Here is a 57,671-nt window from a genome sequence, read left to right on the forward strand (position 1 = left end):
CTTAACTGATCGGCATTAGCGTTCAACGCCCCTTTTTTCTACTTAAATACTACGTCTTTTTTATCGCATTTAGGTTAATACTTTATTGACCTTAAACTTCTTCGTTTCCTACTAAAAACTGTCGAGTCATACCCGCTAGGTTTTCGAAATACTCGATTAGAGCAGCTTTCACCGGGGCTAACTCTTCTTCAGTCATATTCTCAAAGTCAGCGGGATCGGCAAAATCTTCTAATGGCTTGTGTTTCGCCAAGTATGTTTGAGTTTCTTTTACATGCCCTAATCGCGTGATGTCCACTGGCTTATCAATGGTTTCTATGGAAATGGCAAAGCTAGCTGAGGCCATGTAGTTATCTAGACCCAAAAAGCTTCTAGTAAAAAGTCCATAACCTTGGCTGTAATGTTCTGAGCAGCCATACATGCCACACTCCATTGCTGCTAATGTGGATGTCTCTTTAATGATAACAACCGCTGTTATGCCCTGAGCGATAAGCTTTTCTCGTGTGCTCGCGCTCTTTTCGTTAAATACCCATTCTTTATTCACCACATCAACAAAGGTAAGCGTATCACTTTCAGAAACAAGGTTTGATATGTCTACAACATCGTATGTCGTTCCGCTCTCAATTTTATCTTCAAAAATTTTGAAAATATTCTCTTTAAGCTGCCAATCGTATTCATATTCTTTGCTGAAATTATTAAATATCGTCGTACCAACATGGGTATGGCTAGGGTTTTCTTTAGCGACAACCAAAACTCCAATCTTACTTTTTTCAGGGGCTTTGTAACCTGTTGTAGGTGGCACGTACGTTGACGCACACCCTGCCACAACAATGGCCATAAAGATTATTGAAAACAACTTAAACGGCAATTTCATTTTTATTCCTTTGCATCTTTTTATTATATTTGTAACCCTAGGTAGCTCACTCTATTCCACTTAAGGTCCACTAGACCTTCACGTATGATTAGGTGTCTCAATAAAATCGCACATGTATTCTACAAAGACAATGTGTTTTATAACTCCATTTTCATTACTTCACGAGCCAGAATTATCGACCTATCGCCCGATAACTAGCCACAAGCCTCTTTCATAAAAAAACGCTGAAATATCGCCTTTTGACAATCGGTGAAATGAGCCATCATCAGGCAATTTCAAATAGGCAGAAATACAAAAGTCGTTATCTTCGCCCCTTTTAGGTTTGTTGGAAAAACATAAAAAACGGGCACTTGATGAAGTGCATGGTTCACATTTTGTTAGGTTTACTGATTAGACAAGTAGTTAGCCACCGTTTCAGCTACACGGTCGAAGTAACTAATAATCGATTTTTTGATAGGCGCCAACTCGTTTTCTGTGACTTCATCGAAGTTTTCAGGTGGTAGAAATTTTTCAATACGCACATTCTTCTTGGCGTCATCTTGTAATTCACTAAATTCGGGTTGCGCTGCGATATCTACAGGTTTATCTAAGCGCTCAAAGCTTACATCATAGCTAGCAGACGCGACGTAGTGATCGGTTCCTAAAAAACTTCGCGTAAATAAACCGACGCCTTTACTCTCATGTTCTGAGCAACCATATGTACCGCATTCAGTGATGGCTACCGTAGGTGTCTCTTGAACGACAATGATCCTTGAAACACCATCAGCTAGCAGCGACTTTCTAAGGGCATTTTGGTTTTCGTTAAAAGACCAATTGTCATTCTGCTTCACCACGAAGTCTAGCTGCCACGCACCTTTCACTTTTGGCGTTACGTCAACCACTTCAAAGCGATTTGATTGTTCGATTGCTGTCTTTAGCTTAGTAAAAAACGTAGAGGCTAGTTGCCAGTCGTATGCATACTCTTTCGTGAAGTTATTAAACTTGGTGGTACCAATATGAGTGTGCGAGGGAAACTCATTAGCATTAATGAAAATCCCTACTTTCTGCTTGGGTAATTCTGTTGGTTTGTTAGCAGTTTTGACTGTGTTTTCGCTTTCTTGCCCTGAAGCATCAACACCTTGCTTCAACGCTTCGCTGTCTGTTTTAGCGACTGAATTGGTTGTTTCGACAGTCGATTCGGTAGGCATACTTTCACTTGAGTCCATACCTTTTTGCGTTACACATCCTGCCGCAAGCATTGATACGGCGACCAGCGCACTAAGCTTTGTCACGAATTTCATATCACTTCCTTATTTAAAAACCACCAAGCTTAATACTAAGTTAATACTATTCTGGTTTTGCATAAAATGGCGCTTAAGGTAATACAACCTTACTTCCTCTCTCTACAAGTGGTCGTGGCGAACTTATATCACGCTCAATTTATGTGAGAGCTGCAGTATCACTTACTATTCAACTCTCAATTTTGCGTTAAATCTCACTGTAATAAACATTCCTCATACTGAGTTAAGGTGAGGAAAATTTCCATTGCGTAAATCGCATTCATATCACTCTACACATATGAGTAGTTAAACGTAGAAAGCACCCTCAATATTGATCGAACCGGAAGCTTTGGCTGTATTGTGAAAAAAAGGAAATTTATTGATGACTCTACTAAAGTGTTTAGGCGCAGCTAGCCTGTCAACATTACTCGCATTCTCTTCCACCGTCACTGCACAACAACCAACAGGGTCACAACAGCCCCAAGGCTGGATGTGGGGTTTTGGTGTCGCCGCATCCCAAGATGTGTATACCGACTTTGATAACCGCATTGTGCCTATTCCTATCGTTGGCTACACCGGTGAAAAGCTTCGGGTTTACGGGCCATTCATAGGCTACGAACTCTTTAGAGAAAAGGGCTTCACCCTTGATGCCCAGCTTGTGCCGGTATTTGCAGGTTACGAAGAAGATGACAGCGCAGTGTTTACTGGTATGGAAGACAGAGACTTTAGTTACGCTGCTGGCGTTGGGCTCAACTATAATACGGGAAGCTGGGTGTATTCATTGTCAACCAACGCGGATATTCTTGGTAAGTTCGATGGCTACCAGGCATCTGCTCGAATAGGCAAACAGTTTAGAGTAAATAACTTCATGATAGAGCCATCGGTAGGCGTTAACTACCAAGACAGCAACTATGTCGACTATTATTACGGTGTACGACCTGAAGAAGCTAATGCATTTCGAAACGTATATGTCGGCGATAGCGCACTTAACACAGAGGTTCGCGTTGCTATTTCCACCCGCCAATTTTTGGGTGGCATGACCCGCTTAGAGATTGGCGCCACATTCTTTGACGATAGCATTAGCGATAGCCCGCTGACAGACGATGATACAGCTCTGAGTGCCATGCTGGTTTATACACGCTTTTTCTAGACTATTGCTAATAGCCTACCCTACAACCGGTGGATAGATTAAATACAAGGTGCTAGCATCAAAAAGCCCTCATGTAAGAGGGCTTTTTGATATTGAGTTGATGCGTTTCGCTACGCGGGCTTTTTAAACGCTAGCGTTTCCCACAGTGGTACCGTAGACAAACTATGTTTATAGCTGCCAGATGTCTCTTTGGTGCTGTAAGACAAATAAATCAGCGTTTTTGATTCAGCATCATAAATTCGTCGAAGCTTCATGTTCTTAAAAAACACGCTCTTTGATTTTTTAAAAATCACTTCACCAGAATCTGACTTATCGATAGCGTCAAGCATCTCGGCAGTGATGGGGCCGGTTTGCCTGCACGCGATTGAGCTGTCTGACGGGTCCGACAAATCAAGGTTCGCTTCAATACTTGAAATATGGCAGGTTACACCTGTCACTATGGGGTCTTGAAGCGCATCAATTTTAATGTCTTTTGTGGTGAAAAGACCAAGAGACACATCGCCCACTTCGCTGTCGCTACAGCCTGCCAACGTAAACACCGACGCGGCGAGTAACCCCAGCACAGTGCTTTTCACAAAAGTGCCGCTCTTGAAAGTGCCTTTCATAGAAGTACGAGCCTCATTTGAACTTAACCAACGTCCATTTGTTTTCATATCATTCCCACCTCTACTCTATTTATGATCTGTAATTGTTTACTCGAAATACCGAGCCAGTGATCATTTTAGCCTAACAGGTTTAACTGTGTCTTATCCATAAGGTCGTGCTGCTTAATAAGTTGCTTTGCCTTTTCAATATCTGGCGCAAAATAGCGGTCTTTATCGTAAAACGGCACTTGCTCTCTTAATAGCTGCATCAGTACCTGCAGCTTTTTGCTTGTTGCAAGCGGCTTTCTAAAATCTAAACCTTGGCAGGCCGCTAACCACTCAATGGCCAATATACTTGCCACGTTATCGAAAATATCTCTTAAGCGCCTGGCAGCGAAGGTAGCCATGGAAACATGGTCTTCTTGGTTTGCAGACGTTGGCAAAGAGTCAATAGAAGCAGGGTGCGCAAGGGTTTTATTTTCACTAGCAAGCGCCGCACAAGTAACCTGTGCGATCATAAACCCCGAGTTTACCCCACCGTTTTCAACTAGAAATGGCGGTAAACCGCTTAAGTGAGTATCAATCATTAGCGACATTCTGCGCTCTGACAGTGCGCCAATTTCAGATAGTGCAATAGCCAACATGTCTGAGGCCATCGCCACCGTTTCGGCATGGAAATTTCCGCCAGATAAAATATCACCAGTTGGCGTATCAGCGTCATCATTATTTTCAACAAAAACCAACGGGTTGTCGCTTACCCCATTAGCTTCAACCACCAAAATCTCTTGGGCGTAGCGCATTTGCTGTAAACACGCTCCCATTACCTGTGGCTGACAACGCAGAGAGTACGGGTCTTGTACTTTTTCACACCGTTGATGTGAGTTGCCAATCTCTGAAGTATCTAGCAATGCTCTGAAAGCCGAGGCTACATCGCTCTGGCTTTTGTGGCCACGCACCTCATGAATGCGCGCGTCGAAGGGCACGCGAGAACCTAACGCAGCTTCAACCGTAAGCGCGCCAATACCGATAGCACTGTGAAGCGCATTTTCAGTATAAAATAGCCCCTGAAGTGCAAACGCTGTCGAGGCTTGCGTGCCGTTTAACAATGCTAAGCCTTCTTTGGGTGCCAGCGCAATTGGCTCCATGCCAGCTATTTCTAATGCTTTAGCCGCACTTATACGTTCTCCTTTGTAAAAAGCTTCCCCTTCTCCTAACAGCACCACACTCATGTGTGCTAAAGGCGCTAAGTCGCCGCTGGCGCCTACCGAGCCTTTTTCAGGAATGGCGGGGTAAACTTGAGCATTAAACAAAGAAATCAGCGCTTTTATTACGCTTAACCGAATGCCCGAAAAACCCCGTGCTAGCGAGTTTATTTTTAACAGCATAAGTAGGCGCACGGTGTCTTCTTGCATAAAGTCGCCCGTGCCTGCCGCGTGCGATAACACAATACTGCGCTGTAATAACTCTAACTCGTCAACATTAATACGGGTATTAGCCAATAACCCAAAGCCGGTATTGATACCATAAACAGTACGGTTTTCTTTAATCACGTTAAGCACTACTTGCTCCGCAGCGTTTATAGCGGATATTGCGCTTTCATCTAACGATAAATGAACGTGGCTTCGATGTACTTCCCGTAACTGATCTAACGTCAATGTGCCAGGAACCAGCGTTAGCTTTTTAATACCATCTTGCTCAGCAAAAAAAGACGTCTGGGACATGATTACGCCTCCCCGTCTAGGTTTTGGTTTGAGCTATCATGGTGTGAGCTATAATTTGAGCCCTCATTGCCAACCCCTTGACTATTAGCCACAGAATTTACCATAGGAAGGTCAAGGTCGTGCTTGGCGGCACAGTCTTTTGCAATGTCGTAGCCTGCATCTGCATGACGCATTACGCCTGTTGCAGGGTCGTTATGCAGTACCCTAGCAATTCGCTCAGCCGCTTCGTCCGTGCCGTCACAAACAATTACCACGCCCGAATGCTGGCTGAAGCCCATTCCTACACCACCACCATGATGAAGGCTCACCCAGGTTGCGCCACCCGCAGTGTTTAATAACGCGTTCAGTAATGGCCAGTCCGAAACCGCATCTGAACCATCAAGCATGGCCTCGGTTTCTCTATTTGGGGAAGCGACCGATCCAGAGTCTAGATGGTCTCGACCGATCACTACAGGTGCGCTTAATTCTCCGCTGCGCACCATTTCATTGAAGGCAAGCCCCAACTTCTGTCTTTCACCTAGTCCAACCCAGCAAATACGCGCGGGCAGGCCCTGAAACTGAATACGTTCTTTAGCCATATCTAGCCAGTTATGTAGATGCGGATTATCGGGTATGAGCTCTTTAACTTTAGCGTCAGTTTTATAAATATCTTCTGGATCACCAGATAAAGCAGCCCATCTAAAGGGGCCAATGCCCTGACAGAACAACGGTCGAATATAAGCGGGGACAAACCCTGGAAAATCAAAAGCATGCTCAATGCCTTCCTCCAGCGCCATCTGCCTAATGTTGTTGCCATAGTCGAGCGTTGCCGCGCCGGCTTTTTGAAAACCCAGCATGGCTTTAACTTGCAGCGCCATCGACTGTTTTGCTTTTTTAACGACACACGCTTCATCTTTCTTGCGTTGCGCTTCGGCTTGATCCAGTGTCCAACCTACAGGCAAATAGCCATTAAGCGGGTCGTGAGCGCTGGTTTGATCGGTTACCACATCAGGAATAATCCCTTTTTCTAACATATCGGGAAATACCTCAGCAGCATTGCCGAGCAAGCCTATTGAAACTGGTTTACCGACTTGCTTGGCCTTATCTAACAAGACCATAGCTTCTTCTAGCGAATGCGCTTTTTTGTCCAGATAGCCCGTTCGAATTCTGAAGTCTATGCGGGTTTCATCAACTTCCACAGCTACCATTGAAAAGCCAGCCATGGTTGCAGCTAAAGGCTGTGCCCCACCCATTCCGCCTAAGCCCCCTGTTAAAATCCAGCGTCCTTTAGCGCTTCCTTCAAAATGCGTTTTGGCCACGCTAACAAAGGTTTCATACGTGCCTTGCACAATGCCTTGCGAGCCTATGTATATCCATGACCCTGCGGTCATTTGCCCGTACATCATCAAACCTTCTTTATCCAGAGCGTTAAAGTGCTCCCAATTAGCCCAATGGGGTACGAGATTAGAGTTAGCAATTAACACACGAGGGGCATTTTCGTGAGTGGGAAATACCCCAACAGGTTTGCCTGATTGAACTAGCAGCGTCTCATCAGTATTTAAACGCTTGAGTACTTCGACAATTTTGTCGTAAGACGCCCAGTCACGGGCCGCGCGCCCAATACCGCCGTAAACCACCAGATTTTGCGGATGCTCAGCAACGTCTGGATCTAGGTTATTCATTAACATGCGAAGCGGCGCTTCAGTTTGCCAGCTCTTGGCATTTAGCGTACTGCCTCTTGGGGCACGAATTTCTCTTGTAGGGTCGAGGCGTTTCATAAACTTCTCCTAGGCATCTTTTTTCTTTTGCTGAAATATTGTTGTTATAAGAAGTAGTATCTTTAAAAAAGCGCCTTGAGAGTTAGCGTCCTAGGCGCGTTTACACTTAAAACTCCAAGTGTCCTCCCAGTCGGTATCTACTGCCAGGGTGGAAAAGCACAGCGTGGCTAACCACAGCACTTGTGCCAGTTGCTTTCCCCGCCCCACGAGAAAATGTTCGTCGAGTAATCTTCAGGCACGGCTCTTTAGGCTTAATCAATAGTGCTTGTGCAATATCTTTTTCAACAATCACAGCTTCTACGCTATGGTCGGCTTGTGAAAGGGGCGCGACCTGATTCAAATAAAAGTTTGCAGTTTGAGCTTTAAAATCTTTATCTAAATAGTCGTTAATCCACGCTGGGTTAACCCACCTGTCTTCATACTGCACGGGTAGATTGTTCTCGCAGTGTACGATAATGCTATGAAATACTGGCTCTCCCACATCGATACCCAGTCGTTGAGCAATAGCATCACTGGCTGGCGAGGTTTCCAACACTAATATCTCGTTAGTGTACCTATGCCCCCGCTGCTCTATTTCATCGCGAATGCTTTTGATCTCAAGCATTGAGCTCATAGGGCGACTATCTGACACAAACGTGCCTATCCCCTGGCTGCGCATTAAAATGCCCTCGTCCACCATTTCACTTAACGCTCTTCTAGCAGTCATTCGGCTTACACGGTGCTGCTGGGCAAGTTGGTTTTCTGAAGGCACTTGGCTACCCGGCTTCATCTCACCACTTTCGATGGCATCCAAAATTGCTGTCTTAATTACTCTGTACCGAGGTTGCATATCGTGGCCATTCACAACTAAATTGTTAATAATATGCTAACAGCATACTTGTATATACAAGTATGCACAAGTACACTGAACTCAAAATTTACACTGCGTTTCAGTAAAGATTTTGGACAAAGCCAGACGAAGAACTAGACGACCAGTTAGACGAAAAAACCAGACAAGAGGTGGCTTAGAGTGGAGCACGTTATGGGTTATCAGTACGACACGCTTATTTACAATGTTCGCATTGCGTCTATGCAAGACAACGCGTTGCCTTATGGTGAATTACCGCCACACGCCATTGCCATAAAAGACGGCAAAATTGCTGCGTTACTTCCTTGCGATGACTCACTAGACGACGTGTTTGAGCAGGCCAAAAGCGTAATAGATGCCACTACCCTAATTCCCCAAAATGAAGGTTCAACGCCCAAACACCCGTGGTTATTGCCTGGCTTCATCGATTGTCATACGCATCTAGTGTACGGCGGCAACCGCGCCGAAGAATTTGAAATGCGATTGCAGGGCGCAAGTTATGTAGACATTGCGCAGCGCGGCGGTGGCATTAAAGGGACGGTTGAAAAAACTCGACGCTCTGACGAACACACCCTGCTTCACACTGCGATAAAACGCGCAAAGCGACTGTGCAAAGAAGGTGTTACCACCATTGAAGTCAAATCAGGTTACGGGCTGGATTTAGACACTGAAGTGCGCATGTTACGCGTGGCTAAATCCCTTGAGCAGCATCTTCCTGTGAGTATTAAAACTACCTATTTAGGCGCTCACGCCCTGCCCAATGAATTTGCTGACGACTCAGAAGGATATATCGATTTTATTTGCGACAAAGCACTTCCTCATATTGCTTCTCAAAACTTGGCTGACGCCGTTGATGTATTTTGTGAAACTATCGGTTTTTCAACTTCACAAACAGAACGAGTGTTTAGCTGCGCACAGCAGCACGGTTTACCCATTAAAGCTCATGTAGAACAGCTTAGCGACAGCAAAGGTGCAGTGCTAGCAGCTAAGTATGGCGCACTATCGGTAGATCACATTGAATATTTAGCTGACAGCGATATTCCCTTACTTGCCCAAAGTGGCACCGTTGCCGTGCTTTTACCAGGCGCTTTTTATTACCTAAGTGAAGTTCAAAAGCCGCCGGTAGACGCCCTAAGGGCGCACAATGTGCCCATGGCCTTAGCGACTGACTTTAATCCAGGTAGTTCGCCGTTAGCTTCAATCCTTACCGCGATAAATATGGGTTGTGTGCTGTTTCAACTTACGCCAGAAGAAGCGCTACGCGGCGCTACTGCTCACGCGGCTAGCGCACTCGGGCTGCACGACCGAGGTGTTATTGAAGCAGGCAAGCTTGCTGACTTAACGCTGTGGGATATCGAAACGCCGGCAGAGCTCGCTTATTGTATTAATGGCCACCGCCCCGTTGCGGTGTTTAAGGAAGGTAAACATGTTTAAGTGGCAAGGCAGAATAGACAGTGAAGACGGCATAGAGGGCCTACGTTGGCATCAAAAAGTTAACGAACTTGAAGTGGGCGAAGATAATTCATTGGCCAACGCCGTTACCCTTGTTGGTTTTGAAAGTGATTTAGGTGTGGCATTTAACAAAGGCCGCGTAGGTGCAGCGGCTGGTCCAAACGCTATTCGCCAGGCACTGGCAAACTTACCCTGGCACTGGCCAAGCGCAGCATTGGCTGATTTAGGGAATGTTACCGCTAAAGAGAACTTAGCCCAGGCACAAACCCAATATGCTGACGCCATTTGCTATGCGCTCAAGCAAAATGATAGATTGGTCATTGGGCTGGGAGGGGGACATGAAATTGCATGGGGTAGCTATCAAGGGCTTTTCAATGCTAAGCCCGAAAGCGCCCGCATTGGTGTTATTAATTTTGATGCCCATTTTGATTTAAGAAAGCCTTCACCAAACACCAGTTCAGGTACGCCGTTCAGGCAAGTGTATGATCACTGCCAGCTACACGATACACCGTTTCATTACGCTTGTTTGGGCGTATCGAAAGCAGCCAATACACCAGCGCTGTTTAACTTTGCCAATACGTCCAACACGCGCTATTTAACCGATGTGGCGTTAAATGATGAATCACTGTGTATGCAGCGAATAGATGAGCTACTATCTCCGATGCTAAAAGACATCGATGAGCTTTACGTCACTGTATGTTTAGATGCATTTCCAGCAGCACAAGCACCTGGCGTTAGCGCGCCCAGTGCATTGGGAATTTCTCCCACACTTGTTATCAACACACTGCACTTTTTAGCACAGCACCAAAGTACTTATGGGTATCAATGGAGACTGTGTGACGTTGCGGAAATGAACCCCAATTATGACATTGATAGCCGCACCGCAAAGCTGGCTGCACGGCTAATTTTTGAAGCAGTAGATGCAATAAGCTCGCACACTTAACGAGTTAACGCTTTAACGTTTGACGCTTTTATGTTTACTGGCCGCCTGCCCTTTCACATGCAGCGGCGGTAAACAAGACATCGGTGGAGCTATTTAATGCTGTTTCAGCAGAGTCTTGCAGTACGCCGACAATAAAGCCCACCGCAACCACCTGCATAGCCACTTCATTGGGTATATTAAACAGGCTACAGGCAAGCGGAATAAGCAGCAGCGAACCACCTGCAACACCTGAACTTCCACATGCTGATACCGCAGCGATAACGCTTAACAATACAGCAGTAGGGAAATCTACAGAAATTCCCAAGGTATTAACCGCAGCTAGCGTCAACACGGTTATTGTGATTGCAGCCCCAGCCATATTAATCGTGGCGCCTAACGGAATAGATACCGAATAGGTGTCTTCATCAAGCTTTAAGCGTTTACACAGCGCCATGTTTACCGGAATATTCGCCGCCGAACTACGGGTGAAAAACGCCGTAATACCGCTTTCTTTCAGGCATTTGAACACCAAAGGATAGGGGTTCTTTTTGGTTGCCAAGAATACTAATAAAGGGTTGGTCACAAGTGCGATAAATAGCATTGCGCCAATCAGTACCGTTAATAAATGAGAGTATCCAAGCAATGCTTCAAAGCCCGTTGTAGCAATGGTATTAGCTACCAAGCCGAAAATACCGAAGGGCGCGAGTTTAATAACAAAACCCACCACGGTTGTTACGCTATCTGCCATATTTTGAAGTAGCGCTTTTGTTGCCTCGCTAGCATGACGTAGACCTAAACCTAGACCTACAGCCCACGTGAGAATACCAATGTAATTTCCATTTACTAATGCATTTACCGGATTATCTACCATGTTATAAAGCAAAGCGGTAAGGACTTCCGACACACCTTTCGGCGCAGCTTGGCTAACTTCTGAAGTCACTAAGCTTAAGCTTGTAGGAAAAGCAAAGCTTGCCAACACGGCGGTGAGCGCAGCCAGAAGTGTGCCCAACAAATAAAGCACAAGCACGGGTTTGATGAAGGTTTGCTCGTTTTGCTTATGGTTGGCGATGGACGCCATGACCAAAACAAAAACCAATAAAGGAGCAATTGCTTTTAGGGCTTTTACAAATAAGTTACCCAATAGCCCTGCTGATTGAGCAGTTGAAGGTGAAAAACTCGCTATAGCAATACCGCATACGATACCAATGATAATTTGCAGTACCAAACTGCCATTCATGTAGCGCTGAAACAGGCTGGGGCGTGACGTTGAATCCATAAATGTTGATCCATTATTATTTTGACGACGCACCATAAAGGATAACGTTACACAAATGAACCTGTTTAGTCTTAGTTACTCGCAAATAACCGTATGCTTGCCGTTTATAAGGGTTTACGCGGTGAGTTCACCCCACCGCATAAGGTTTTTCTAGTGCACTCAACCCCACACCGTTGCGTTTAATCACTTTAAGCTGAGTAGGAATACGCTCTTTCATGGCTTCAATATGGCTTATCACACCAATCATTTTTCCACTGGCATTTAGGTTATCCAGTGCATCAAGGGCCACATCTAAAGTTTCAGCATCAAGGGTGCCAAAGCCTTCATCTAAAAACAGCGAATCAATACTGGTCTTGTGACTGACCAAGTCAGATAGAGCTAATGCCAGTGCAAGGCTCACTAAGAAACTTTCTCCGCCAGACAGGGTTTTGGTGTCTCGCACTACGTCACCTTGCCAGGTGTCTAATACACTTAAACCCAACCCTTCGTTTTCTTTTCGAATTAGCTGGTAGCGACCGTGTAATTTATTAAGCTGCTGATTTGCAAGCTGCACTAAGTTGTCCAAAGTAAGTCCTTGGGCAAAACGTCTGAATTTGTCGCCACTGGCCGAACCAATTAACGAGTGCAGGTAGGTAATATCATCGTAATAGGCCTCAAACGCGGCCATCTCATCAACAAGCTGCTGCTGCCTTTCTCGGGCTTGATTGTTAGCGCTTAGCTGCTGTTCAATTTGCCCTAAAGACGATAACAGGGTGTCACGCTGCTGAGCTTGCTGGGTAATTTTCGTATCGAGCCACTGTGCACCGTGCTCTTCTAACTCGCTCTGCCACTGCGCTGCATTAGCATGGGCTTTTAGCGATTGTTGGGTAGCTAGCGCGTTTTCTAGCTTTAAGTCCGCTTGTTGTTTTTGCTGAGTTAATCGCTTTTGCAGTTCAAGCAAAGTGTTGCGGGTATCTTCGTCTAAAAGCGCATTGCTAAACGCTTGCTCATCGTCAAAAGGGCTGCTCGCCAACTGACGGCTAAAGTGCTCTGTTGCCTCTGTAAGTGCCAGTTCTTTTTCGCGCATTTGCTCATTAAGCTGGGCAATTTCTGCTTCTAAACGAGACAAAATAGTGTCCGTTTGTTGCAGGCGAGATTTGCATTCATTTACATTTCGCTCAGCGTGTTCTTGGGCAGCGCTTGCCTTATTCCTTATTTCAGCAATATCCCCCTCAGGAAATACGGTTGTGCGCGAGTCTCGCAGCGCCTTTAAACTATTATCTAGCTGCACAAGCTCTTCGCATACGCCCTTAAGCTGATTTTCGGCGCTCTCGATATCACGACTGACCACAAGCAAGGTGCTACTTACCTCTTGCAACTCATCTTTAAGTTTGGCGTGTAGCTGATGATTGTGTTTATAAGTTTTTAGCGCTTCGGCTTTTTCATTTAACCACGTGGTAATTCCATCAATAGACAGGTTGTGAATGTCAGCACCGTGCGCCGTCATAGTTTCGCTAAGCGCTAAAATACCGTCGTTAACCCTTTTTGTTTTACTCTCTAACTCTGAATTACGTTCGGTGAATTGCTTTTCCAAGGTTTCGCGCTGCTGCAACGAAACAGCAAGTTCTGACTGCTTGGCTTGTAGCAACTGTTGCGCTTCATTTTTAGCCTGTTGTGCAGCATTTAGAGCTTGCTCGCACTCTTCTAAACGGGTTAATTGAGCACTAATATCATCAAGACGAGTTTTAAACTGCTGGGTAAATTGAGCGACGCTTTGCGAAGTATTAATGTCGACCTTTTCAAAGCTCGGTATATCAGCGCTAAGTACGCTTGAAATCTGCTGCCACTTTTCTAGTAGCGTATCTCGTTGCCCGCTTGCCTGTTCTAGCTGCTTATTAACCTGAGCAAGAGTGAATTCAGTTTGTGTAACGCTTTCTTTTGCTCGCGCCCCTTGCTGCTCAATATCATCTAACTGCTGCTTTAAGCTATCTCGCTTTTGGATAGTTTCAGGTACATCAATAACCACGCTAGACGTGGTGTGCTCGTTTGCCCCACAGACAGGGCATGGCTCGCCACTTTTTAACTGCGCGCGCAGGTGCGCCACTTCAGCATCCAGGGCGATAAGCGCTTCTATGTCTTTTAAATTACTGCGGGTTTGTCTGTAAGCATCAACCAAGGCTTGGCGGTCAGATTGCTGCTGTGCTAGTTGCTTCGCTAAGTCCTCTTTCTGTGCACTCAGCGATACTCTGTCTTGCTCTAGTGCCAAATATTGCTGTTGAATATGCCCTATCTGTAACACGTTATCCCAATGATGGAGCTTGGTATCACGCTCTTGCTGAAGGCTTGCTTTGCTGGTTGCATTAGCACTATTAGTATCACTTAGTTTGTCAGATAGCGCGGCCTGAAGTGCCTTTTCGCACTTGGCAACTTGCGCGTTTTTGTCATCGAAGGTCTGCGTCAACGCGCTTAACGACTCATTTGTTTTTGCAATAGCTTCATCTAGGGATGAAAGCGCCTGACGATCATTCTTTACGCTTTGTGTCAGTGTTTCTAATTGCTTCTGATCATGTTCAATATGGCGCGCCGTTTCACTCCAGCCACTTATAAATTCTGCCATGCCGCTAAGTGAGTGATGTTCACTTAAGTAAGTTTCCAGTTCACCAAGCTTTGTTTTGTTATCTGCCGAAGCGTTTTCGATTTCTGTGCGCTTTAGCGTTAACGCGTTTATTGACTGCCTTAAACGTGCCGCGTTTTCGTTTTCTTTTTGCTGTTCACTAGTGAGCTGCGCTATTTGGTTATCTAACGGAACTACCTGCTCATTGATGCGCTTTTCAAGCTCACTGCTTTGTTGCTTTGTAAGCGCTAGCGCTTGTTCAGCGTTGGTCACTTCCAAACTGAGCTGTGCATTTTGCGTTTTTAAGTCTGGCAACTGGGCTGCTTTCTCTTCAAGCCTTTCTTTATAACGGGTTACGTCTTGCTGAAGCCCGTTTCTTTGCAAAAATGGCAGGCGAAGCTTTTCAGCTGGCTCACTTTGGGCGAGAAGATCAAGTTGTTGTTTCGCCTCATTTATGGCGTTATTCGCGCTCTGCTGCGCTTCACTGGCTTCTTTAATGGAGAGCTCATTGGCGTTAAACGCTTGTTGCCACTGCTGTTGCTTTTGTAACTGAACAAGTGTTTGGTTAGACGTTGCGACTTGGCTCTTGGTTTGTGCTTGCTCTTCTTCAAGCTGGGCGATTTGCTCGTCGCTAAGCAAGGTTACGCCTTCTAGCTTTATCGCAAACTCTTTTTTCTTTTGTTTAGCGTCACTAAATTGCTGATGTACTGCCTGTGATATCTGCCCGTAAATTTCGGTGCCAGTTAACTCTTCAAGCAGCTCGGCTCGGTCGGCCTCGTTAGCATTTAAAAACGCAGCAAAATCCCCTTGCGACAACATCATAGACTTGGTGAAACGGGCAAAGTTAAGACCAGTCAGCTTTTCAATCTCTTCGCTTTTCGGCCTAACTTGGGTAGCCAATACCTTGCCGCTTTCAACTTCGGCCAGCTCAACATCGGCACTTTGCAGGTTACCGTCAACTTTCCCTCTGGCCCGACGCATACTCCAAAACGCACGGTATGCTTTCCCCTTAATATCAAACTCAACCTCCGCCAAACACTCCGCCGTGCCGCGGGTCATGATGTCGTTGTTAGACGTTGAAATTGGCCCCAAGCGAGGGGTTTGGTGATAAAGCGCTAAACAAATGGCATCAAGTAGCGTGGTTTTACCCGCCCCCGTTGGACCCGTGATAGCAAACAGGCCATTGTCGATAAACGGCGACTGGGTGAAATCTATCTTCCACTCCCCTTTTAAGGCGTTTAGATTTTTAAGGCGTAAGGTCAATATTCTCATTGTATTACTCGCCTTTATTTTCTGTTGTGTTTGCCAATGAGGTCTCTACTGGTACTTCAGCATCTTCATCGTTGCTGTGCACTTGCTCTACTGCTTCATTGAACAGCTGCCTTATCCGGTTTATGCGTGGAGCGTTTTTCTCTGAACCGGCTTCTTTTGTCGCTCCAGCGCTTTGGTCATCATCTAGCAGGGTTGCTTGTGCCGACTCAGTTGGTACCGACCCGCTCTGTGCCGACTCACTTGTTGGATTATCTTCTATGCTCTCCAGTGCCAAACGTGCTTCAAATACATCGTTTACCGATAGTTCGCTAAGCTGGACGTTTTGCTTTTCCGTTAAGCTATTTACTGTGCGCTTGCGTTTCAACTGTAAAATCTCAGCGTTTTTCCCTTCTAACAAGCCCTGAATACGCTGCTGTAGATCAGTCAGATAGTCTTCTGTTTCAACTTCAATGCATAACCACACTGGGTCTTTAGAGCTAATGGCGTTATCCGTTCCGCTAACGGCTTTATTCATTTCGCTAAGGGGTTTATTAACCTCGCTAAGGGGTTTATCCGCATCGCTAACGGCATCATCTGTTTGAGAAGCTAACGCGATGGCGTCGCTTTTATTAATGGCCGCCTCAATCGCCTTTAAATCGCCATTTATTACTTCCATGGCCTGAAAGCGCGGTACCGGAAGCGTTGAAATAGTTGGCGTTGTGCTTTCAGGTTCAAACGTTACCAACACCACTTGCTTTTGCGTGTTTAGTTCGTCAAAGCTGAGCGGTATGGGTGAGCCTGAATAGCGAATGTGCTCTGTTTTAGCGACTTTCTGTGGCCTGTGAATATGCCCAAGTGCAATGTAATCGGCGGGCGGAAAACCCTTAGCGTCAAAGCCTTCAAGGGTGCCAATGTAGATATCGCGTACACTTTCTGACTGACTCACGCCTAAAGCGGTCAAGTGCCCGGTAGCAATAATAGGAATGGCAGCGCTGTTTTCACTGCCCTCCTCTCCTTGTTTTTCTTCAATTGAGGCGCGCAGTGCCTTGGCTTCATTATAAAGCGCCCCGTAGTGCTGCTTTATCGCATCGCCCAGCGCTTGGCGCTTGTCAGTGGCGCTTTGCCCTGCCTCACTGACAAGCACATCACGTGGGCGAATAAAGGGTACTGCACACAGTACGGCACCGGGCTGCCCCTTGCGATCGTTAAGCGTAATGACTTGTTCACTCAATTCGCCGTATGTACTGGCAATTACGTGGCTATTTAAGTATTTCAGTAGCGCCTTACTTTCGTTCAATACCGACACTGAATCGTGATTTCCCCCCAGCACCACCAATGTGCACTGCATCCCCTGTAGCTCACCAATAAACGCATGGTAGAGCTCTCTGGCGTAGCTAGGCGGCGTGCCCGTGTCGAACACATCACCCGCGACAATAATCGCATCTATTTGATGCGCTTCTACTTGTTGAAGAAGCCATTTGAGGAAGGCGGCATGTTCGTTTTTGCGGCTTTTCGTAAAAAAACTCTGACCTAAGTGCCAGTCAGATGTATGCAATATTTTCATGTAGAAGTGAACCAGGCTTGTTGCATTGGAGATAGAGGTGCGCATTCAGTGCAATGCGGCTGTTGCCAAGGTGTGTACATAGTTCTACTCACCTTAAGGCAACTATAGAGATTTTGTGCTTTTATGACAACGGTTTGATAGCGTGATTGCTTGTCTGAAAAAGTTATTTCTGCGTACTGCTCGTCGAGAAAACTGATGTCATAAAGCGCGTATTGTGGAATATGCTAGCTTGCTCTCAATAACGGCGATGTAAGCGTAAATTAAACAGGCTGATAAATGTTATCCCAGTAATCATCGAGTGTTTTCACTGCTTCGTTAAGCGCCCGCGCTACAAAAACATCGCCGTCTTGTTCAACTAGTTCCATGTCCACCAGCTTAGTAATAGCGTCAGCAACATCAAAGTCGAGAGCACAATCAAGCTCTTCTGAAAAGTAACTCTCTATCACACTATCGAGAGTTGCTAATGTCATCCCGCCCGCAGCAATCTCCTTTTCTGAACGTGATGCGCCAAAGGCGGCGGAGCATTCAGAAAAGGTTTCACTACATTTAAGCAAAAATGTATAAGCCAACAAAGCTTCTTTGCAGTCCTCTTCCTCTGCTGCATCAATTAACGTATGAAATACGCCTGCGTTGTTGTCTAAATTTTTAAAGTACAAATTGTCAGACAAGGCTTTCATAAACCTAATTTTTCTGTTTTTAAACTTTGTCCATTCCTTAAAGATAAAGCTGCCGAATACCCCCATGCCGATACCAAAAGTAATTAGGCTTTGCTTGGTCAATTCCACTTCTTCGCTTTTAAAGCCAAGCCAAAAGGCCAGAAAAGACGCCATGAGAAGTAACGACGCGCCTAACTTAGTCACTAGCACCACGGTGCCACCTATTGCAGCCGATGCACTGATAATCAACTTATCTAGCGGGCGCATTTTAACTTCACTGTTAGGAAACAGCATTTCCAAGTCTGCTTTAGGTACGTTTTGAAAAAGCTTTACTATCGTAGAACCAGGTTTAAAAGTGACAGGCTTTTGCCCTTGCTCTTTGAAGTAGGCTTCATCTTTAAAAGTGATATAAACAGCGACTTTGTCGTAATTGGTAAACGACACCTGCTTTTTTCGCAACCCGAAAAAAGTACGTATGGTTTCTGTTTTTACAGACTCGCCCCGTCGATAAAACACCACATTTTCAAAGTCATCAAAGCTTACCGCTAGGCGCACTTTAAAAAGCGACTCTTCGTTTAATGCTGCATCTAAATCGTCGTCTGTAACTTTTTCAAAATTAGCTGCGTTTAAGAGGCTAGCAAACCCCTTGGCAAACGTTCTTTGGCTCTGCTTACGCACCCTTTCATCCGCAGGCTGTAATTCACGTGTATCTTTATTTGGGTCGAAATGACTGTAGCTATTTTTCAATGCTTCCAATTGTTCATGATACTTGTAGTGAATACGGCTCACTAACAAGGTTGAGAAAGTACGGAAGCTTTCTGACTCATGAGCGAGTAAATTTTCACACAGGGTAATGACGTCGCGTTTGCGAAAAGGAATAAATCGTTCTAGAGGCATAGATGGTCTTATGAGTATTATTACTTCTTGTTCGATGTGAATAGTTACCTTAGTGTGAGAAAAACACAACAGTTCTAAGCGGAATTAAGCCAAATGGATAAGCCGCAAGTGCGACTTACGTCAAAAAGCCTTGCGCTGGATAACAAGTATAAAGAGCTGTTGAGAATCAATAGCCTGCTCTTTGCAGATTAACTCGTTTGGCATTGCTGAAAGTTATAAATGCATAATTACTAAGGTTCACTTTTTCAGAGCGCTCTTTAACTCTTTGCGGTATTAACGACATTAACAATATGCAGCTGTTAGGTGCTGACATGCAGCGATATACTGTTCCCCGCCTCCACCACACTGGTAGACAAACGCCGAAACCATCAGGTCATTTTTTTTCACTACCCTTTTATCTAACGCCGACGCTCTACTCTGGTTGTGAAACTCCCCATTTATTAATATCGTCCATAACACTACTTCTTGAGATTTCCAAGTTAGCATGTCCCTTCATTTACCAATAAAACCTAGCTGATTAAGCTTAAATAAAAAATTAACTTCGCTTACAATGCGCTGATGACTTATCCCGTCCCAGCTAAACAGGTTGAAACCCTGTACGAAATTAAGAAAAGCAAATTCATTGCATGTGCTGGCTTTGCGAATTCTCGCGAAAGCGCAATGGCGCTGTTAGATAGTGTTAAACAACAGTATCCCGACGCACGCCATCACTGCTGGGCCTATGTTTTTGGAAACCCCAGTTCGCCAAGCAGCGCGGCAATGGCGGATGACGGCGAGCCCAGCGGTACTGCCGGGAAACCCATCTTAAATGTACTTCAGCACAAAGATATCGGTGACATTATGATTATCGTTACGCGGTATTTTGGCGGCATTAAATTAGGTGCAGGAGGCCTAGTAAGAGCTTACTCTGCTGCCGCTCAGCAGGCCATTGACGCCCTTGAAATCAGGCAAGAGATTAAACTGGAACCGCTACGTGTAGACATAGATTTCAAACACGAACAGTTCGTTCGTCATCTGGTGGAACAAGCACAGGGCAATATCGCGAACTGTGATTACGGAAGCAGCGTCAAAATAGACGTCGAATTGCCGCTAGATGCATTAGAAGACTTTAAAAAGCAAATGGCACCTATTGCATTTTCGGTATCAGAAGAGAACGAGTAAGTGCCTGCGAAAACGTGATTTACGAGGTATTCAGGGGATGGGACTTAAACATCTAAGCAGTCGGCTCTAGTAATCACCAGAGCCTTACCTTGTAACCATGAGCTGCCCATACTTACCCTTTGTAAGTACCTCTAATAGGGTAGTTGTTATCTGGGTTACGGATAAACTCTAAGCCGGAAACAAGTTGCTCTAAATCTGGGCGCACGAAAGGTGCGTTAGCAATTTCCGCAATATGAATTTCATTTTTCTCATTTAATACAAACAACGCAGGTTCAGCGAAATTATGGTCGGTTTCTTTTTCTGAGCGAGGTGTTGAAATATATAGCCCAAGCTTCGCCATATCTTCTTAAGAAAGCCCATAGGCAATAGGGTAAGTAATTGACAGCTCTTCTAAATGCTCATCAAGTTGTGCTTTGCTGTCGCCACTTACGGCAACCACATCAATATTTACCTCGCGAAGGCGACCTTTGTAGTCTTCCAATTTATTCAGAAATTTTGTGCATATCGGGCAGTGTTTACCGCGATAAACAACCACCATCTTCCAGTCACATCCCTCACCTTTATTAGTCAGTGACACAGATTCATCGGTAGACAGAGTAACTGAAACGTCGGGAAACGTAGTTGCTGGATGCATTTTTTGTGTATACATAAAAGCTCCTTAAAAGAGGGGTTTAATCCTTCAACATACAAGCGATATCGCGCGATATTCCGCCATGAACCGCAATATACTTATACACATCAAAGTAAGGCTTAATACGTTGTACCCAATGTTCAGATCTTTTCTTTGAACAAATGTTCAGCTTTTCGTTGTTTCAACCCACTTCTTATTTTGATGATACACACGGGCACAAAAAAGCAGCTCGGACGAGCTGCTTTTCTATTTAACTACGTTTGCAAAATCGGCAGCAGTTAATAATTAACCTTTGCTGTCGCTATCTGCTAAACGAAAGTCTGTTTATCACGACCCACTCAGGTGAGTCAGATAACCTCTTAGTTCACAAAGCCTTCATTAGCTTTCACCGTAAGTGGATGATACCCCGGCTTCGCTTCTTCAAACGCACGCTTAGCAAATGCCTTGCCTTCAGGCGTTTTTGAAAGCTCGCGGTAAAGAGGTTTAACTAGCTTGTTACGCCCTATCGACACCAAGTAGCTATACAAACGATCATAAGCAGGCTGATAGTTATTCTGTACCGCGATCATCAACCAGCTATGAGCAATCTCATTGTTTTTAGTCGAAGTGAGCGAAAACGCAGAATCTAGTTCAGCCAGCTGTGCTTCGCTTAGTGATTCAGGCATGTTGTTAAGGAAATACAACCACTCGTGTACAGTCCACTGCGCGGTTTCAATATCCGCCGCTTTCACATCGCCAGAAAGCCAAGCGCTTCGCGTATCATCGATTTTGGTAAAGGCATCTGACTCTGGGTGTGGTGCGCCTTCAGGAATGCCTGGCTCAAAAATCCATGTGTGAATGCGATTCGCGTCCAGCTGGTCAGGGTATTGCTTTAATAACGTGTCATCTAAGTAAGCAATAAATGTGTCGGTAGTAATGCTCTTGAAAGCAAAGTCCTTAAAGTATTGCATTAAGAACGCATCAAAGTTTTCGCGGCCAATCTTGTGTTCAATTTCACGTAAGAACAGTGCACCTTTTTCGTAAGGAATATTTGAGAAAACATCATCTGGATTACGACCACGAAGGTCGATAGCCAGGATCTCATCATTCTCTTCTAAGGCTGCAACATCGTTTTCCAGGTCTTGATAACCTAGTACTGCTTCTTTTTTGAAACGATCATGGCCGTAGATCATTTCCATAATTCGGTAGGTTAAATAGGTCGTAAAGCCTTCGTTTAACCACAGATCGCGCCATGTAGCGTTAGTAACTGTGTTGCCAGACCAGCTGTGTGCAAGTTCATGAGCAATCAGAGACACCAAGCTTTTATCTCCGGCGATAACTGTAGGTGTTATAAACGACAAGCGAGGGTTTTCCATACCGCCGAACGGGAATGAAGGCGGTAGAATTAGCAGGTCGTAACGATCCCACTGGTAAGGTCCATAGGTTTCTTCCGTTACCTCTAACATTGCCTCGGTATCTTCGAATTCTTTCGCCGCACTTTCAAGTAACGCAGGCTCAGCATACACACCAGTACGCTCACCCATAGCTTTAAACTCCAAATCACCTATGGCTAACGCAATAAGGTAAGAAGGAATAGGCTGTGGCATATTGAACTCATATTCGCCATCGCGCTCGGTGGTTGGGTCGTTAGACGCACTCATTACCGCTAATAACGATTCAGGTGTTTTTATGGTTGCGTCATAGGTTACGCGCACTTGTGGCGAGTCTTGAAGCGGAATAAAGCTTCGTGCGTGAACTGCTTGCGCCTGTGTAAACAGGAATGGGTGCTTCTTACCTGCCGTTTGCGCTGGCGTTAACCATTGTACGCCAGAGGCTTCGGGTGAAGTTGAATACGCTACCGTTACTGAGTTTGCCGCACTTGGTAGAGTAATCGTAAGAGGCGTGCCTAAATCAGGGTCAGTCTCTCCCATTTCAAAGGGAACGCTTTCTCCCTCTACGCTAACACGCTGAATCTCTAACGCTCGCGTGTCCAATACTAGCGTATTGTTTTCAGGCTTCGTACGCTCAACATCGAGGGTTACTTCACCAACGAGCTGCTTCGACTCAAAGTTTGCGGTTAAATCTAAGCTTAGGTGCGTAACCCGAATTTCATTAGGGTTAGCAAATGAGTGGTAATCTACACCAGAAGCAATACCTGCATCGGTGTGCTTAGCCGCATCTGCACTAGAGTCCGAAGTAGACGCAACGGCTTGCTCGTTTTCTGTATTTGGTGAACTTAAACTGGTGTTATCACTGCACGCGAACAACACGGGCGCGCATACGAATGTAGCCAGTAATCCGTATTTTTTCATATAACTTCCTAAAGGATGATTGATACTGTTTTAGTGTACCAAGCCGTTATATGACTGGCGACTCTAATTCGAAGAGCTGCCTTTTACCCGCGCTATAATCCAAAACATTATACTTCCAAAACAGCACGGCGAAATTTGATGCGCCACTTCAATATCAAATAAATGTGAGCCTAACCGTGAAAACTGGCGCTATGTTTTCAAAAGATAGGAGTGCTATGCACAAATAAATACGCCCGCTGTGGCGGGCGTATTTGATGAACTTACTGCCGTACCGTTAAGCTAAGGCAATGTCTACTTCTATGTTACCGCGAGTCGCGTTTGAATACGGGCATACTTGATGGGCAGTATCCACCAAGCTTTGCGCTTGCGCCTTATCCATGTCGCCTAAATCTACTGTCAGTTTTACCGCAATAGCAAAGCCTTGCTCAATGGGGCCAATAGCTACGTCGCCCGTTACACTGATATCGTCGGCCAGCTTAATCTTTTGTGACGCAGCCACATGCTTAAGTGCACCAATAAAACACGCAGAATAGCCCGCCGCGAACATTTGTTCAGGGTTTGTGCCTTCTCCACCAGCGCCACCTAGCTCTTTAGGTGTTGACAGTTTCACGCTTAGCTTGCCATCGCTCGACTTCGCAGTACCTTCACGACCGCCTGTTGCTGTTGCACTTCCGGTATAAACGACTTGTTGAAGCTTATGCATAGTTGCTCTCCTCATAGGTTTGTCTAAACAAATACTTTGCATGCAAATCAAATTAACACCGAACCAACTTGCAGATCAAGTATTTTGTATGCAAAATATTGTATTAATTTAAAGCGGTATTGGGGTTAGGTGCTATGTCAGAATTATTGAAGTTAGAAAATCAGCTATGTCATCGTTTTTATACGTTGTCGAACGCATTTACGCGTGCTTACCGCCCTCTACTTAAGGCGCTGGATATCACCTACCCTCAGTATGTAACCTTAATGGCGTTGTGGGAAAACGACGACATCACCATTGCCGAACTTTTAGATAGAACCGCTATCGACGGTGGTGCTATGTCGCTGATCCTTAAAAAGCTAGAGGACAAGGGCTTCTTAGTGATAACTAAGGATAAAGCAGATAAGCGCGTTAAACGGGTTAAACTCACCGAAATGGGGAAAGAAAAAAAGACCATAGCAGAGGAAGTACCTGCTCAGATGTTGTGCAAACTTAATGGCATGACTGCAGAAGAGAGCCGCACCCTGAAATCCCTGTTAGACAAATTGGGCGGCTGTTTTGAAAACGCGGATTTTTAGCGCGGTGTTGTAATCTTATTGTCATCACATTGTTTAGCTAATCTGTTATTATTTTTGTATTGAGCGAACAAGTGTGCGCTATAATTGTCTCAATTAGCGTAGTAATATGGCGACCTTGTTTTCACCCAATATCTAGATGAAAGACAAAGTATTCGCAGGTTTTCTTTTGCTGCAAAGGACGCCTAGTGACTTGTAATTAATTAGCTTTAGTGGCGTCTTCTACATATATTTTCAGAAATAAGACAGGAGCTGTGATGATCCGCGAACAGACTCAAACACCGGCAACACAACACTCGAAAAGCATTCCTGCAAAAGCTTACTCTGTTGTGGAGGAGTGGCTGAACAGCATTAGTCATGGGGTTGGCTTTATTGCCGCTATCGTTGGTTTAATCTTTATGCTTTATCGCGCTGAAGATACGCTAGCGTTAACCACGGCGGCTATTTACGGCTCTACCCTCATTTTAGTGTTCTTAAGTTCAACCCTTTATCACGCCATTTCTCACCAAAAGGCAAAGGGGTGGCTTAAGCTATTTGACCATAGTGCGATATATTTGTTGATAGCGGGTACTTACACACCTTTGTTATTAGTTTCAATTGGTGGCGTATTGGGTATCACAATGACGGCTATTGTTTGGAGCTTGGCAATAGGTGGCGTGGCGTTTAAGCTCGTAGCGCAGCATCGCTTTCCCAAGGTATCAGTGATGACTTACTTGCTTATGGGCTGGATTGCACTAGGTCTTATCTACCCTCTTTATGTTGCGCTTCCCGGTGCTGGCCTTTGGTTATTGGTAGCAGGCGGGCTGTGTTTCAGCGTAGGTGTGTGCTTTTACGTGGCAAAAAAGGTAAAATACACCCATGCAATTTGGCACATGTTTGTTATTGGCGGTTGTAGCTGCCATTACTTTTCAATTTATTATTTTGTCGTATAACGAAGTCGTTAGGTAACGCTAACACTTATGCAAGAATTCATTTAGAAGCTTATGTGAGACTCCATGCAACAAGGTGAGACAAAGGAACATAGCGCAGCAACGCCCCCCAGCATTGCGTGGTTTTCTCTACGAGCAGGTCAAATATGCTTGGGGAAAAAGCCAGTAGATAGTGACTTCGAACGATTAAAATCACTGGGCGTAACCCACATTGCAACAGTGCAAACCAGTGAAGAACAGGCGCCAGTTATACGCGACAGTTCACTCGCCGTGGGCTTGGAATGGCTGTGGGTTCCCTTTATGCATCCGTCATCTGCGTCGCCAACCGAAGATGTACACCTTCATCAGTATCTTCACGAGCTCTCTCAAATGCTCAGTGAGGGAGCGAAGATATATTTACATTGCGACGGTTCACAGCACCGCTGTAGTTTATTGTTTTACGCCCTTTGCCACTATTGCCGCGTTCCATCTAATAGCGCTTACAATGCGCTGCACAGCTTTGGCGCTAGTGCGGCAAATAACCTTAAGAGATCTGAACTCACATGGGCAGCAGAATTAGGGCATATTGCACCTTAAATGTAGGCCAATAAAAAGCGCGCCTTTGTTATCAACGTTCATTAACGAAGGCGCGCGTGCTGTTTTAACAAAGCAAAGCGTTCATAAGTGCGCCGAGCTTATTTATTTAAAACTGATAAATATTAGCGTTGGTGAGAAGTTTATTCGCGTCTATTTTTTCTTGAACACAGCGCACTATATCAGCACGAGTAAATACATAAATTCGGTCTTTGCGCTCGCGGCTCTCGTCCATTTCAAAATCTTTCAGCACCATGCTGATATGTTCATTTTCCGGCAGACCGCGTAAGCCTGATCCAAATCGGCATAAGGTCTCGCTCATGCTCGACTCAAAACCGGCCAGAAACGTTTTGTAAGCTTGCTGCTGCTGCGCTTTTCGCGCCTCCATTTGTTTAGTCTGTTCTTTTTCAATGGCTTTGAGCTCATCCCTCATGCTTTTCTCTTTCGCTTCTAATTGCTTAAGCTGCTCACCAGACTGCTCTTTTTGCGCGAGTAACTCTTTTTTTCGCGCCTCGTCTGCGTGACGCAATTCAAAGGTAATATCTCGCAGTTCACGCTCTACTTCTCTTGCTTCCCAGGCAAGTTCACGCTGCATGTTGCGCAAGTCGCGTAAGCGACTATTGTTGTCAGCAAACGCCTGAGAAAAACGATGGCTGGTTTCTTCTGCGTAAGCTTCCCACTCTCTGGCTGCTTCAAACACAATGTCATCTACATCACTAAACGAATTTGCAGACGGGACTGGTGGTGCAGGCGGTGCTGGCGGTACGGTGGCAACCAATCCTTCTACCAGCGTTTCTATCTCTCGCACCCAGTTACCCCTTTGGCCTCTTACTGAAAAAGTAAATACCGCGCCCTGCCCTGCAAGGTAACTGGTTTCAATTTGACTTACTCTCCAAGACTCTGTCGCCGCATTTTGTCGCAACGATGTTTTAAGCACCCCAGACATTATTTCTAGCTCGTTCGATAGCGTGTCATATTTTTGCGCGCTCTGTGCATTCGCAAGGCCACCCGCAGTGGTGCAAAGTAGTAAAGCAGTTAATAAACGTTTCATAATTTCACCTAGTTACATTAGTCATCTAGCGACGACTGTGGATTGTTTGTGGTATAGGGCTGCGTTGATGGTACGGTAGAGTAATTGGTAGCTCGTCCATTAACTCCGCTGTCAGAAAGCGAGTTAGGCAGGTTTACCGCGCTGTACCCTATCTCAATATCATCAATTTCGTCCTGTAAACGCGTAAATTGGCGTGCGTAGAAGCGCTGGTCATCAATACGCTGCTCATTAATAAATTTGATAAGCTCGGCAAAGTCGTGTTTACGCTCTTCTCGGCTCGACGCTAACAAGTACTTGGTAAGCTCTGCACTGCTTTGTTGCTGCTGCGCAGATAGCGCCTGAGCGTATTCTTTAAATAGTGTTTGGTTGGCCTGCTGATAAAAATCACGTTGCTCACCTAAAGCTTTGGCGACTTCTTGTGTCACGCGCTGCTCCACCATTTTATCCACTGTGTTGGCGCCATTGTTTGAAAACGTAAGCGCTACACCGTTATCGCTATATGACAACTTAGCGCCAGTAAGTACGGCTAACAGCGCACAGGCTGACATGGCCATAGCACACGCTGGCAAGCTAAACCAAGACGAAAGCGAACGAGGTTCATCTTTCTTAAAAAAGGTCTGTTCTTTGTCCCACTGGGGAAGCGCCGGAGCAACGAAGCTTGCACTTGCGCTGTTCAAACGGGCACTATTTTCTACCGCCTGCGCGAATTCAGCATCTGCTTCGCACAACGCGTTAAACTGCTTTTCTTGCTCACTATCTAGCGAGTTGTCCAGATAAGCTGAGAATAAGGCTTCTTTGTCATATAAGGTCATTATTCCAACTCCAACTTCAATTTTGCTAAGGCAGCGTAAAGTCGCGACTTAGCGGTATTTACTGAGATATCCATTTGCTGTGCAATTTCTTCGAACGTGAAGTGGCCGAAGAATTTCAATTCCACCACAGCTTTTTGGCCTAAAGGTAAGGTCTGCATAGCCTGCGTTAACGCTCTACTCTCTCTGTCGCTATAAAGCTGCATTTCAGGGCATGGTGCACCGCAAAGCGGCGCCTGTATGTCGTCAATGTCTGAATGCGGCTTTCGCTTGCGATACAGCTCAATACAGCGGCAGTGGGCAATGCGATAGAGCCAACTTTTAAAACTGCCCTCACCTTTAAAACAGGCAAGACTGCGAAACACAGAGATAAAAATCTCCTGCATTAAATCTGCTGCATCATGGCTATTCCCTGTCATTCGAATACCGTATTGGTACATAGCGGTTTCGTAGCGAGATATAAGCGTAAACCACGCTTTTTTATTACCCTGTAATGCCTGTTCCACGAGTTTTTCATCTCGTTTTTTAAACACGCCGTTCCCCGTTTTTACGCTCTTTTTTTTACTTAACCATTAAGTCGATAAGCTTTGCAAAAAAGTTTGTTTATTTGATAAATAAATTGCCATTTAGGGAATAACGCCACTGAAACTGCGCTTTAGATGAAGGATGCAGAACTCTTTTTGGGGACGCACAAGACAGCAATTGACGTCAGCAATAAAAAAGCGGCTGAACCTATAGGCTCAACCGCTTTAGCTAACTATGAAGGAAAGCGCGCTCAGCGCCAGCACTATTTTAGTGTGGGAATGGGTAATAGAGGCGAGATAATTTCACCAATACGACGAAACAGCTGCATACGCGTTGTACCTGAACGCCATACTAAGCCAATCTCACGGAAGCCCTGCTCTTCCGCTGGAAAGCTCTTAAGACCGGTATGCTCAAGAATAGATTGGTTTATCGCAAGTTCAGGTAAGAAAGTGTAGCCCATTTTGCTATTTGCCAGCTGCACCAAGGTATACAAACTGCTTGCTGCAACACTGCTGATTTGATCGCTGTGCTGAAGATTACACGCGCTTACCGCATGCCCAGTCATACAGTGCTCTTGCTGAAGTAGGAAAATACTCTTTTTAGGTAAGGTCGAAATGTCGACTGGGTTTGGAAGTTGCTCAGCCATATCTTTGTGCGCAATAAGATGGAACGGATCGTGTCCCAATATCATCTGTTTGCACCCAGGCGTTTCCATTGGCAGTGCTAGAATAAGTAAGTCTAATCTGCCGTCGGTTAACTGCTGTAGCAGCTTCTCGGTCGTGTCTTCCTGCATTTCCAAGTTTATCTCGGGTAGAAATGCAGAAAACGCCCCCATCATGCCTTCAAATAAAAATGGTGCAATGGTTGGAATAACACCTAGTTTTAGGGTGCCTCGCTGCCAGTTACCCGCGTTTTGCGCATACTCAACAAGCTCTCCCGCTTCTTGAAGCAATACTTTACTACGTTCAACAATATCCAGCCCCAAAGACGTAAACACAAAGGTCTTATGTTCACGCTCAAGAAGCTGGCTTCCAAAGTGCTCTTCTAGATTCTGAATGGCCGTACTTAATGTTGACTGACTTACATTACAGCGCTGGGCAGCACGATGAAAATGTTGCTCTTGATGTAGCGTCACCAAATAGTGCAGGTGCTTAAGATTAGGCCATTTCATGGGCATCTCTCAGTTATTTAAAAATGGATTAAAAGATATTGGATTAATCTAACATAAAGATTAAATACAGCCTAGAGCTCTTATACCAAGGTTCCTGAGTATTGTTAAAAACAGTTAGCTGATACACCTAAAAAAACCTCGCCATTACTTTCACGCGCCTAACAGTCTTAAACACAACAATTTTTTTGGTTTATTAAGCAAGTGGCATTTCAGTAATAGGTTTGTACAATTTCCAAATATAAAGCGTATTAGAATGCGTTATACGTGCTGGAAAGCCGCTACAACTAGCGTTAGGATTAAACCAGTAAGATATTTTTACAGCGAAGTAAGACCCGCTCTTGTATCATTCAGTCAATAGAGCGATTAACTATTGAGGGCAGTATGAAAGGACATTATAAGAACATTTTATGCGTATTGAGTGACTCGCATCGTCAGGATGATACGGTTGCCCAGGCGCTGCATATCGCCAAAGCACATCAAGCTAAACTTACCATCATGCTTTCTCTTGAGTCACTGCCACCTAACGCCAGCATGGTCATGGAGTCTTTCTCTTACGTTGATTCTCAGCAAACTATGGAAACCCAAGCTCAGCACTGGTTAAAAGAACAAGCAGAGAGCTGGGGAAAAAACTATCCCGTATCTACCGCGGTAGCAGTAGGACAACCCCTTATCGACGTTGTGCGCTACGTTCAGAAGAACAAGATCGATTTAGTGATTAAGCGAGCAGAAGAAAGCTTTCTGGATAAGTTATTCGGAAGCTTAGATATGCGCTTGTTCCGCAAGTGCCCCTGCCCGGTGTGGATCATTAACCACAAGCCTCGTAGCCAATACAAAAACGTGGTTGCAGCACTAGATTTGAACTATCACTACCCACAGCATGAAGTTTCAATCAGGCGCGACCTGAACCGCGACATTCTGCGCCATGCAAGCCAAATAGCCTTGTTAGAGTTTGCACAGCTACACATTGTTCACGTTTTTGATGCTGTTCCTGAGAACATAGCAAGAGACGGTTTCATATCGGTTGATAACGATAGAATGGAAACTGACTTAGCGAAAATCCATGCAGAGCGTGAAGCTGAACTAGATAAACTGCTTGAAGAGCTAGGCAATGAGCTTGAAGAAGATGTAATGGAGTATTTAAAGCCTCAGAAGCACATTGTTCACGGCTACCCTAGAAGAGAAATTGCAGCCACTACCACGTCCCTTGATACCGACATTATCGTAATGGGCACAGTCGCACGTTTGGGCGTGCCTGGCTATATCATGGGCGACACCGCGGAAGAAACCATTCATCAGCTAAAATGCGCCGTAGTGGGCGTTAAACCACGCGGTTTTGAAACGCCTATCTCTATTGATTAGAGAAAACATTCCACAAACAAAAAGGCCGTGCTTCACTTCAAGCACGGCCTTTTTTAATTCTTTTCGCTTAATACGAACGTTTGTTAGCGCTATGTTCTACGCTACGCCAAACGACGCTTTAAGAATGTAGAAGAAGATAATCGAAAGGATTGCGCCTGCAGGCAAAGTTACAATCCACGATACGACGATATTCCTTACAATGCCCAGGTTAAGCGCTGATACACCACGCGCCAAACCAACACCTAATACCGCACCAACGAGAGTTTGTGTAGTAGATATAGGTAAACCCGTACCCGATGCAATAACTACTGTACACGCTGCTGCAAGTTCTGCTGCAAAACCACGACTTGGTGTTAAGTGTGTAATACCCTGTCCAATGGTTTTGATAACACGGTGGCCAAATAGCGCAAGACCCGCAACAATACCTAAACCACCTAGAGGAAGGATCCACGGTGCAAGGGTAGTGCTAGAGTTAATTTCACCACCACTACTTACTACGCTAACTACCGCAGCCAACGGTCCAATAGCGTTAGCTACATCATTTGAACCGTGGGCAAACGCCATACAACAGGCTGTTACTACCATTAGCAGTGCGAATACTTTCTCAACGTTAGCCGCCTGTAGGTCTGCATCTTCAGAACCGCTGAACTTCATACGGCCGATAAACCATTTACCTAAGAAGCCCAATGCTACAGCAATAGCAATCGCCAGCAGATATCCGTTAACGGCGCTTAGCTCTAGACCAACGTGCTTAAGGCCCTTCTTAATAGTAACAAGCGACATAACAAAACCAGCTAATGCCATATAAAACGGCACGTAACGCTTCGCATTTGCAAACGGCGAGGCTGTTTGGAAGATGAGCTTGTGCGCGCTCATGAAAATAAGATAAGCAATCACGCCAGATATAGCAGGGGTTACGACCCAGCTACCAACAATACCGCCCACTTTGTCCCATGCTACCGCGTCCATGCTGACGCCAGTGGCAGTAAAACCGATGATTGCACCGATAATTGAGTGAGTGGTAGATACAGGCCACCCCAACCACGACGCTACCGCCAGCCAGATTCCAGCTGCAAGTAGTGATGAGATCATGCCTAATACAAGGTATTCAGGTATGTCTATAAAATAGGTTGAGTCGATAATCCCTTTTCGAATGGTAGACGTTACTTCGCCACCTGCTAGGTAGGCGCCAGCAAACTCAAATATCATAGCAATGATAATAGCTTGTTTTATGGTTAAAGCTTTAGAACCTACTGACGTACCCATTGCGTTGGCAACGTCATTCGCTCCAATACCCCATGCCATGACGAAACCAACGCCGGCGGCAAGGATTATAAGAATTAGGCCATAACTTTCAAAAAATTCCACGGATAATCGCTCCCGATCTAAACGCGATTTAGGCTGGACGCTACTTGAGTAAGTAGCATGATCTCTTCACCACAAAGGCTAGAGAATGAAGTTAAAGACAAATTGTGTTTTATCATAAGGTTCGATTAAATTTTGCACGATCTGTTCTTGGCTGCGGCGCATGATAACGTAATCATGTTAGAAGCCATAGCGAAAATCACTGAAAAACGATAAAAGTATGCGGAATTATTTGAATGCGATGATAAAACCACCAAATATTTCAGTTTTATGACAAATAAATTTCACCAACTTCCATATTTGAATATTACTACGCAAAAACACACTGACCATTTGGACAGGTTTACGTCAAATCTTCCAGCTTTTGCTGCATATTTTCCAGCGGTGTATGTCTAACATCGGTACCGCGAGTGAGATAAACCACATATTCACACACGTTTTTACATCTATCACCAATTCGCTCTAACGAGCGCATTGCCCACAACACATCCAGCCAATCCTGCATGTCGTCAGTGCTTTTCTGCATTTCGGAGGTGGTATACGACAGCAGCCGTTTGTACTCACTGTCAATGCGGTTGTCTTGGTCATACACTTCTAAAGCAGCGGCCTCATCCTGACGGGCAAAAGCGTCGAATGTGCCGCGCATCATGGCGGCGACTCTCTCGCCAATAAGCAACATACTGCTCTTGATAGTATCTGAACTCGGCAGCTTATTGCGCGTTACCAGTTTAGCAATACGCTCGATTTCATCGCCCATTCGCTCAATATCGGTAATGGCTTTGGAAATGGTCATAATCAAACGCAGGTCACTGGCGGTAGGATGACGTTTGGCAATAATGCGCAAGCACTCTTCATCAATTTGAATTTCCATGGAGTTAATTTTTAAGTCGTTTAACACCACTTTTTCAGCCAGAGCGGCATGATTGTGCTTTACCGCTTTTAACGTATCCACCAGCTGCTGTTCAACTTCGCCTCCCATGGTTAATACCGAGTTACGCAAGTTTTCCAACTCGATATTAAAGGTACCTGAGATATGCGTATTTAAGGCTACCTGTCGCATGGTGATTTCTCCTCGCGCCATAAGCTTAATAAATAACGGCTAGACAATGTGCCAGTGCCTATCGTTGCACTATTATTACAAGCCGCAACGCCATGCCAAACTTCAGCATTGCGACGCAACTCCAAGTTAGAACGCACGTTCACTGCACCGTTATCCATATCGCCCCGTTATATAATCTTCGGTTTGTTTTTTGTCCGGCATGGTAAACAGCGTATCGCTGTCTGCATATTCAATTAGCCTGCCCTGATGGAAAAAGGCGGTATAGTCGCTAACCCGAGCTGCTTGCTGCATGTTGTGCGTCACAATAATAATGGTGCATTGCTTTTTTAATGCGTCCATTAGCTCTTCAATAAAAAGCGTGGTTAGTGGGTCAAGGGCTGAGGTCGGTTCATCAAGAAGCAGAATGTCGGGCTTTAATGCCAATGCTCTCGCAATAACTAAACGCTGTTGCTGACCGCCAGATAAAACATGGGCGGATTCAAACAACCGATCTTTAACCTCGTCCCATAACGCAGCCTGTTTTAGTGCGCTTTCTACCGCATCGTCTAAGTGTCGTCGAATTTTCACACCCTGAAGCTTAAGCCCATAACACACGTTCTCATAGATGCTCATGGGAAAGGGATTGGGGCGCTGAAATACCATGCCTACATTTGTTCTTAGGCGTGACACATTTATTTTACGACTATTGATGTTTTGACCATCAATAATAATTTCACCATTGTATTTGCAGCCGTCATACAAATCATTAAGGCGGTTGAAACAGCTGATGAGTGTGGATTTGCCGCAGCCACTTTGACCAATCAACGCGGTTATTTTGTTTTTTGGGATCCGCATGCTGATGTCATTTAACACATGCTTATTGCCAAACCACAGGTTGAGGTTTTTAACCTCTACCGCAGTTTGTTCTTCACCAATGTCGTTAACGTTCAGCGTATTGTGTTCAAACAACTTCAACATGTTACAAAACCTGTATTATCCTTTGAGATAGCGTTTGCGCAGGCGCGCTCTAAGTACAACTGCCAGAATATTTAATACAAACACCACCACGAGTAAAAGCAAGCAAGCGGCAAACATCATGCTTGCGCTCTTTCCATCAGTTTGGCTGTGAAACGCTCCGTCATAAATAAGCACGCCCAAATGCATAAACTGTCTATCAAGGTGGAGATAAGGAAACTCTCCATCTATGGGCAAGGTTGGCGCAAACTTGACTGCACCAACTAACATAAGGGGCGCAACTTCACCAGCTGCCCTCGCAATCGCCAGAATTACGCCAGTCATAATACCCGGAGACGCAATAGGCAATACGGTACGCACTATGGTTTCAATTTTAGTTGCCCCTAACGCGTAACTGCCCGCTTTCAATCCTTCCGGCACTCTGCGCAAGCCTTCTTCTGTCGCCACAATCACCACAGGTAAGGTCAAAATAGCCATGGTTAAGGCAGCCCAGAAAACGCCAGGGCTTCCCATTGTGGGTGCTGGCAGTGTGTCACTAAACAATAGCTCATCAATACTGCCGCCCAAGGTATAAACAAAGAAACCAAGTCCAAATACGCCGTAAACAATAGAAGGTACCCCTGCCATGTTGCTTACACTGACACGAATAATGGTGGTCAGTGCCGTGTTAGGCGCATATTCACTCAGGTAAATAGCGGCCAACACCCCAAAGGGCGTTACTATGATGGTCATTAAGAACACCATGAGTACAGTACCAAACAACGCGGGGAATACGCCGCCGGAGGTATTTGCTTGCTTAGGCGAATCAGTTAAAAACACGCCTATTTCTGAAAACACTACCTGCCACTTCTCCATTGTGCTTAAGCGACTTACAAAGTCCACATCTTGAATACTAGAAATAGGGATAACAAACGGCGTACCGTCTGCAAAACTTACCAGCAAGGTGTACTCAGCCCGCGTCACCTCTAACGCTTCAACACGCTTTTGATATTCATTAAATGACGCGACCAAGCGCTCTCTTGCTGGTGCGTCAGCCACCACGTTACGTTTATCAAATTGAGACAGCGCTTCGTGAATAGGCGCTAGATGGCGCGTATTGAGATCTTCAATTTGCGCACTGATCTGGGCAACTTCCTCTATGACAGCATCAATTTTGTCTAGGGTCTGTGGCGGTTTAGAAGGGACTACAATATATTCGGGAATAGCCAACACGCGCCTGCCATCCAATAATTTGATGTCTGCGCTATCTTTCGCGAGCAATGTGCTAGATAAGTTTTCTCGCGATAATTGAATTTGAAAGCCATAAGGATGCTGAGTATCTGAGTAATTCAGGGTCACATCCTCATTTGAGGGGTCGTCAAATACATTGGCGAGTACTGAGAACGCCGTACCGTCTTGATGTGTACCATTTACGGTATAGATAGGTTCAGGCCAAAAATAAGCCGTCCCGCGAAAGCTTATTAACAAGAGCACGCTCACCAGTGCGATAAGCAGTAAGCTAGTGAAAAAGGCTGTTAGACTGATAACCAGCGACTGGCGCTGAACTGCGCTTAATCCAAACATTGTTCGATTAACCATAATACGCCCTACTTCTTATATGCTGGCGCAGTAGCTCTGCTATGGTGTTTACCAAAAAAGTAAATAAGAACAAAATGCACGCGGTAAAAAATAAAATTTGATAGTGCGCGGATGATACATCGGCCTCTGGTAGTTCGATTGCCAAGTTGGCAGTAAGTGCTCGCAAACCCTCAATCAAGCCCCAACTGGAGATTGGTGTATTTCCAGTAACCATTAGAACAATCATGGTTTCACCAAACGCACGGCCAAAACCTAGCATTATCGCGGCAACGATGCCCGGTAGTGCAACGTGCAGCACAACGTGGAGCAAGGTCTGTAAGCGAGTTGCGCCCAGTGCAAACGAAGCATGTTTTAAGTCGTTTGGAACGCCGTTAATGGCATCTTCAGCTAAAGAATAAATACTCGGTGAAATAGCCACACCTAACGCAAGCGCTACCACTATGGTGGTTTTGCCAATGGGACTATTCGATTCAGATGCAAGTAGCGTAAACCCGTCCACTCCCATCACCGAGAAAATAAGCGCGGGCGCATACTCCACGCTAATAAAACCTAAAAGGAACACTCCGCTTATAGCAAATAGTAGCTCTGCTCCGTGTCTTAGCTTCTTTGGTAAGTATTCCGCAACAGGGCGCTGTACCAGAGCAACGACAATAAGTACAAAAGGGATAACAATTAGGAAAAAGGCAAAGGAAAACAAAAACTGCTCGGCTTTCGGCGACAGCCAAATGGCCGCGATAAACCCGATTAACACGCTGGGTATGGCTTCTAATAGCTCAATAGCCGGTTTTATAATGTTGCGCAGACGGCTTTTGGCGAAAAATGCGGTGTATATAGCGGCGCCGATGGCAACAGGTATTGCAATTAGCAGTGCCAAAAGAGAAGCTTTGATGCTGCCTATCAAAAGCGGCGTTAAGCTAAATTTAGCCTCCTGAAAATCGGAAGCACTGGTGGTTTGCCACACCGTTTCTTCTGCTCCGTACCCCTCATAATGTTGCGGCTCAAACAGCGATGCCCACGTGGTAATGCCGCTTAAATGCTTCCCTTCCCATACTGAAAGCGTATTGCCTGAGTAGCCGTAAAGCTTATTACCATACCAGGTGATATTCTCGGCGGTACGCTCAATTTGTTGCGACGCCACTACATCACCTGATACGCGGTTTACCAACAGTACCCGTGCTTTATCGGTTAGCACAGCCACTAGATTCATACTGGCATGTTCTGCTACGTCTCTTACTGTCTCTCCTGGAAGCGCTATTTGGTAGGTTGGTTTAAATGTGAGGCCTTTTTCACTTTTACTCAGCACCCAGCGAGTCAGTGTCTGCGTTTTTGTATTCGTTAAAAAGAAAGTGCGGTTTTTAGCGAGAGGAAAAACGATGTTCTCATCTAACGATGCATCAATACCACTTATTATGGGTAGAAGTGATGCCCCTTTATCGCTGAGCCGGTTGAGGTAAAGCGCATCTTCAATTTGAAGCAGCACACTCTCGCTACCAGGCAGCAGTACCAACCTATCTACATTGTAAAACCGTTTGTCCACCACCTGCGTGGGACGAAGCCGATTCACCCAACGAATGAAAACACTGTTACCTTTTGAGATAGACACCACAGCCCATTTGGAAGACAGAGCCATATTCCAGCTGTCACGCTCTCGCCATTTTTCTTTAGGTAATGCAAACGTAATATTATTGGACAACGTAGCTTGGGGCGCGCTCGTTGCGATATCGACCGCTGTGCTGTCGCCCATGTTGAACGATCTAACCGGCAAGACCCTCACTTGAGCATTGGGCGATACATCAACAATATAGTTCTCTCCCATCACGCTATGGGCTGACAACTTATGCTCACAAGGTCGAATGTAATCGTGATTACTCTCCAAACTATCGCCTTTAAGCAACTTTAAACCTAATCTACAGTCAGACTTTCTAACCAGCAGCGGCTGGCTATTGATGATGTCGCCGGCGCTGATAATTTCTTCGTTGTCTTGGGTTTTATAGCTTGAAAGGTGTTGTAAGCTAGGGGTGTATGCCAAAGGCAGAGCTTGGCTTATTAAGTGGGTGATGAGAATAACTAACGTCAACAAAACAAGGCCGCCAAAGCCCGTCACTACATAGCGTGACCACCTGTCGCTGCGCTGGCGCTTTTTGTTTGTGCTGTTGCTGTCGAAAGTCATGCGGCTGTTTAGTAATTCTTATTTTCGAAATTCTTCATTTTTAAGAAGAATAACCCTAAATTGCACTGGTGAGCAGTGTAAGTTTTGTTATGCTAATAGCAAGTGAAAGTTTATGGCATTACCTTCGCGCAACCTACTCTGCGCCTATGGTATTACCCAACAGGAAGACGATCAAAGTTTTTCTCTACACGCCCAATAAGGAGCACTGCATGCAATCATTAGTAATCAGCATCATGGGTAAAGACAAGCCGGGTTTGGTAGACGCGCTGGCTAAATGTGTATACAAGCACGAAGGCAACTGGCAAGGGTCGAGCTTTGCGCATATGGCAGGTATGTTCACAGGCTTTGTAGAAGTTCATGTTTCAGACGAGAACAAGCAGAACTTAATTGATGCGCTAGATGCCATTAAAGATTTGTCGGTGCAGTCAGTGGCGGTAGCGAGTAGCGAAAATAACAACACCACTAAGTTGACGGTTGATGTTATGGGCAATGACAAAACTGGCATCGTTCAAGAGCTCACTTCCGTGTTAAATCAGTTCAACTTGAATATTCTTACCTTTGCTTCACACTGTGAAAGCGCGCCTAACTGGGGCAGCCTTATATTCAAAGCAAAAGCAGAAATTGCAGTTCCAGAAGACTTCGACGATGGCGCATTGCAAGATGCTCTGGAATCGTTAGCTAACGATTTAGTGGTAGATATAACCGCGAAGCGATAGTAACAAGCGCGTATTGGTATTTGCCGCGTAAACATTGCGCATAACAAATACAAAATTACGACATCGAAAGGTAACGGAATTACCGCAACGCAATGCGTGTACATATGCACCAGGATACGTGTTGTCACAGTAGTGTCACTGACTGATGGCAGTCTTTGACCATTTTTATGAACGTGAATTGAGACATTATGGATAACGACGTTTTATATTATCCCAAAGAGCTAAGCTGGCTTGCGTTTAACGAACGCGTATTGCAAGAAGCCGCAGATAAAAACAACCCCGCCGTTGAGCGAATTCGCTTTCTAGGTATTTACTCAAATAACCTAGATGAGTTTTATCGCGTGCGCGCCGCTGACGTGAAGCGACAAATTACCATTGCGCAGAACGACGGCAACGAAGAAGAAGCTGAACGCCAGACCGTGCTTATGGCACAGATCCAAAAAAAGGTGGTACAGCTTTCTGAGAAATTCGACCAAATTCATAAGGACGTTGTTAAATCCCTAGCGCGTTACAATATACACATTCTTCGAAAAGATGATTTAGACGATTATCAAAAGCAGTGGGTACGCAACTTTTTCGTTAATAAAGTACTGCGTCACATTGCGCCTATCTTGATTGATAAGAAGACCGACTTACTTAGCCGATTGAACGGCACGTCAGTGTATTTATATGTTGCGCTCAGAAGAAAAGACCGCAACCCCAAATTTGCGGTTATTCAGGTTCCTACTTCTGAAATGTCGCGCTTTATGCTGATCCCCCCGCAAAAAAGCCGTAAGAAAAAGAGCATTGTTATGCTCGATGACATGATTCAGCTGTGTATTGAAGACATTTTCCGCGGTTTCGTGAAGTTCGACGAAATTGAAGCATTCTCGTTTAAAATGACTCGTGATGCGGAATATTCTATTAACGAGGAAATTGACGAAAGCTTCGTTGAAAAAATGTCTGAGAGTATGAAACAGCGCCTAATCGCAGAGCCTGTACGTGTTATTTACGACACGAACATGCCTGAGGACATGAAATCTGACCTGCGCAAGCGTCTTAAGATTACGAAGCTGGATACCATGCACGCTGCTGGGCACTACCGTAACTTTAAAGACTTTATTGGCTTCCCGAATGTTGGCCGAGAATATTTAGAGCATACGCCGCTGCCTGCTATCGATAGCAAGGCTTTCTCCAAGTACAACACCGTTTTCGATGCCATTACTGCACGGGACATATTGTTGTACTACCCGTACCACCGCTTCCTGCACTTCACCGAGTTTTTGCGTCAGGCGGCTTTCGACCCGAATGTTAAAACCATACGTATTAATATTTATCGTGTTGCCAGTAATTCACGCATTGTGAATTCATTGATTGACGCAGTAGACAACGGCAAAAAAGTAACCGTTGTGGTAGAACTTCGCGCCCGTTTTGACGAAGAGGCAAACATCGAATGGTCTAAGCGCATGACCGATGCAGGTATACGCGTTGTACTTGGCGTGCCTACTCTTAAAATTCACTCTAAACTTTGTATTGTGACCCGTGAAGAACGGGGCAGTTTGGTGAACTATGCGCATTTCGGTACGGGTAACTTCAACGAGAAAACAGCAAAGATTTATACCGACTACAGCTTATTCACCCGTAATCAAGAACTCGCCGATGAAGGCGTGGCGGTATTCGATCTTATTCAATACCCTTACCGACGCTACAAGTTCCAGCATCTTCAAATATCGCCATTAAACGCCCGGACCAAAATTCAGTCGTTAATTCGACAGGAAATTCAGCATTTAAACCAAGGTCAGAAAGCGCAAATCACTTTCAAGATTAACAACCTGGTTGATAAAGAACTTATTGACGATTTGTACCGCGCAAGTCAGGCTGGGGTTAAAATTCGCGGCATTGTTCGCGGCATGTGCTCACTTAATCCTGGGATAAAAGGAATAAGCGAAAACATCGAAATTATCTCTATAGTTGATAGGTTTCTCGAACACCCTCGCGTGATGATTTTTGAAGGTGGCGGCGATAGAAAAGTGTATATCTCTTCTGCTGACTGGATGACCCGTAACATGGACAACCGCATTGAAGTGGGCTGCCCTGTTTATGATAAAGGTCTTCAACAGCGCATTGTTGATATTATGGAGCTACAATTTAAAGATACCCTGAAGGCTCGAGTGATTGACAAGGATCAGAGCAACAAGTACGTTCGCAGGGGAAATCGTAAAAAACTTCGTTCTCAGATAGAAATTTATGACTATTTGAAGAAGCTAGAAGACACTTTGTAGGATAGAAAATTAGTACATGATCCAGCACGAATCAGTTTTTAATGACGTGGAAACCCGCGAAGTCAATAAAGTCGCAGCACTAGACATTGGCTCAAATAGTTTTCACTTGGTAGTAGCACGCATTGTTGCTGGGTCTGTGCAGATTCTGCATAGAGTTAAACAAAAAGTACGCTTGGCCGAAGGTCTCAACGACGACGATATCTTGTCTGATGAAGCGATGGAGCGTGGGCTTGCTATGCTAAAAGTAGTAGCAGAGAGCCTGAAAGGTTTTGAGCCCGACTCCGTGAGAATTGTCGCCACCCACACGTTGCGCAGGGCGCGTAACGCCCGCGATTTTATTAGCGCAGCAAAAGACATCCTGCCCTACCCTATTGAAGTAATTTCGGGTGTAGAAGAAGCCCGACTTATTTATTCAGGCGTTGCCCATACTAACCATTCGGACGGCCAACAGCTGGTTATTGATATTGGCGGTGGTTCAACCGAATTCGTTATTGGCGAAGGGTTTACACCTTTACTTTGCCGTAGCCTCCAAATGGGCTGCGTGAGCTATACAAAACGTTTTTTCCCAGACGGAGAGCTTAAACCTAAAGCCTTTGAACGCGCCATTACTGCTGCACAGCAAGAACTAGAGTTAATAGACAACAAATATCGCAGACTTGGTTGGGTTCAGTGTATCGGTACGTCAGGTACCATTCGTTCGCTGTTTACACTTTGCCAGCAAGACCGTCCTAACGGACACGATATTCCTGTCACGCTCAAAAGCTTGCGCAACTTAATGAAGCAGTTTGTTAGTGCTGGTCATGTAGACAAGTTAAGCTACCCAGATTTGAGTGAAGATCGCCGCGTAGTAATCGCGGGCGGCCTCGCTATTCTCATTGCCATTTTTAAAGCTCTCGAAATCGAGGGATTGGTATACTCGCCAGCCGCCTTGCGCGAAGGCGTGCTTTATCAAATGGAAGATGAGCTTCATCATGCTGATATTAGAGGCAGAACGGCGAGTAGTCTTGCTACACGCTACGATGTAGACACTTCCCAAGCTACCATGGTGCTTAACACAACACTTTCACTTTTCAACGAAGTTGAAAAAGCATGGAAGCTGAAAGGTCGTGACTTTAAAAGTATGCTTGGCTGGGCTGCATTGCTCCATGAAGTCGGTATGCAGATTAATTCGCGGGGCATTCAAAAACACAGCGCCTATATTCTTGGCAATGTAGACATGCCCGGATTTACTCAGGAACAGCAATTACTGCTAGCCACACTGGTGCGCTTCCATAGAAAGAAAATTCGCACCAATGAGCTTCCCACGTTTAATCTTTTCGATGAGCAGTCGGTAAAACACTTAATTGCGTTACTGCGTTTAGGCGTATTGCTTAATATAAAACGCCAGGAAGGCTTCGTACCTGACCTGGTGGTAAACGTAGAAAAGAATGAACTTACCATTACCTTCCCCGATGGCTGGTTAGACGAGAAACCTATAATCTCTGCGGACTTACTGCGAGAAAGCCATTACTGGAAAGCGCTTGATCTAAAACTATCTATTGTTCCTGATATCGAGCAACTACACCCTACTGTGGTTTAAACAGACGGTTTAAAGCGAGCATGTTTTCTATCTTAAAGGCGAATGGCGAATATGCGCGAATACTAAAAAAATGGGGCCTTGAGCCGATTGAGTCGGCGCATTAGCCCCACTTAGTCTCAGCACACTAATTATTGAGCTTCAACTTGCGTATTTTGTGACTGCGCGCTGTCGAATTTTTTAAACCACGCCAGAATATTTTCAACCTTGCCAATCATTCTAGAAGGCTTAGAAGCAATCCCGTGCGGTGATTCGGGTACTCTCACCAGGACACTATCGACCTTTTGAATCTTTAATGCTTGATAAAACTGCTCAGTTTCAGACATTGGTGTGCGCTTATCGTCTACACCCGTGATCAGCATGGTGGGGGTAGTAACGTTTCCTACTAGCGATAGCGGCGAGCGCTTCCAGTAATGTTCTACGTTATCCCAAGGTTTACCGGGAAATTGGAAAGGAATTTGATATAGACCTGAATCGGCAGACAGTACTTTTGATAACCAGTTAATAACGGGTTTGGCAACCACGGCCGCCTTAAACCGGTTAGTGAGGCCAATGGCATAAGCTGATGCAATGCCACCTGCTGAGCCGCCAGTAATAAACAAGCGATTGGGGTCAGCGATGCCTTTTTCAATCAGCGCATCTACCCCCGACATATGATCTGAGAAGTCATATTCCGAGCTGTATTTCCCTTGAAGTAGCAATGCAAAGCGCTCGCCATAACCTGTACTACCTCTGTGATTGTCATAAAACACCACGTAGCCTTCTGCAGCCATGCGCTGCAGTTCAGCCGTAAACACAGGGCCATAGGCGAGATTAGGGCCGCCGTGAATTTCTAAGATAAGCGGATACGTTTTCGAGCTGTCGTAGTTTGGCGGCAGAATGTACCAACCCTGGATCTCTTCACCATCAATAGAAGACGAATAGACAATTTCTTTTACCTCACCAAGCTGTTTATGACCTAAAACGTCTTCGTTTAGTGCAGTAAGCTGTCGCTCGTTTCGCGTAGTGACATACAGATCAGCGGGGCGATCGGTACGTCCTTTGGTGTAAGCCACTACATCACCGACAGCGTGATAAGTGCCAAATACGTAAGGTCGTCCTAACGTTGTACCGCCCAGCCCCTTAACTACGGCTTTTACGCTGCCCGATAGTGATACTACATCTACCTGCGCTAAACCGCGAACCGACTGCTGAAAATAAACGTGCTTATTATCTTTCCAGTGAAAGTTAGACACTGAATTATCAATGTCTTTTGTTAAATTTTGAGCATCTGTACCATCGCTCTTCATCACATATAAATAGCTATTTTTGTACATCACTTTTTCGTCATCGCGGCGTGCGTAAGCAATGTGCTTTCCGTCAGGCGATACGACAGGCGATGATTCAAGGCCTTTGTCGTTGGTAAGCTGTGCGATATTACCCATCATATCCACAGAAAAGATGTCCCCCTCAACAGGCTCATACTCCCAATTGTCACTGCGGTTGGCAGAGAAATAGATTTTGTCGCTATCAGGAGAGAAACTTAAGCGCCCATTGTGGTGATAATTACCTGAAGTAAGCTGTCGTGCTGTGCCCCCATCGGAAGGAACAACGAAAACATGGGTGTAAGCGGGTTCAAGAATACCGCGACCATCTGCTTGATAGCGAGCTTTGGTAATATATTGAAAGCTAGGAGACCACTTTGCTCCGTCAGGCTTTTTAGGCATCTTAACGTCTAGTGGCTTTTCCTTGGCATCTACGCTCATGGTAAAGGCAATATGCTTACCGTCTGGTGACCATGTGATGTTGCTAGGGCTTGAGGTGACATTCGTAACGAGTGCCGTTTGCCCTGTATCCATCCAACGCACATACAGTTGTGGTTTACCTTCTTCATTAGAAAGGTAAGCCAATCGGCTACCGTCTGGAGACCAGCGAATAGAATAATAATTTTTTTTCGAAGAAAGTAAGGGACGGTTTGATTTACCATCTACCGAGGCTAGCCAAACATTGGCGCGGCTGCTGTCTGACATGATGTCGTTTGAACGACGTACATACGCGATATGTTTACCGTTTGGAGACACCTGAACTTCACTCACGTATTCCAGATTAAAAATATCTTCCGATTTAAAATAGTGTTCAGAGTCGGTAGTAAAAGATTCGGTTTCATTGCTCGCAAGCACTGTGGCTGGCATAGCTAGCGCGCCTACGCTAAATAGCGCAGCCCACATCGCATACCGTTTTTTGACTGACGGGTACCTGTGATTTCTAGTAAAAGACATATCTCACCTTCATTATTCGTTTTTATCCGATCATTTTTATGGGGTGATCACTTTGCCGTGATGCATTTAACTTTCCCATACTACTGAATTAATTCTGGCAATGAAGATTAAACGTCGAGCGACATCATCTAGGCGATTAAGCGCATAAGCCTGCCTTTGAACTTAGCCGAATGGTTAGTTGCGTGCTGACAGTTAGGTGCTAAGTTTTAAGTAAGGCTTGAAGGTATTCCCCATGAATAATCCGCACGGCGAATTTGAATGTAGCGTAAGCGGTCAACTGCTGCTTTTCTCAGCAAGGGGCCCGTGGAACGATGAAACCATGCGAAATGGCGTGGTGAAATTGTCTTCCGACATTTCGAAATTTGAACAAGGCACCAAGTGGGCACAAGTAAGCTGTCTTTACGGTGAAAGCCTGATGCCCCCTTCCACCTTTGATATTTTTGTAAAGCAAACCCGGGTAAGAAAAACCCGCGGCCTGTCGTTTCTTGCCGTGGTGATACTAGATACCGATATTATGCTTACAACTAAGCATCAAATTTCTCAGTGCTACGACGCTGCCGAGGTTCCTTATGGCTTCTACGATACGGTAGAAAATGCATTGCAAGCGATGACAGATATGGGCTATGAATTTGATAGTGAAGAAGCTGAACGCTTTTTTGGCCGTTTTAACTTTACGCAGTAAAAGCGAGGACAAAAATGCATTTTGCTAGTATCGAAAGTTAAGATAAGAATTCGACACCAGTTTCTAACAAAGGCAAATAAAAAAGGAGAGCTAACGCTCTCCTTATTGTTTTAAGACTGCCATCCGCCTCCGAGTGCCTGATACAAATCAACCAGTGCGGCCATTTGCTGCTGACGGGTTTCTATAAACTCGCTACGCGCTTCCAGTGCTTCTCGCTGTGCAAGCAGCACCTCTAAATATTCACCATGAGCTGACGAGAAAAGCCTATTGGCAATATCAATCGACTGTTCCAGTGAAGCAATTTGATGACGCCTCGCTTCAGCACTTTTCTCCAAATTATCGAGCTTCGATAAACTGTTTGTTACTTCAGCTACCGCCGTTAAAACGGTCAGTTCATATTCGTAAGCCGCTTCAATTTGTTCGGCGCTGGCATTTTGGTAAACCGCTTCAATCGCCCTGCGGTTTATTAATGGCGCAAAAACATCACCAGATAATGAATATGCCAATGACTCAGGCACATTAAACAAGTAGCGACTATCAAACGCTGATAAACCTAACCCTGCTTTTAGCTCAAAAGAAGGGTAGAAGTTAGCTTTAGCCACATCGATATTTAACTCTGCCGCCTGGAGCGTGAGTGCAGCTTGTTTTATATCCGGGCGATTGTCTAATAGCGCAGAGGGTACACCCACCTGCGGGCTAATGATTTCAGCACTAAGTAACACATCACTGTTCCTTTTAATAGGTTGTGGAGTGCGCCCCAACAACAGATTAAGCGTGTTCTCTTTCTCTAGAATTTCCTGCTCAATCAAGTAACGCTCGCTTTCGTTTTTCTTCACTTCCGCGTTAAAGCGCGCAACGGGTAGCGATGACGCCCGCCCGTATTCTTTCAACGCGTTAATAGTGTGAATAACATTGCGCTGTAGCGAAATGGTTGAGTCGAGGTTCTCTAGTTTGTTGTCTAACGCCAGTAGTTCATAGTAAGTACGCGCAACTTCAGATACTAACTGGGTAACGAAAAAGTTCTTACTTTCAACCGACGCCAAGTATTCAAGCGAGGCCACTTTAGACGCATCTCTCAGCTTATGCCAAACGTCAATTTCCCACGACGCATTAAGGCCTAGCTTTAAGTTTGCCAGCGGGTCGGGAAATTCTTTATCCTCCTTGATATTTAACTGTTCTTCTAATGCGCCTTCCCGGGTATATTCGCCTACCTTTTCGGTTTCAGCGGCTACCCCCGCAGAGAGTCGAGGCAAATATTCCCCTTCTCGTGCATACACTTCATTCGACGCCATATTAATGCGCTGAATTAATATAGACACCTCTTGGTTGTTCTTAACCGCAGTTTCCACCAGCGCAGAAAGCGTAGGGTCGTTAAACCACTCACTCCATTGAATATTTGCTTGCGTACTCTCGTTAGCCCCTTGACCAGCCTGAGTATCCACTTGCGAGACTTTCGCATTAAATTGCTCTGGCAAATCCAGATTAGGGTTTCGCGTTTCAATGGTAGGAATAGCACATGCCTGAACTAACAACGCACTACTAAGCGCTAACCACAACGGCTTATAGGTAAATCGCTTTTTATTTGTCATCGCTTAGCACCTCATCGTTATAGTGGTAAGTTTCAGTAAGGGGAACGTGATCTTCGTTTTTGATCAATGACTTACCTTCTTCAAATTTGGCGAACAAGTAGTAAAGCCCAGGAATAACCAGCACACCAAAAATAGTGCCGAACAAGGTACCGCCTAAGGCAGAAGCACCAATAGTTCTATTTCCCACTGCGCCAGCCCCCGTTGCAATAACAAGCGGAATTAACCCTGCGACAAACGAGAACGATGTCATTAGGATTGGACGGAAGCGCTGTTTGGCTGCTTCAACAGCTGCGTCAGCAATCGATAAGCCCTGCTGATTTTTTTGCACTGCGTATTCCACAATAAGCACGGCATTTTTACCGAGTAAACCAACCAGCATAACTAAGCCGAGCTGCGCATAAACATCGTTGGCCAGCCCCATACCTTTTAAAAACAGGAATGAGCCGAGAATACCGGTAGGTAGTGAAAGAATAACCGCAAAAGGTAGAAGCAGACTTTCGTACTGTGATGCCAGCACGATGTATACAAACAACAATACTACGGCAAAGATAACGATGGCTTCATTGCCTCGTTTAGCCTCGTCAAATGACAGGCCTTCCCAACCTATGTCGTATCCTTTTGGCAAGGTGGCAGCCGCTACTTCTTCAACCGCTTTTATCGCTTGCGCCGAGGTATATCCTGCTGCAGGCTCTGCCCGAATAGCTGCCGAGGTATAAAGGTTGTAGCGCGTAATTTCATTAGGGCCTTGGGTTTTAATCAGCTTCATAAAGGCCGAGTAAGGCACCATTTCACCCTCTTCGTTTTTCACGTAGTAATCCATTAAGTCACTGGGATAACGGCGATATTCCGGTGCACTTTGCGTGTACACCTTGAAGAAGTTATTAAAGCGCGTGAAGCCTTGCTCATAAGTACTACCGATAAGAATATTCAAATTCTCCATGGCCGCGCCAATAGATACCCCTTTCTGCATTGCAGCTTGGTTATCTATCTCAATTTTATATTGAGGATAATCGGCCGCGTAAAACGTGAATAAACCTTTTAGCTCATCGCGTTTACCGAGCTCTTCCATGAAGGCTTTGTTGATTTGGTCAAACTCTTGATAGTCGGTTGTGTTGGTTTTATCGAGTAAACGGAATGATAACCCCGACGACGCGCCATAACCCGGCACTACTGGCGGTTCAAAGTACTCAATAACCGCGCCTAAGTGGTGCGTTTTGGCTTCCAGCTCTTCAATAATGTCACGTACCGACTGTTCGCGATTAGCCCAGTCTTTAAGGTTAATCAAGCAGGTACCCGCGTTTGAACCTCGACCTTCCGTAAGGATTTCATAGCCAGCAAGCGAGGACACCGAGGAGACGCCTTCAACGTCCAGCGCCAAGCTTTGCAGCTCTCGCGCTACCGTATTCGTCGCTTCAAGAGTACTGCCAGGCGGTGTTTGAATGATGGCGTAGATCTGCCCTTGGTCTTCACCGGGAATAAAGCCTGTAGGTAATGCCTGATTAACGCCAAAAGTACTTACCACGAAGCCCGCAAGCAGCACCACGGTTACACTGCGGCGCGTAACGATAGCTTTGATAATGCCTGTATAGCGACCGGTTAATTTATTGAAATAATAATTAAACCCGTCAATTACTTTGCTTAACGGGGTCGCTTTTTTAGTGTGTGAATGAGGGTTTTTAAGCAATATTGCACACAGCACTGGGGTTAATGACAGCGCTACAATACACGAGATAACAATTGACGATGACATGGTAATAGAGAACTGGCGATAGAAAACACCTACCGGGCCCGTCATAAAAATAAGGGGCACAAAAACCGCCGTCATCACCAGTGTAATCGCGATAATAGCTCCCCCCATTTCGCCCAGTACTTGTTGGGTCGCCATATAAGGGGTTAGGCTGGCGCTCTCTTCCATTTTTGCGTGAACGGCCTCCACGATAACAATAGCGTTATCCACCACAATCCCTATCGCTAACACCAGAGCGAACAGGGTGATAAGGTTTATGTTCACCCCCGTGGCCTGCATGCAGAAAAACGTCCCCACCAGTGAAACTGGCACAGCTAGAAGCGGAATAAGTGTGGAGCGCCAGTCACCTAGAAAAATGAACACCACCAAAGAAACCAAAATAAAGGCTTCAAACAGGGTATGCAGCACCTGCTCTATAGAGGCATCGAGAAACTTGGAAACATCGTAGTTAATTTCATACTTCATGCCTTCTGGAAACGTTTTCTCCAGTTCAGCCATGGTGGCTTTCACCTGAGAAATCACCTCGTTGGCACTGCTTCCATAGTTCTGCTTTAGCACTATCGCAGCGGAAGGATACCCGTCTTTGTTTGAGTAAATATCGAAGAATTCACTACTTAACTCAACATCAGCAATATCACCTAATTTGAGCAAGCGACCGTCGGAGTCGGCGCGAATAATGATATTTTTATATTCTTCAGGCTCGTCATAACGTCCCTCGTAAATAAGCACGTATTCCTTTGATTGAGCGGTAATGCCTGAGCTTCTGCCAAGTCGTCCCGGGCGTCCAATCAAGCTTTGCTCGTCTATCGATTCCATGATCTCATCTACAGAAACATTGTAAGCACGCATGCGATCAGGCTTTAACCAAATTCGCATGGCGTACTGACGGCTTCCCAATATTTTTGCACTGGCAATACCGTTTACCCGCTGTATTTCCGGTATGAGGTTGATATTAGAGTAGTTGTACAGAAACTTTTCATCAGCCGTTTCGTCCGTGCTATAAACGTTTATGTACATCAACATGCTAGGCTGAACCCGCTCTAGTACCACCCCTTCTAACTGCACGAGCTGGGGCAGCCGGTTCATGATCTGGTCAAGCCGCGTTTTCACATTAATGAGCGCCTGATTCGGATCTACATCTAAATCGAAGATAACTTGAATGGTGGCTTCACCCGCGCTGGTCGCATCAGACACGATGTACTTCATGCCCGGCACACCGTTGATTGAACGCTCAATGGTAACCAGCGATGACTTCACCAATACATCAGCGCTCGAACCGGGATATGCCAGAGAAATAAGCACTCGCGGCGGAGCAATATCTGGAAACTGTGACGTGGGTAGGCTAAACACCGACAACACGCCCAAAAATATAATCATCAGCGATAACATGATGGCCATCACTGGACGTTTAATAAAAACTCCAAACATAGCGCCCCCTTATTCTGCGTGCAATGACAGTTCAGCTAATGTGTCGCTGGCTGAAATAAGTTCAGGCTCTATCTCATCGCCGTTCGAAACTCTTCGCAGTCCTTCAATCAAAATAGTGTCGTCCGGCGCTAGTCCGTCTGAAACCAGATAGATGTTAGGGAGTTCTGCAGCGATGTTAATGTGGCGGGTTGCTAACTTGTTCTCGCTATCCAGCACATATACAAAGCTTTGATCGAGAATTTCGAATGTGGCTTTCTGAGGAATAACTAAAGCATCCGGATAGGCAATATCCACCATGACATTACCGGTTTGCCCATGTCTTAGCAGTTGGTCTGGGTTAGGGAAAGACGCACGCATTTCAATGGTACCGGTATGATTATCAAAATCAGCTTCAATGGCATCTATCACGCCTTGATGCGCGTAAATACTGCCATCGGCAAGCTTTAATCGCACTGACGTTTGATCATTTGATGCGCTGTTCTGCGCGTACTTTAAATACTCTGATTCAGGCACATTGAAATACACCCACATTGTGCTGATATCAGACAATGTGGTGAGCAGTTCGCCCTCATCAAGCAAACTTCCCGTTCGAGCTTCCAGTCGGTCCATTTTGCCTGTGAACGGCGCTTTGATATCTGTGAATGCTAAGTGAGTCTTTGCCAGTTCAACTTCAGCCTGAGCTTTTTGAAGCTGTGCTTCTATGACGGCAAGTTCGTTAGGAGAAACAATGTTTTGTTCAACAAGCGACTTTGTATTTTTGTACTCCATCTCGACCGCTTTAGCCTCGGCTTCAGCGCGGTGTAGTTCAGCTTCATATACGTTCGGCATTATTTTGAACATGGGCTGACCACGTTCTACCGTTTGTCCCTCATCAACAAAGGTCGATTGAAGATAGCCTTTTTCCATAGCTCTAACTTCAATATGTTGAATGGCACGTATCTGACTGACGTACTCTTTTACCAGCGTTGTGTCTTGTACGATAGGATGAGTAACGTTGAATTGAAGTTTTTCGTGATGCGCAGCATGTTCTTCATGTCCACAACCACCTAAAAGTGCGGAAACAATGCTTACTGCAAGAAGTGCTTTTTTGCTCATAATGTAAATTCGTAATAAAAAGGCTAATCGTGACATGCCTTATAAAAAGACAGCATGCCACTAGCGCGCTTTCAGCAAATAGGTTCACCGCTGATAATTAAGCACGCAAAAACATCCAGCAAAGCGCTGGTGCGTTGTTAGGAATATCGAATTAACGTGTTTTTTAGGTAGCCAATAACCGCTAAACCTAAAAAACTAAGCAATAGGCGGCGCTCGGGTTAACGGCGTTGCGTAGTTAAGGGATGTTTTGAAAAGCCCACGCGGACGTGGTTTTGCGGTATCCGTGAAGGAGTCCGTAATGTAATCCAGCACAACATTTTGTGGCGGGACGGGCTCTTCCGGCGCACTTTCCTCTGTATCAAACTCGAAGGAATATTCGGAAATAGAAGCATCAAAATGATGCTTGAACGTGATCGGCTTGTAATCCTGTTTAAGTCCAGATAAGCAAGTAAACAACAACGCAATTAATGCGTATATGGTGTACTGCTTCATGTACTGATGATTATTCACCGATGATTATTCCGGAAATTCAATTATATAAGGAAAATTGCGGCGCTATGCTACACAGCCAACCACGCTTTGACAAGAACCAGTATTGCCACTAAACGCAGGCAATAACCGGTTGCACGTATTTGTTATAAACAAACTCAGAATTCCTGAGTGTGGCAGTGTACTTCATATCTTTTTACTGCAAGCAAAAATGCATTTTAACAGCACGTATTTTTAAGAGGCCTTTTTGAAAGTCACAGAAAAAGAGATGTGGTTGTGATCCAACTTATAAACCGACACGTCTGCCCCAATCGCACCGCACAATGCACTCACTATTGATAGCCCTAGGCCAAAGTTGTCCTCTGATGTACGTGATGCATCCTTTTGCCACAGGGGTTCAAACATATGTCTTAAGTCACGTTCATCAATTTCAGTATGCGTTGTATTTGTCACTTCTATTTGGGCCTGCCCTGATTGCGTTTTGCCTATATACACGCTGATCGGCTCACAATGCTTTCCATGCTCAATAGCGTTGTCTAACAAGTTGCTAAATATAGACTCCACCGCAATTCGGTTAGAGTGAATAACCACGTCGCCCCTTTCTTTCGCAACCACATTAATATTATCTACCGCTTTGCTTGCGACAACTTGAGCAACGAGCTCTTTAATATTAATAAGGTCGTTTAATTGAGTCTGCTTAGCACTGTGCTTTTGGATTAACATCAAACCGGAAATGATGTTTTTCATTCGCATCCCAATGCGAAGAATCTGCGGTTTAAAATCTTTTTCGAGTCGCTCCTCTCCAGGAAACTTCATGGCAACTTCTGCCAGATTGATAAGTTCGGAAACTGGCGTTTTAAGTTCGTGAGCAATGTCAGAGGTAAGTCTTTTCTCTCTAAGGTATAGGGCGTAGTTATCGTTTATGAAATGGTTCAAGCTGCTGACGATTGGCTCTAGTTCTGAAACGTTTGTAGAGAATGCTTCGTGCTTATCTGTGGCAGTAAACCTTAGAGTTCTTATATTGTTGTTTAATGCATCAAGTGGTGCCAACGCGTAAGACACCGTGTTGCGCACGACGAATCTTACCATTAACGGAATTACAATAAGCGCCACTAAAAATGCGATATCGATAAACCAAAGAGTAAAATTCAACAGTTCAGTGGAGGTTGCGTATGCGATAACCATGGGGTCGCGCTGCTCTTCGCCTCTGACGCTATAGAATGCTTCGCGGTCTTCAGAGTCAATTTGAGGCACGTATTTGGTGTGAATAATACGCCCGGAACGACCATCTGGCAGCGTAATGTCGTTAATCACCGCCTCGTTTAAACTTAAGTTTTCAAACGGCAACTCGTCGACAGTGTACAGTGCAAGGGATTCCGACTTTTCGAAAACCTGCCCTTTGTACCACAATTGAAAGTATTCTGGAGAAGAAGCACCCTCGAACTCAGGGAAATACTCGCCGGCAAACTCAAACTCAACGCCGTCTAAATCTTCATTGACTAAGCTTTGAAGCATGCCAACTTTGGCTTTTAGACCTTGGTTAAATTCTCTTTGGACCCAGGTGTCAACTCCGATATCTGCGGCGAGTAAAACGACAATCACCAGCAAAGAAATAGTGATAGAAAGGCGTCGCGTTAAGGTTTTACGTATTGACTTCATCGCCTTCCACCACGACGTAGCCAAATCCTCGCTTACTTTTAATGGGGAGTGTAGCGCCACACGCCCTTACTTTTTTTCGCGCTGAAGAGAGGTGCGCTTCAATTGCATTTTTTGAGATATGGTCATAACTACCGGAAATAAATTCACTTAATTTTTCTGATGTGACGACCTTGCCTTTGTTTAGGAACATGCACTCTACTATGCGATATTCATTCGGCGTTAAACTAATCGCCTGCTCTCCAAATAAAAAAGACTTGGCCTGAATATCCAATATCAATCCATTAATAGTAATTTGATCGTTAATACAGTTTGTTACGCCCCGTCTCATCAAACTGAGAAGTCGCGCTGACAACTCTTCAAATGAAAAAGGCTTAGATAGATAATCATCAGCGCCTGCTAACAAGCCTTCGACTTTCTCTTCAGGTTCGGCACGTGCAGACAAAATGAGCACCTTGGTCTCTACCCGTCTTTTTCTTAGCGTTTTCAAGATAGCCATCCCGTCGAGTTCTGGCAGCATGCGGTCTAATACAATAATGTCGTAGCTACCAAGAAGCGCCATACTCAAACCATCGGGCCCTGTGGCAGCTAAATCAACTGAATGGCCAAGTTTTTCTAGACCTAAGCTCAGGCTATTTCTCAAAGACAATGAATCTTCTATAAGGAGTATTCTCATGTTTCATTGGTCGATTTTTATTCCTCGCTAAGGTTATGATCTCAATCTTAAGATAAACTGAAGGCGAGAATAATATTGAATTAATTAACGATAGAAAGTGACGGCCTAGGAAGTTTTTTGAGCAACCACACCCCATTTATCTATGTATAACAAATGGTTGCAATGGCAAACCACCTAGAATTGCTGGTTCTAGATAAAAATTCCCATTAACGCTAATCCCAAAGTTTTGCTTAAGCTTTATTTAAGTTTTGAAAGTTATCTTGTGCTGCAAGTAGTACACAAGAGAACTGACTTTGAAATTTCCACGTTCGTTAAATTTAAACCCTTCATTAGCCAATTTTGTTTTTATAGCATCAGTCTTAATAACGGTGGTTTTCAACTTCCCTTTTATTTCAAATGTCTATCACGCTGTGTCGCCAACTACAGTAGGCCAGTGGATATTTTTTCTGTCCGTTCCATTGTTGCTTACCTTTTTCAATATCATCGCCCTTAGCCTATTAGGCGCCATTCTTTTGCCAAGATTGACCGTGGCAGTGACACTGTTAGTCAGTTCACTTCTTTTATACGGTACGGTCGCTTACGGCGTGATATTTGATAAGAGTATGATTCAAAATGTGATGGAGACCAATTCTGGTGAAGCATTTGCCTATCTAAACTCAACGCTTTTACTCTTTTTCTTCTTGTTAGGATTGGTGCCCGTTGTAGCCGTCTTTAATCAGGAAATTAATGGAAAATTAGTTGCTAGAGTTAAGCACTTACTTAAGCTCAACGTATTAGCAGTGGTTGGAATAATCGTTATCGCTGCTGGCCTATATAAAGACTATGCTGCGGTGGGTAGAAATAATAAAGATTTGGCCAAGTATATTATCCCTTATGCATTCTATGATTCTGGCTACAAATATCTCAGAGACACCTACTTTTATCCGCCACTTCCTTACAAGGTACTGGACAAGACACCTTCTATCATAAATAGAAAAAACGCTTTGCCTTCTACGACTGTACTGGTTGTTGGAGAAACAGCAAGGGCAGACAAGTTTGCCAGTAATGGCTATAGCAGAAACACCACGCCCTTTATGAACGACATAGGCGCGGTAAGTTTCAACGACGTGACCTCATGCGGGACCGCTACTGCGGTCTCAGTACCCTGCATGTTTTCTCGACTTTCAAGGCAAAGCTATGATGTTCGCATTGCGGAAAGTCAGGATAATGTGCTTGATATCATACATCGGGCTGGCGCTGATGTGACATGGATAGACAATAATAGTAGCTGCAAGGGGGTGTGCAAAAGAGTTGAAACTATTGCATTTGACCCATCCCGAGACCCTAGTTTATGTGACGGTGATTTTTGCTACGATGTTTTACTCAACGAGCTTTTGAAGGACGTTTTGTCATCACCTGCGACAACTAACAGGGTTATTGTGCTTCATATGATAGGCTCTCATGGCCCTACCTACTATCGAAGATACCCCGCTGAATTTGCCAAATTCTCTCCCGACTGTCCTAGAAGTGATATTCAAAACTGTGATTCGCAGGCGCTTATCAACACGTATGACAATACCATTGCGTACACTGACTATGTACTTGGAGAGATTGTTAATACATTAAAAAATGTGCCAAACGCTTCCATGCTATACCTGTCTGATCACGGTGAATCTTTGGGTGAAAAAGGACTCTATCTGCATGGATTCCCTTATCAAATTGCACCGCAAGAACAGACTCACATTCCTATGCTTTTTTGGGCGTCGAAGTTTGAAGATTCAGGCTACCGAAATTGTATTAAAAACCTGGCCAACCACCCTTACTCTCAAGACAACTTGTTTGACACGTTACTTGGTTTATCAAGTGTAAAGAGTATTACTTACCAACCTACTATGGATATCTTTAAACAATGCGAAGCCTAAATGAATCAAATCCTGTGGTTAGTACCACCACGCACTTCGACCCAAGTAACAAGCCAAAAGGCCTGCGTCGAGTATTTAAGGCTCTAAAGAATTCACTTCGAGCATTTAGCTGGCTTACTAAGAACGAAGCTGCATTTAAACAAGAACTCAGTCTAGCCGCTGTGGCATTCGTGGTTCTTGCTTTTTGGTCAATTCCTTTTCTTGAACGTGCAATTTTAATGTCTTCCATTTTTTTCATTTTATTTGCGGAAATCATCAATACGGCCATTGAGGTCACCGTCGACAGAATAGGTACAGAGTTTCATGCCCTATCAGGGTTAGCAAAAGACTTAGCATCAGCAGGCGTTTTTCTATCCATCGTTATTGCCTGTGTGTTGTGGGCGGGCGTATTTTATAGCCACATATAAAAGTATTAGTGAAGACCTTAATTCCCCAGAGGCATCCCTTTAACAAGGTTATAAAGATGAGCTTATTAAGTTGAAGGTGTCACAATACTTCAAAAGAACTCACAACGAAAAAGAGCGCCATTAGGCGCTCTTTACAATCAATTTAAAAGGAGAGAATTAAGCTTTAGACGCTTGGTAGATATCTTCAATTGCAGTATCAAGCGTTGCTTCAAACTCTTCTTGAGTTTGCTGTGCAGATACGCCTTCTGTCAGTGCGCGAGAGAAACTCGCAATCATACCTTGGTTTTCTGCCAGTTTCGCATTTGCTTCTTCACGGCTATAGCCGCCAGAAAGCGCTACAACCTTAAGCACGCGAGGGTGATCAACAAGCTCTTTGTAGAAATTAGCTTCTGTCGGAAGCGTTAGCTTGAGCATAACTTCCTGGCCTTCGTTTAGAAGGTTTAGCTGCGTTAGGATCTCTAATTTAAGAAGAGCTTCAGCTTCCGCTTTTTGTGGGCTGTGGATGTCTACTTCTGGCTCGATAATCGGAACAAGACCTGCGGCTAAGATTTGCTTACCCACTTCAAATTGCTGAGCAACAACATCTTTAATACCTTGGTGATTCGCAAGCTTAACAACACTTCGCATCTTAGTGCCAAACACGTTTTGCGCTACCGCTTTAGCTAGCAGTGCATCAAGACCAGGCATTGGCTTCATTACTTGAACGCCATTGCTTTCTTCAGCTAGACCTTTATCTACCTTTAAGAAAGGAATAACACGCTTTTTCTGCCACAGGTAGTGTGCAGAAGACATGCCTTCAATTTCTCTATCAAGGGTGTTTTCAAACAAGATTGCGCCAAGAACGCGCTCGCCGCTAAAAGGGGTGCTGGTGATAATGCGCGTACGCATTTCGTGAACAAGATTAAACATCTCTTCGTCTGAGCTGTACTCTGACTCTTCGATGCCATATAAGCGTAACGCTTTAGGGGTACTACCGCCGCTTTGATCTAACGCTGCAATAAAACCGGTTTGCGTCTTCAGTTTATCCAGCATTGCCTGCTGAGCTTGTGATGCCATTGCAACACTCCTTTTGTATATTACTGCCTTAATAGACAGGTGTAGGGTTTATTGTTATACCAATTCTATTAAAGATCTGTTTGTCTCAGACGCAGCATGCCAGCACCTTAAGTAAACACATCTGTAATAAAGTTGGTATTTATGCCTGCGTACTTCACTGTTTCGCAGGTGTAATCGTTTCCGATTAAAAGGTCACGCTCAAAAATGCTGTTACTGAGCGTGACACTTATGGGGTAACGTTTGTACTAGGCCTCAGCTATCTAGAGCTTTAAAACGCTGCGTTTACATGCAGCGCCCAGGCTTATTTATTTTTTTCTTCTAGTACTGCTACCGCTGGTAGTGTTTTGCCTTCCAAGAATTCTAGGAACGCGCCACCACCGGTTGAAATATAAGAGACCTTATCGGCAATCCCGTATTTATCAACTGCTGCTA

44 protein-coding genes and 1 pseudogene (1 of these 45 running past the window's edge) are annotated in these 57,671 nt (G+C 45.0%); 14 read left to right on the forward strand and 31 right to left on the reverse strand.

Annotated elements, in window-relative coordinates:
• Positions 1-91: 91 nt before the first annotated feature.
• Positions 92-871, reverse strand: coding sequence for a hypothetical protein (locus RJ41_RS08725; protein WP_039219476.1), 780 nt, complete (start codon positions 869-871; stop codon positions 92-94).
• Positions 872-1,254: 383 nt separating this feature from the next.
• Positions 1,255-2,151: a hypothetical protein gene (locus RJ41_RS08730; RefSeq protein WP_039219477.1), complete on the reverse strand. Its 897-nt coding sequence runs from the start codon at positions 2,149-2,151 to the stop codon at positions 1,255-1,257.
• A gap of 361 nt (positions 2,152-2,512) precedes the next feature.
• On the opposite strand from RJ41_RS08730, the gene RJ41_RS08735 reads away from it, so the two are divergent.
• Positions 2,513-3,280, forward strand: a complete 768-nt coding sequence (locus tag RJ41_RS08735) for a MipA/OmpV family protein (RefSeq protein ID WP_039219478.1) — start codon at positions 2,513-2,515, stop codon at positions 3,278-3,280.
• A gap of 110 nt (positions 3,281-3,390) precedes the next feature.
• On the opposite strand, the gene RJ41_RS08740 is transcribed toward RJ41_RS08735, so the two are convergent.
• The 4 genes from RJ41_RS08740 to hutC all read right to left on the reverse strand — a co-directional run bounded on the left by RJ41_RS08740 (position 3,391) and on the right by hutC (position 8,171).
• Positions 3,391-3,933 (reverse strand): CreA family protein, encoded by a 543-nt coding sequence (locus RJ41_RS08740; RefSeq protein ID WP_039219481.1) that lies wholly within the window; start codon positions 3,931-3,933, stop codon positions 3,391-3,393.
• A 68-nt stretch (positions 3,934-4,001) separates the two neighbouring features.
• Positions 4,002-5,585 (reverse strand): histidine ammonia-lyase, encoded by a 1,584-nt coding sequence (hutH, locus tag RJ41_RS08745; RefSeq protein ID WP_084081818.1) that lies wholly within the window; start codon positions 5,583-5,585, stop codon positions 4,002-4,004.
• Between the two features lie 2 nt (positions 5,586-5,587).
• Positions 5,588-7,342 carry a urocanate hydratase gene (hutU, locus tag RJ41_RS08750; protein WP_039219484.1) on the reverse strand — a complete coding sequence of 585 codons (1,755 nt, stop codon included), beginning with the start codon at positions 7,340-7,342 and terminating at the stop codon, positions 5,588-5,590.
• 106 nt (positions 7,343-7,448) lie between these two features.
• Complete coding sequence (hutC, locus tag RJ41_RS08755) at positions 7,449-8,171, reverse strand: histidine utilization repressor (protein ID WP_039219485.1); 723 nt, start codon at positions 8,169-8,171, stop codon at positions 7,449-7,451.
• Between the two features lie 192 nt (positions 8,172-8,363).
• Between hutC and hutI the strand changes: the two genes are divergently transcribed.
• Together hutI and hutG are read left to right on the forward strand one after the other, a co-directional pair.
• Entirely contained in the window at positions 8,364-9,623 is a 1,260-nt protein-coding gene (gene hutI / locus RJ41_RS08760; RefSeq protein ID WP_039219738.1) for an imidazolonepropionase, read from the forward strand.
• Positions 9,616-10,584, forward strand: a complete 969-nt coding sequence (gene hutG, locus RJ41_RS08765) for a formimidoylglutamase (protein ID WP_039219486.1) — start codon at positions 9,616-9,618, stop codon at positions 10,582-10,584. The genes hutI and hutG overlap by 8 nt, the downstream gene beginning before the upstream one ends.
• Before the next feature lie 34 nt (positions 10,585-10,618).
• Here the strand turns inward: hutG and sstT are convergent, their stop codons facing one another.
• From sstT to RJ41_RS08785, 4 genes are all read right to left on the reverse strand, one after another.
• On the reverse strand, positions 10,619-11,839 hold the full coding sequence (gene sstT / locus RJ41_RS08770) for a serine/threonine transporter SstT (protein ID WP_039219487.1): 1,221 nt from the start codon (positions 11,837-11,839) through the stop codon (positions 10,619-10,621).
• 127 nt (positions 11,840-11,966) lie between these two features.
• Positions 11,967-15,704: an AAA family ATPase gene (locus tag RJ41_RS08775; protein ID WP_039219489.1), complete on the reverse strand. Its 3,738-nt coding sequence runs from the start codon at positions 15,702-15,704 to the stop codon at positions 11,967-11,969.
• Positions 15,705-15,708: 4 nt separating this feature from the next.
• Entirely contained in the window at positions 15,709-17,247 is a 1,539-nt protein-coding gene (gene sbcD / locus RJ41_RS08780; protein ID WP_039219740.1) for an exonuclease subunit SbcD, read from the reverse strand.
• Between the two features lie 260 nt (positions 17,248-17,507).
• A complete protein-coding gene (locus RJ41_RS08785) occupies positions 17,508-18,800 on the reverse strand; it encodes a TMEM143 family protein (RefSeq protein ID WP_039219490.1) in 1,293 nt (430 codons plus the stop codon).
• 558 nt (positions 18,801-19,358) lie between these two features.
• Here RJ41_RS08785 and RJ41_RS08795 point away from each other — a divergent pair.
• Positions 19,359-19,961 carry a YigZ family protein gene (locus tag RJ41_RS08795; RefSeq protein ID WP_039219493.1) on the forward strand — a complete coding sequence of 201 codons (603 nt, stop codon included), beginning with the start codon at positions 19,359-19,361 and terminating at the stop codon, positions 19,959-19,961.
• Positions 19,962-20,073: 112 nt separating this feature from the next.
• Here RJ41_RS08795 and RJ41_RS08800 read toward each other — a convergent pair.
• The 3 genes and pseudogenes from RJ41_RS08800 to RJ41_RS08810 all read right to left on the reverse strand — a co-directional run bounded on the left by RJ41_RS08800 (position 20,074) and on the right by RJ41_RS08810 (position 23,586).
• A pseudogene (locus tag RJ41_RS08800) lies at positions 20,074-20,610 on the reverse strand (redoxin domain-containing protein).
• Between the two features lie 341 nt (positions 20,611-20,951).
• The gene (locus RJ41_RS08805; protein ID WP_039219494.1) at positions 20,952-22,883 is read right to left on the reverse strand and encodes a M1 family metallopeptidase; all 1,932 of its coding nucleotides are present in this window, start codon (positions 22,881-22,883) and stop codon (positions 20,952-20,954) included.
• Positions 22,884-23,157: 274 nt separating this feature from the next.
• Positions 23,158-23,586, reverse strand: coding sequence for an organic hydroperoxide resistance protein (locus RJ41_RS08810; protein ID WP_014997452.1), 429 nt, complete (start codon positions 23,584-23,586; stop codon positions 23,158-23,160).
• Between the two features lie 134 nt (positions 23,587-23,720).
• Between RJ41_RS08810 and RJ41_RS08815 the strand changes: the two genes are divergently transcribed.
• From RJ41_RS08815 to RJ41_RS08825, 3 genes are all read left to right on the forward strand, one after another.
• A complete protein-coding gene (locus RJ41_RS08815; protein WP_014997451.1) occupies positions 23,721-24,161 on the forward strand; it encodes a MarR family winged helix-turn-helix transcriptional regulator in 441 nt (146 codons plus the stop codon).
• Positions 24,162-24,415: 254 nt separating this feature from the next.
• Positions 24,416-25,090 (forward strand): PAQR family membrane homeostasis protein TrhA, encoded by a 675-nt coding sequence (gene trhA / locus RJ41_RS08820; protein ID WP_052235439.1) that lies wholly within the window; start codon positions 24,416-24,418, stop codon positions 25,088-25,090.
• Between the two features lie 63 nt (positions 25,091-25,153).
• On the forward strand, positions 25,154-25,663 hold the full coding sequence (locus RJ41_RS08825) for a protein-tyrosine phosphatase family protein (RefSeq protein ID WP_039219504.1): 510 nt from the start codon (positions 25,154-25,156) through the stop codon (positions 25,661-25,663).
• 106 nt (positions 25,664-25,769) lie between these two features.
• Here the strand turns inward: RJ41_RS08825 and RJ41_RS08830 are convergent, their stop codons facing one another.
• The 4 genes from RJ41_RS08830 to RJ41_RS08845 form a co-directional block, all read right to left on the reverse strand.
• Complete coding sequence (locus RJ41_RS08830; RefSeq protein ID WP_039219506.1) at positions 25,770-26,711, reverse strand: hypothetical protein; 942 nt, start codon at positions 26,709-26,711, stop codon at positions 25,770-25,772.
• Between the two features lie 17 nt (positions 26,712-26,728).
• Positions 26,729-27,523, reverse strand: coding sequence for an anti-sigma factor (locus RJ41_RS08835; RefSeq protein WP_039219508.1), 795 nt, complete (start codon positions 27,521-27,523; stop codon positions 26,729-26,731).
• Complete coding sequence (locus RJ41_RS08840; protein WP_039219509.1) at positions 27,523-28,053, reverse strand: RNA polymerase sigma factor; 531 nt, start codon at positions 28,051-28,053, stop codon at positions 27,523-27,525. Before RJ41_RS08840 ends, RJ41_RS08835 begins: the two co-directional genes overlap by 1 nt.
• A 254-nt stretch (positions 28,054-28,307) precedes the next feature.
• Positions 28,308-29,216, reverse strand: a complete 909-nt coding sequence (locus tag RJ41_RS08845; protein ID WP_014997445.1) for a hydrogen peroxide-inducible genes activator — start codon at positions 29,214-29,216, stop codon at positions 28,308-28,310.
• Between the two features lie 381 nt (positions 29,217-29,597).
• Here RJ41_RS08845 and RJ41_RS08850 point away from each other — a divergent pair, with 381 nt between their 5' ends.
• Positions 29,598-30,575, forward strand: coding sequence for a universal stress protein (locus RJ41_RS08850; protein WP_039219513.1), 978 nt, complete (start codon positions 29,598-29,600; stop codon positions 30,573-30,575).
• Positions 30,576-30,671: 96 nt separating this feature from the next.
• Here RJ41_RS08850 and RJ41_RS08855 read toward each other — a convergent pair whose 3' ends face one another.
• From RJ41_RS08855 to RJ41_RS08875, 5 genes are all read right to left on the reverse strand, one after another.
• A complete protein-coding gene (locus tag RJ41_RS08855; RefSeq protein ID WP_039219516.1) occupies positions 30,672-31,943 on the reverse strand; it encodes an inorganic phosphate transporter in 1,272 nt (423 codons plus the stop codon).
• Between the two features lie 340 nt (positions 31,944-32,283).
• Entirely contained in the window at positions 32,284-33,000 is a 717-nt protein-coding gene (phoU, locus tag RJ41_RS08860; protein ID WP_014948403.1) for a phosphate signaling complex protein PhoU, read from the reverse strand.
• 150 nt (positions 33,001-33,150) lie between these two features.
• Positions 33,151-33,957 (reverse strand): phosphate ABC transporter ATP-binding protein PstB, encoded by an 807-nt coding sequence (gene pstB, locus RJ41_RS08865; RefSeq protein WP_039219519.1) that lies wholly within the window; start codon positions 33,955-33,957, stop codon positions 33,151-33,153.
• A 15-nt stretch (positions 33,958-33,972) separates the two neighbouring features.
• A complete protein-coding gene (gene pstA, locus RJ41_RS08870; protein ID WP_039219522.1) occupies positions 33,973-35,532 on the reverse strand; it encodes a phosphate ABC transporter permease PstA in 1,560 nt (519 codons plus the stop codon).
• Positions 35,525-37,702: an ABC transporter permease subunit gene (locus RJ41_RS08875; RefSeq protein WP_039219525.1), complete on the reverse strand. Its 2,178-nt coding sequence runs from the start codon at positions 37,700-37,702 to the stop codon at positions 35,525-35,527. The genes pstA and RJ41_RS08875 overlap by 8 nt, the downstream gene beginning before the upstream one ends.
• 209 nt (positions 37,703-37,911) lie before the next feature.
• On the opposite strand from RJ41_RS08875, the gene RJ41_RS08880 reads away from it, so the two are divergent.
• From RJ41_RS08880 to ppx, 3 genes are all read left to right on the forward strand, one after another.
• On the forward strand, positions 37,912-38,418 hold the full coding sequence (locus RJ41_RS08880) for a glycine cleavage system transcriptional repressor (RefSeq protein WP_014997439.1): 507 nt from the start codon (positions 37,912-37,914) through the stop codon (positions 38,416-38,418).
• Positions 38,419-38,606: 188 nt separating this feature from the next.
• On the forward strand, positions 38,607-40,679 hold the full coding sequence (gene ppk1 / locus RJ41_RS08885) for a polyphosphate kinase 1 (protein ID WP_039219528.1): 2,073 nt from the start codon (positions 38,607-38,609) through the stop codon (positions 40,677-40,679).
• Between the two features lie 16 nt (positions 40,680-40,695).
• On the forward strand, positions 40,696-42,258 hold the full coding sequence (ppx, locus tag RJ41_RS08890; protein ID WP_039219530.1) for an exopolyphosphatase: 1,563 nt from the start codon (positions 40,696-40,698) through the stop codon (positions 42,256-42,258).
• 128 nt (positions 42,259-42,386) lie between these two features.
• Here the strand turns inward: ppx and RJ41_RS08895 are convergent, their stop codons facing one another.
• Entirely contained in the window at positions 42,387-44,513 is a 2,127-nt protein-coding gene (locus tag RJ41_RS08895; protein ID WP_039219532.1) for a S9 family peptidase, read from the reverse strand.
• A 232-nt stretch (positions 44,514-44,745) separates the two neighbouring features.
• On the opposite strand from RJ41_RS08895, the gene RJ41_RS08900 reads away from it, so the two are divergent.
• Positions 44,746-45,195, forward strand: a complete 450-nt coding sequence (locus tag RJ41_RS08900) for a hypothetical protein (protein ID WP_039219536.1) — start codon at positions 44,746-44,748, stop codon at positions 45,193-45,195.
• A gap of 110 nt (positions 45,196-45,305) precedes the next feature.
• Here RJ41_RS08900 and RJ41_RS08905 read toward each other — a convergent pair whose 3' ends face one another.
• From RJ41_RS08905 to RJ41_RS08930, 6 genes are all read right to left on the reverse strand, one after another.
• Positions 45,306-46,784 carry a TolC family protein gene (locus tag RJ41_RS08905; RefSeq protein ID WP_039219538.1) on the reverse strand — a complete coding sequence of 493 codons (1,479 nt, stop codon included), beginning with the start codon at positions 46,782-46,784 and terminating at the stop codon, positions 45,306-45,308.
• Complete coding sequence (locus RJ41_RS08910; protein WP_084081822.1) at positions 46,774-49,959, reverse strand: efflux RND transporter permease subunit; 3,186 nt, start codon at positions 49,957-49,959, stop codon at positions 46,774-46,776. The genes RJ41_RS08905 and RJ41_RS08910 overlap by 11 nt, the downstream gene beginning before the upstream one ends.
• Before the next feature lie 9 nt (positions 49,960-49,968).
• A complete protein-coding gene (locus tag RJ41_RS08915; RefSeq protein WP_014948392.1) occupies positions 49,969-51,054 on the reverse strand; it encodes an efflux RND transporter periplasmic adaptor subunit in 1,086 nt (361 codons plus the stop codon).
• A gap of 195 nt (positions 51,055-51,249) precedes the next feature.
• Entirely contained in the window at positions 51,250-51,564 is a 315-nt protein-coding gene (locus RJ41_RS08920; RefSeq protein WP_230633693.1) for a hypothetical protein, read from the reverse strand.
• A 213-nt stretch (positions 51,565-51,777) separates the two neighbouring features.
• Positions 51,778-53,202, reverse strand: a complete 1,425-nt coding sequence (locus tag RJ41_RS08925; RefSeq protein ID WP_039219540.1) for a sensor histidine kinase — start codon at positions 53,200-53,202, stop codon at positions 51,778-51,780.
• Positions 53,186-53,875, reverse strand: a complete 690-nt coding sequence (locus RJ41_RS08930; protein ID WP_014997429.1) for a response regulator transcription factor — start codon at positions 53,873-53,875, stop codon at positions 53,186-53,188. Before RJ41_RS08930 ends, RJ41_RS08925 begins: the two co-directional genes overlap by 17 nt.
• A 293-nt stretch (positions 53,876-54,168) precedes the next feature.
• Between RJ41_RS08930 and RJ41_RS08935 the strand changes: the two genes are divergently transcribed.
• Positions 54,169-55,776, forward strand: a complete 1,608-nt coding sequence (locus RJ41_RS08935) for a phosphoethanolamine transferase (protein ID WP_039219543.1) — start codon at positions 54,169-54,171, stop codon at positions 55,774-55,776.
• Positions 55,764-56,183 carry a diacylglycerol kinase gene (locus RJ41_RS08940; protein ID WP_039219545.1) on the forward strand — a complete coding sequence of 140 codons (420 nt, stop codon included), beginning with the start codon at positions 55,764-55,766 and terminating at the stop codon, positions 56,181-56,183. The genes RJ41_RS08935 and RJ41_RS08940 overlap by 13 nt, the downstream gene beginning before the upstream one ends.
• A 156-nt stretch (positions 56,184-56,339) precedes the next feature.
• Here RJ41_RS08940 and RJ41_RS08945 read toward each other — a convergent pair whose 3' ends face one another.
• Both RJ41_RS08945 and RJ41_RS08950 read right to left on the reverse strand, forming a co-directional pair.
• Positions 56,340-57,239, reverse strand: coding sequence for a fructose bisphosphate aldolase (locus tag RJ41_RS08945; protein ID WP_039219547.1), 900 nt, complete (start codon positions 57,237-57,239; stop codon positions 56,340-56,342).
• A gap of 301 nt (positions 57,240-57,540) precedes the next feature.
• On the reverse strand, positions 57,541-57,671 hold the 3' portion of the coding sequence (locus RJ41_RS08950; protein ID WP_014948385.1) for a phosphoglycerate kinase. The gene runs 1,045 nt beyond the window's last position; 131 of the gene's 1,176 nt are visible here — the last part of the coding sequence; its start codon lies off the right edge, out of view — the gene reads right to left on this strand; its stop codon occupies positions 57,541-57,543.

This window comes from Alteromonas marina (assembly GCF_000808575.1).
Classification (GTDB): domain Bacteria; phylum Pseudomonadota; class Gammaproteobacteria; order Enterobacterales; family Alteromonadaceae; genus Alteromonas; species Alteromonas marina_A.

Coding starts and splice junctions, on each gene's coding strand:
- RJ41_RS08775 (WP_039219489.1), bottom strand. CDS start 15,704: ATGAGAATATTGACCTTACGCCTTAAAAATCTAAACGCCTTAAAAGGG.
- RJ41_RS08945 (WP_039219547.1), bottom strand. CDS start 57,239: ATGGCATCACAAGCTCAGCAGGCAATGCTGGATAAACTGAAGACGCAA.
- RJ41_RS08785 (WP_039219490.1), bottom strand. CDS start 18,800: ATGCCTCTAGAACGATTTATTCCTTTTCGCAAACGCGACGTCATTACC.
- RJ41_RS08925 (WP_039219540.1), bottom strand. CDS start 53,202: ATGAAGTCAATACGTAAAACCTTAACGCGACGCCTTTCTATCACTATT.
- RJ41_RS08825 (WP_039219504.1), top strand. CDS start 25,154: ATGCAACAAGGTGAGACAAAGGAACATAGCGCAGCAACGCCCCCCAGC.
- RJ41_RS08835 (WP_039219508.1), bottom strand. CDS start 27,523: ATGACCTTATATGACAAAGAAGCCTTATTCTCAGCTTATCTGGACAAC.
- RJ41_RS08830 (WP_039219506.1), bottom strand. CDS start 26,711: ATGAAACGTTTATTAACTGCTTTACTACTTTGCACCACTGCGGGTGGC.
- RJ41_RS08930 (WP_014997429.1), bottom strand. CDS start 53,875: ATGAGAATACTCCTTATAGAAGATTCATTGTCTTTGAGAAATAGCCTG.
- ppx (WP_039219530.1), top strand. CDS start 40,696: ATGATCCAGCACGAATCAGTTTTTAATGACGTGGAAACCCGCGAAGTC.
- RJ41_RS08805 (WP_039219494.1), bottom strand. CDS start 22,883: ATGAAAAAATACGGATTACTGGCTACATTCGTATGCGCGCCCGTGTTG.
- RJ41_RS08915 (WP_014948392.1), bottom strand. CDS start 51,054: ATGAGCAAAAAAGCACTTCTTGCAGTAAGCATTGTTTCCGCACTTTTA.
- RJ41_RS08850 (WP_039219513.1), top strand. CDS start 29,598: ATGAAAGGACATTATAAGAACATTTTATGCGTATTGAGTGACTCGCAT.
- pstB (WP_039219519.1), bottom strand. CDS start 33,957: ATGTTGAAGTTGTTTGAACACAATACGCTGAACGTTAACGACATTGGT.
- RJ41_RS08735 (WP_039219478.1), top strand. CDS start 2,513: ATGACTCTACTAAAGTGTTTAGGCGCAGCTAGCCTGTCAACATTACTC.
- RJ41_RS08910 (WP_084081822.1), bottom strand. CDS start 49,959: ATGTTTGGAGTTTTTATTAAACGTCCAGTGATGGCCATCATGTTATCG.
- phoU (WP_014948403.1), bottom strand. CDS start 33,000: ATGCGACAGGTAGCCTTAAATACGCATATCTCAGGTACCTTTAATATC.
- RJ41_RS08795 (WP_039219493.1), top strand. CDS start 19,359: ATGACTTATCCCGTCCCAGCTAAACAGGTTGAAACCCTGTACGAAATT.
- RJ41_RS08880 (WP_014997439.1), top strand. CDS start 37,912: ATGCAATCATTAGTAATCAGCATCATGGGTAAAGACAAGCCGGGTTTG.
- ppk1 (WP_039219528.1), top strand. CDS start 38,607: ATGGATAACGACGTTTTATATTATCCCAAAGAGCTAAGCTGGCTTGCG.
- hutG (WP_039219486.1), top strand. CDS start 9,616: ATGTTTAAGTGGCAAGGCAGAATAGACAGTGAAGACGGCATAGAGGGC.
- RJ41_RS08730 (WP_039219477.1), bottom strand. CDS start 2,151: ATGAAATTCGTGACAAAGCTTAGTGCGCTGGTCGCCGTATCAATGCTT.
- RJ41_RS08900 (WP_039219536.1), top strand. CDS start 44,746: ATGAATAATCCGCACGGCGAATTTGAATGTAGCGTAAGCGGTCAACTG.
- hutI (WP_039219738.1), top strand. CDS start 8,364: ATGGGTTATCAGTACGACACGCTTATTTACAATGTTCGCATTGCGTCT.
- RJ41_RS08940 (WP_039219545.1), top strand. CDS start 55,764: ATGCGAAGCCTAAATGAATCAAATCCTGTGGTTAGTACCACCACGCAC.
- RJ41_RS08725 (WP_039219476.1), bottom strand. CDS start 871: ATGAAATTGCCGTTTAAGTTGTTTTCAATAATCTTTATGGCCATTGTT.
- hutH (WP_084081818.1), bottom strand. CDS start 5,585: ATGTCCCAGACGTCTTTTTTTGCTGAGCAAGATGGTATTAAAAAGCTA.
- trhA (WP_052235439.1), top strand. CDS start 24,416: ATGATCCGCGAACAGACTCAAACACCGGCAACACAACACTCGAAAAGC.
- hutU (WP_039219484.1), bottom strand. CDS start 7,342: ATGAAACGCCTCGACCCTACAAGAGAAATTCGTGCCCCAAGAGGCAGT.
- RJ41_RS08875 (WP_039219525.1), bottom strand. CDS start 37,702: ATGACTTTCGACAGCAACAGCACAAACAAAAAGCGCCAGCGCAGCGAC.
- RJ41_RS08895 (WP_039219532.1), bottom strand. CDS start 44,513: ATGTCTTTTACTAGAAATCACAGGTACCCGTCAGTCAAAAAACGGTAT.
- hutC (WP_039219485.1), bottom strand. CDS start 8,171: ATGCAACCTCGGTACAGAGTAATTAAGACAGCAATTTTGGATGCCATC.
- RJ41_RS08845 (WP_014997445.1), bottom strand. CDS start 29,216: ATGAAATGGCCTAATCTTAAGCACCTGCACTATTTGGTGACGCTACAT.
- RJ41_RS08740 (WP_039219481.1), bottom strand. CDS start 3,933: ATGAAAACAAATGGACGTTGGTTAAGTTCAAATGAGGCTCGTACTTCT.
- sbcD (WP_039219740.1), bottom strand. CDS start 17,247: ATGAAAATATTGCATACATCTGACTGGCACTTAGGTCAGAGTTTTTTT.
- RJ41_RS08810 (WP_014997452.1), bottom strand. CDS start 23,586: ATGCATAAGCTTCAACAAGTCGTTTATACCGGAAGTGCAACAGCAACA.
- RJ41_RS08905 (WP_039219538.1), bottom strand. CDS start 46,784: ATGACAAATAAAAAGCGATTTACCTATAAGCCGTTGTGGTTAGCGCTT.
- pstA (WP_039219522.1), bottom strand. CDS start 35,532: ATGGTTAATCGAACAATGTTTGGATTAAGCGCAGTTCAGCGCCAGTCG.
- sstT (WP_039219487.1), bottom strand. CDS start 11,839: ATGGATTCAACGTCACGCCCCAGCCTGTTTCAGCGCTACATGAATGGC.
- RJ41_RS08815 (WP_014997451.1), top strand. CDS start 23,721: ATGTCAGAATTATTGAAGTTAGAAAATCAGCTATGTCATCGTTTTTAT.